This window comes from Agrobacterium sp. RAC06 (assembly GCF_001713475.1).
Classification (GTDB): Bacteria; Pseudomonadota; Alphaproteobacteria; order Rhizobiales; family Rhizobiaceae; genus Allorhizobium.
Window position 1 is genome coordinate 2377766 of sequence record NZ_CP016499.1, and the last position, 56355, is coordinate 2434120.

At 61.7% G+C, this 56355-nt stretch carries 51 protein-coding genes, 2 tRNA genes and 1 riboswitch (2 of these 54 only partly in view); of the genes, 24 read left to right on the forward strand and 29 right to left on the reverse strand.

The annotated features are described in order from the left end of the window. Window positions 1-226, reverse strand: partial view of an acetyl-CoA C-acetyltransferase gene (locus BSY240_RS11385; RefSeq protein ID WP_069042387.1) — the 5' portion only. The gene continues 983 nt to the left of window position 1, outside the view; 226 of the gene's 1209 nt are visible here — the first part of the coding sequence; the start codon lies at window positions 224-226; its stop codon lies off the left edge, out of view. Between the two features lie 187 nt (window positions 227-413). After that, window positions 414-2207, reverse strand: a complete 1794-nt coding sequence (locus tag BSY240_RS11390; protein ID WP_069042388.1) for an acyl-CoA dehydrogenase C-terminal domain-containing protein — start codon at window positions 2205-2207, stop codon at window positions 414-416. Between the two features lie 395 nt (window positions 2208-2602). On the opposite strand from BSY240_RS11390, the gene BSY240_RS11395 reads away from it, so the two are divergent. From BSY240_RS11395 to BSY240_RS11405, 3 genes are all read left to right on the forward strand, one after another. Next, entirely contained in the window at window positions 2603-6406 is a 3804-nt protein-coding gene (locus BSY240_RS11395) for a peptidoglycan-binding protein (RefSeq protein ID WP_069042389.1), read from the forward strand. Window positions 6407-6610: 204 nt separating this feature from the next. After that, window positions 6611-7528 carry a sulfite exporter TauE/SafE family protein gene (locus BSY240_RS11400; protein WP_054149056.1) on the forward strand — a complete coding sequence of 306 codons (918 nt, stop codon included), beginning with the start codon at window positions 6611-6613 and terminating at the stop codon, window positions 7526-7528. A 1-nt stretch (window position 7529) separates the two neighbouring features. Beyond that, entirely contained in the window at window positions 7530-8333 is an 804-nt protein-coding gene (locus BSY240_RS11405) for a TIGR02186 family protein (RefSeq protein WP_083229619.1), read from the forward strand. Between the two features lie 5 nt (window positions 8334-8338). On the opposite strand, the gene pdeM is transcribed toward BSY240_RS11405, so the two are convergent. The 4 genes from pdeM to BSY240_RS11425 all read right to left on the reverse strand — a co-directional run bounded on the left by pdeM (window position 8339) and on the right by BSY240_RS11425 (window position 13373). After that, entirely contained in the window at window positions 8339-9055 is a 717-nt protein-coding gene (pdeM, locus tag BSY240_RS11410; protein ID WP_069043947.1) for a ligase-associated DNA damage response endonuclease PdeM, read from the reverse strand. A gap of 56 nt (window positions 9056-9111) precedes the next feature. Continuing rightward, window positions 9112-11631, reverse strand: a complete 2520-nt coding sequence (locus BSY240_RS11415) for a ligase-associated DNA damage response DEXH box helicase (protein WP_069042390.1) — start codon at window positions 11629-11631, stop codon at window positions 9112-9114. 49 nt (window positions 11632-11680) lie between these two features. Further along, entirely contained in the window at window positions 11681-12319 is a 639-nt protein-coding gene (locus BSY240_RS11420) for a YitT family protein (protein ID WP_054149059.1), read from the reverse strand. Between the two features lie 115 nt (window positions 12320-12434). Beyond that, window positions 12435-13373 (reverse strand): methyltransferase domain-containing protein, encoded by a 939-nt coding sequence (locus BSY240_RS11425; RefSeq protein ID WP_069043948.1) that lies wholly within the window; start codon window positions 13371-13373, stop codon window positions 12435-12437. A gap of 167 nt (window positions 13374-13540) precedes the next feature. On the opposite strand from BSY240_RS11425, the gene BSY240_RS11430 reads away from it, so the two are divergent. Genes BSY240_RS11430 through BSY240_RS11440 form a run of 3 tightly spaced genes read left to right on the forward strand, consistent with a single transcriptional unit; the run spans window position 13541 to window position 15697 of the window. After that, on the forward strand, window positions 13541-13807 hold the full coding sequence (locus BSY240_RS11430; protein ID WP_006727939.1) for a DUF6460 domain-containing protein: 267 nt from the start codon (window positions 13541-13543) through the stop codon (window positions 13805-13807). 6 nt (window positions 13808-13813) lie between these two features. Next, window positions 13814-14311, forward strand: coding sequence for a CAP domain-containing protein (locus tag BSY240_RS11435; RefSeq protein WP_069042391.1), 498 nt, complete (start codon window positions 13814-13816; stop codon window positions 14309-14311). Window positions 14312-14350: 39 nt separating this feature from the next. After that, window positions 14351-15697: an MATE family efflux transporter gene (locus BSY240_RS11440; protein WP_069042392.1), complete on the forward strand. Its 1347-nt coding sequence runs from the start codon at window positions 14351-14353 to the stop codon at window positions 15695-15697. Here BSY240_RS11440 and BSY240_RS11445 read toward each other — a convergent pair. Further along, complete coding sequence (locus BSY240_RS11445; protein ID WP_069042393.1) at window positions 15673-16761, reverse strand: quinone-dependent dihydroorotate dehydrogenase; 1089 nt, start codon at window positions 16759-16761, stop codon at window positions 15673-15675. The two genes, BSY240_RS11440 and BSY240_RS11445, sit on opposite strands and share 25 nt — an antisense overlap. Then, window positions 16761-17117, reverse strand: coding sequence for a DUF952 domain-containing protein (locus BSY240_RS11450; RefSeq protein ID WP_069042394.1), 357 nt, complete (start codon window positions 17115-17117; stop codon window positions 16761-16763). Before BSY240_RS11450 ends, BSY240_RS11445 begins: the two co-directional genes overlap by 1 nt. A gap of 99 nt (window positions 17118-17216) precedes the next feature. Between BSY240_RS11450 and BSY240_RS11455 the strand changes: the two genes are divergently transcribed. The 5 genes from BSY240_RS11455 to BSY240_RS11475 all read left to right on the forward strand — a co-directional run bounded on the left by BSY240_RS11455 (window position 17217) and on the right by BSY240_RS11475 (window position 20413). Then, entirely contained in the window at window positions 17217-17648 is a 432-nt protein-coding gene (locus tag BSY240_RS11455; protein WP_069042395.1) for a hypothetical protein, read from the forward strand. 121 nt (window positions 17649-17769) lie between these two features. Further along, entirely contained in the window at window positions 17770-18417 is a 648-nt protein-coding gene (locus BSY240_RS11460; RefSeq protein ID WP_054149065.1) for a response regulator, read from the forward strand. 115 nt (window positions 18418-18532) lie between these two features. After that, the gene (locus tag BSY240_RS11465) at window positions 18533-19201 is read left to right on the forward strand and encodes a S24 family peptidase (protein WP_054149066.1); all 669 of its coding nucleotides are present in this window, start codon (window positions 18533-18535) and stop codon (window positions 19199-19201) included. Window positions 19202-19213: 12 nt separating this feature from the next. Then, a complete protein-coding gene (locus BSY240_RS11470) occupies window positions 19214-19945 on the forward strand; it encodes a thermonuclease family protein (protein ID WP_069042396.1) in 732 nt (243 codons plus the stop codon). A gap of 54 nt (window positions 19946-19999) precedes the next feature. After that, window positions 20000-20413 carry a tellurite resistance TerB family protein gene (locus BSY240_RS11475; protein ID WP_069042397.1) on the forward strand — a complete coding sequence of 138 codons (414 nt, stop codon included), beginning with the start codon at window positions 20000-20002 and terminating at the stop codon, window positions 20411-20413. 5 nt (window positions 20414-20418) lie between these two features. Here BSY240_RS11475 and BSY240_RS11480 read toward each other — a convergent pair whose 3' ends face one another. Next, entirely contained in the window at window positions 20419-21291 is an 873-nt protein-coding gene (locus BSY240_RS11480; protein WP_069042398.1) for a transporter substrate-binding domain-containing protein, read from the reverse strand. 158 nt (window positions 21292-21449) lie between these two features. On the opposite strand from BSY240_RS11480, the gene BSY240_RS11485 reads away from it, so the two are divergent. Beyond that, window positions 21450-23297, forward strand: a complete 1848-nt coding sequence (locus BSY240_RS11485) for a glycosyltransferase family 2 protein (RefSeq protein ID WP_069042399.1) — start codon at window positions 21450-21452, stop codon at window positions 23295-23297. Window positions 23298-23359: 62 nt separating this feature from the next. Continuing rightward, window positions 23360-23911 (forward strand): NADPH-dependent FMN reductase, encoded by a 552-nt coding sequence (locus BSY240_RS11490; protein WP_069042400.1) that lies wholly within the window; start codon window positions 23360-23362, stop codon window positions 23909-23911. 11 nt (window positions 23912-23922) lie between these two features. Here the strand turns inward: BSY240_RS11490 and BSY240_RS11495 are convergent. Beyond that, window positions 23923-23996, reverse strand: a tRNA-Gly gene (locus BSY240_RS11495). Window positions 23997-24078: 82 nt separating this feature from the next. Then, window positions 24079-25176 carry a 2'-deoxycytidine 5'-triphosphate deaminase gene (locus BSY240_RS11500; protein WP_069042401.1) on the reverse strand — a complete coding sequence of 366 codons (1098 nt, stop codon included), beginning with the start codon at window positions 25174-25176 and terminating at the stop codon, window positions 24079-24081. A 74-nt stretch (window positions 25177-25250) separates the two neighbouring features. Beyond that, window positions 25251-25329: riboswitch (SAM riboswitch) on the forward strand. A gap of 45 nt (window positions 25330-25374) precedes the next feature. Between BSY240_RS11500 and BSY240_RS11505 the strand changes: the two genes are divergently transcribed. The 3 genes from BSY240_RS11505 (at window position 25375) to BSY240_RS11515 (ending at window position 28152) form a co-directional block, all read left to right on the forward strand. Next, a complete protein-coding gene (locus tag BSY240_RS11505; RefSeq protein ID WP_069042402.1) occupies window positions 25375-26553 on the forward strand; it encodes an O-succinylhomoserine sulfhydrylase in 1179 nt (392 codons plus the stop codon). A 191-nt stretch (window positions 26554-26744) separates the two neighbouring features. After that, a complete protein-coding gene (apaG, locus tag BSY240_RS11510) occupies window positions 26745-27137 on the forward strand; it encodes a Co2+/Mg2+ efflux protein ApaG (protein WP_054149073.1) in 393 nt (130 codons plus the stop codon). A 79-nt stretch (window positions 27138-27216) separates the two neighbouring features. Beyond that, window positions 27217-28152, forward strand: a complete 936-nt coding sequence (locus BSY240_RS11515) for an MYG1 family protein (RefSeq protein ID WP_069042403.1) — start codon at window positions 27217-27219, stop codon at window positions 28150-28152. A gap of 89 nt (window positions 28153-28241) precedes the next feature. On the opposite strand, the gene BSY240_RS11520 is transcribed toward BSY240_RS11515, so the two are convergent. The 3 genes from BSY240_RS11520 to BSY240_RS11530 form a co-directional block, all read right to left on the reverse strand. Then, window positions 28242-29231 carry an Hsp33 family molecular chaperone gene (locus tag BSY240_RS11520; protein ID WP_069042404.1) on the reverse strand — a complete coding sequence of 330 codons (990 nt, stop codon included), beginning with the start codon at window positions 29229-29231 and terminating at the stop codon, window positions 28242-28244. 119 nt (window positions 29232-29350) lie between these two features. Continuing rightward, entirely contained in the window at window positions 29351-30268 is a 918-nt protein-coding gene (argF, locus tag BSY240_RS11525) for an ornithine carbamoyltransferase (RefSeq protein WP_069042405.1), read from the reverse strand. A 14-nt stretch (window positions 30269-30282) separates the two neighbouring features. Beyond that, entirely contained in the window at window positions 30283-31485 is a 1203-nt protein-coding gene (locus BSY240_RS11530) for an aspartate aminotransferase family protein (RefSeq protein ID WP_069042406.1), read from the reverse strand. Window positions 31486-31922: 437 nt separating this feature from the next. Here BSY240_RS11530 and BSY240_RS11535 point away from each other — a divergent pair, with 437 nt between their 5' ends. Then, window positions 31923-32468: a GcrA family cell cycle regulator gene (locus BSY240_RS11535; protein WP_069042407.1), complete on the forward strand. Its 546-nt coding sequence runs from the start codon at window positions 31923-31925 to the stop codon at window positions 32466-32468. A 127-nt stretch (window positions 32469-32595) separates the two neighbouring features. Here BSY240_RS11535 and phoB read toward each other — a convergent pair whose 3' ends face one another. From phoB to phoR, 7 genes are all read right to left on the reverse strand, one after another. After that, window positions 32596-33279: a phosphate regulon transcriptional regulator PhoB gene (gene phoB, locus BSY240_RS11540; protein ID WP_006727960.1), complete on the reverse strand. Its 684-nt coding sequence runs from the start codon at window positions 33277-33279 to the stop codon at window positions 32596-32598. 25 nt (window positions 33280-33304) lie between these two features. Beyond that, window positions 33305-34018 (reverse strand): phosphate signaling complex protein PhoU, encoded by a 714-nt coding sequence (gene phoU / locus BSY240_RS11545; RefSeq protein WP_054149079.1) that lies wholly within the window; start codon window positions 34016-34018, stop codon window positions 33305-33307. A gap of 46 nt (window positions 34019-34064) precedes the next feature. After that, entirely contained in the window at window positions 34065-34865 is an 801-nt protein-coding gene (gene pstB / locus BSY240_RS11550) for a phosphate ABC transporter ATP-binding protein PstB (protein WP_054149080.1), read from the reverse strand. 21 nt (window positions 34866-34886) lie between these two features. Continuing rightward, window positions 34887-36245, reverse strand: coding sequence for a phosphate ABC transporter permease PstA (gene pstA, locus BSY240_RS11555; protein WP_069042408.1), 1359 nt, complete (start codon window positions 36243-36245; stop codon window positions 34887-34889). Continuing rightward, window positions 36242-37702, reverse strand: coding sequence for a phosphate ABC transporter permease subunit PstC (pstC, locus tag BSY240_RS11560; RefSeq protein WP_069042409.1), 1461 nt, complete (start codon window positions 37700-37702; stop codon window positions 36242-36244). The genes pstA and pstC overlap by 4 nt, the downstream gene beginning before the upstream one ends. Before the next feature lie 65 nt (window positions 37703-37767). After that, a complete protein-coding gene (locus tag BSY240_RS11565) occupies window positions 37768-38823 on the reverse strand; it encodes a PstS family phosphate ABC transporter substrate-binding protein (protein WP_069042410.1) in 1056 nt (351 codons plus the stop codon). Window positions 38824-39009: 186 nt separating this feature from the next. Further along, window positions 39010-40266 (reverse strand): phosphate regulon sensor histidine kinase PhoR, encoded by a 1257-nt coding sequence (phoR, locus tag BSY240_RS11570; protein ID WP_236759247.1) that lies wholly within the window; start codon window positions 40264-40266, stop codon window positions 39010-39012. Window positions 40267-40470: 204 nt separating this feature from the next. Between phoR and ppk2 the strand changes: the two genes are divergently transcribed. Then, entirely contained in the window at window positions 40471-41352 is an 882-nt protein-coding gene (gene ppk2, locus BSY240_RS11575) for a polyphosphate kinase 2 (RefSeq protein ID WP_054149084.1), read from the forward strand. A 53-nt stretch (window positions 41353-41405) separates the two neighbouring features. On the opposite strand, the gene BSY240_RS11580 is transcribed toward ppk2, so the two are convergent. Then, entirely contained in the window at window positions 41406-42587 is a 1182-nt protein-coding gene (locus tag BSY240_RS11580) for a hypothetical protein (protein ID WP_069042411.1), read from the reverse strand. A gap of 260 nt (window positions 42588-42847) precedes the next feature. Between BSY240_RS11580 and BSY240_RS11585 the strand changes: the two genes are divergently transcribed. The 3 genes from BSY240_RS11585 (at window position 42848) to BSY240_RS11595 (ending at window position 45117) form a co-directional block, all read left to right on the forward strand. After that, window positions 42848-43807: an NAD(P)H-dependent flavin oxidoreductase gene (locus tag BSY240_RS11585; protein WP_054149086.1), complete on the forward strand. Its 960-nt coding sequence runs from the start codon at window positions 42848-42850 to the stop codon at window positions 43805-43807. A 48-nt stretch (window positions 43808-43855) separates the two neighbouring features. Further along, window positions 43856-44917: a DUF1176 domain-containing protein gene (locus tag BSY240_RS11590; RefSeq protein WP_069042412.1), complete on the forward strand. Its 1062-nt coding sequence runs from the start codon at window positions 43856-43858 to the stop codon at window positions 44915-44917. Window positions 44918-45041: 124 nt separating this feature from the next. After that, a tRNA-Thr gene (locus BSY240_RS11595) sits at window positions 45042-45117 on the forward strand. A 233-nt stretch (window positions 45118-45350) separates the two neighbouring features. Here BSY240_RS11595 and BSY240_RS11600 read toward each other — a convergent pair. Further along, the gene (locus tag BSY240_RS11600; RefSeq protein ID WP_069042413.1) at window positions 45351-45746 is read right to left on the reverse strand and encodes a PRC-barrel domain-containing protein; all 396 of its coding nucleotides are present in this window, start codon (window positions 45744-45746) and stop codon (window positions 45351-45353) included. A gap of 231 nt (window positions 45747-45977) precedes the next feature. On the opposite strand from BSY240_RS11600, the gene BSY240_RS11605 reads away from it, so the two are divergent. Both BSY240_RS11605 and pgi read left to right on the forward strand, forming a co-directional pair. Beyond that, entirely contained in the window at window positions 45978-47684 is a 1707-nt protein-coding gene (locus BSY240_RS11605; RefSeq protein ID WP_069042414.1) for a long-chain fatty acid--CoA ligase, read from the forward strand. A gap of 102 nt (window positions 47685-47786) precedes the next feature. Continuing rightward, the gene (gene pgi, locus BSY240_RS11610; protein WP_069042415.1) at window positions 47787-49415 is read left to right on the forward strand and encodes a glucose-6-phosphate isomerase; all 1629 of its coding nucleotides are present in this window, start codon (window positions 47787-47789) and stop codon (window positions 49413-49415) included. Window positions 49416-49518: 103 nt separating this feature from the next. Here the strand turns inward: pgi and BSY240_RS11615 are convergent, their stop codons facing one another. The 3 genes from BSY240_RS11615 to BSY240_RS11625 all read right to left on the reverse strand — a co-directional run bounded on the left by BSY240_RS11615 (window position 49519) and on the right by BSY240_RS11625 (window position 51872). After that, a complete protein-coding gene (locus BSY240_RS11615; protein WP_054149091.1) occupies window positions 49519-49938 on the reverse strand; it encodes a hypothetical protein in 420 nt (139 codons plus the stop codon). Window positions 49939-50174: 236 nt separating this feature from the next. Then, window positions 50175-51101 (reverse strand): carbohydrate kinase family protein, encoded by a 927-nt coding sequence (locus BSY240_RS11620; RefSeq protein WP_069042416.1) that lies wholly within the window; start codon window positions 51099-51101, stop codon window positions 50175-50177. A gap of 78 nt (window positions 51102-51179) precedes the next feature. Beyond that, window positions 51180-51872 (reverse strand): orotate phosphoribosyltransferase, encoded by a 693-nt coding sequence (locus BSY240_RS11625; RefSeq protein WP_069042417.1) that lies wholly within the window; start codon window positions 51870-51872, stop codon window positions 51180-51182. Window positions 51873-52001: 129 nt separating this feature from the next. Here BSY240_RS11625 and BSY240_RS11630 point away from each other — a divergent pair, with 129 nt between their 5' ends. Then, window positions 52002-52157 (forward strand): DUF3096 domain-containing protein, encoded by a 156-nt coding sequence (locus BSY240_RS11630; RefSeq protein ID WP_069042418.1) that lies wholly within the window; start codon window positions 52002-52004, stop codon window positions 52155-52157. Between the two features lie 69 nt (window positions 52158-52226). On the opposite strand, the gene pyrC is transcribed toward BSY240_RS11630, so the two are convergent. The 3 genes from pyrC to BSY240_RS11645 form a co-directional block, all read right to left on the reverse strand. Next, window positions 52227-53264, reverse strand: a complete 1038-nt coding sequence (gene pyrC / locus BSY240_RS11635; RefSeq protein ID WP_069042419.1) for a dihydroorotase — start codon at window positions 53262-53264, stop codon at window positions 52227-52229. A gap of 66 nt (window positions 53265-53330) precedes the next feature. After that, complete coding sequence (locus BSY240_RS11640; RefSeq protein ID WP_054149095.1) at window positions 53331-54416, reverse strand: response regulator; 1086 nt, start codon at window positions 54414-54416, stop codon at window positions 53331-53333. A 17-nt stretch (window positions 54417-54433) separates the two neighbouring features. Then, window positions 54434-56355: the 3' portion of an ATP-binding protein gene (locus BSY240_RS11645; RefSeq protein WP_236759248.1), read on the reverse strand. It continues 337 nt past the right edge of the window; the window shows 1922 of its 2259 coding nt (coding positions 338-2259); the start codon falls outside the window, past its right edge — the gene reads right to left on this strand; its stop codon occupies window positions 54434-54436.

A 56355-nucleotide genomic window follows, 5' to 3' on the forward strand; every position in this document is an offset into this window, starting at 1 on the left:
CCTCGAAGGCAGCGGCCTTCGGGATCACGGCGCCGGCTTCCATCACCGGATCGACGCAGCCGAAGATGATGTCGTCGACGGTCGAGGTGTCGAGGCCGTTGCGGTCGCGCAGTGCTTCCAGTGTCTTGGCGGCCAGACGGGGGGTCGGCACTTCGTGCAGCGAACCGTCCTTCTTGCCGCGCCCGCGGGGCGTGCGCACATGGTCGTAAATGAAGACTTCAGTCATCGTCTCTCTCCCTTGGGCGCACGGGGGCGCCGGAATTTTTCCCTCTTCTCCCCAGCGGGGAGAAGTGCCGAGCGAATGCGAGGCGATGAGGGGGCGGATTGCGCAAGCGCGCGCCCCTCATCCCAGGCGCAACGCGTTGCGCCTAACCTGTCGGGCCACCTTCTCCCCGCAGGGGAGAAGGGAAAGATCAAAACGCTTCCGCGGCCATTTCCATCAGGCTGTCGGCGCCGGTTTCGATCCGGGCCTTGCGCAATGCCGTCTCCGGCATGACCTTTTCCATGTAGAAGCGGCCGGTCATCAGCTTGTTCTTGTAGTAGTCCGCATCGCCAGAGCCTGCGGCCAGGTTGTCATTGGCGGCCTTGGCCATCTTGGCCCACATGTAGCCGAGCACGACGAGACCGAAGAGGTGCATGTAATCGGTCGAACCAGCACCGGCGTTGTCGGGCTTGGCCATGGCGTTCTGCATGAACCACATGGTCGAAGCCTGCAGGTCGTTCAGGCCCTTCTTCAGGCTCTTGGTGTAGGCCGACAGGTTCTCGTCGCCACGGTTCTCCTCGCAGAAATCACCGATTTCCTTGAAAAGCGCCATCACGGCGCGGCCGCCGTTGAGGCCGAGCTTGCGGCCAACGAGGTCGAGGGCCTGGATGCCGTTGGCACCTTCGTAGATCATCGCGATACGGGCATCGCGGACATACTGCGACATGCCCCATTCTTCGATGTAGCCGTGACCGCCATAGACCTGCTGGGCCATGACCGCATGGTCAAAGCCCTTGTCGGTCAGGACACCCTTGAGGATCGGTGTCATCAGGCCGAGCACGTCGTCGGCAAGCTGCTTCTCGGTCGCGTCACCGGAGCGGTGGGCGACGTCTGACTTGAGCGCCGTCCACAGCGTGAAGGCGCGGCCGGCCTCGTTAAAGGCCTTGATAGTGAGCAAGACGCGGCGGATGTCCGGGTGCACGATGATCGGGTCGGCCTTCTTTTCCGGCGCCTTGACGCCCGACAGAGAGCGGCCCTGGATGCGCTCGCGGGCATAGTTGGCGGCGTTCTGATAGGCGATTTCGGAGATCGACAGGCCCTGGAGGCCAACGCCAAGACGGGCTTCGTTCATCATGACGAACATGGCCGCGAGGCCCTTGTTCTCGGCACCGATCAGATAGCCGGTCGCTTCGTCATAGTTCATGACGCAGGTGGCATTGCCGTGAATGCCCATCTTGTGCTCGATGGCGCCGCAGGTGACCGTGTTACGGCTGCCTACCGAACCGTCGTCGCCGACCATGAACTTCGGCACGATAAAGAGCGAGATGCCCTTGGTGCCCTCGGGCGCGCCTTCGATGCGTGCGAGCACGAGGTGGATGATGTTGTCCGACATGTCGTGCTCGCCGGCAGAGATGAAGATCTTCTGGCCGGAGATCTTGTAGGAGCCGTCGCCGTTAGGAACCGCCTTGGTACGCAGCAGGCCGAGGTCGGTGCCGCAATGCGGCTCGGTGAGGTTCATCGTGCCGGTCCAGATACCCTCGACCATCTTCGGCAGATACTTCTGCTTCTGCTCGTCGGAGCCATGCTCCAGGATCGCGGCGATCGCGCCCTGGGTGAGGCCCGGATACATCATCAGCGCCATGTTGGCGGAAGACATGAATTCTCCGACGGCGGTGTGCAGCGTGTAGGGCAGGCCCTGACCGCCGTATTCGGCAGGCACAGCCAGACCAAGCCAGCCGCCCTGACAATAGGCGTCATAAGCCTGCTTGAATCCCCTCGGCGTCTTGACCGAACCGTCATCCGAACGGACACAGCCTTCCTGGTCACCGGAGAGATTGAGCGGGAAGAGCTGCTCTTCCGCAAGCTTGGCCGCCTCGCCGACGATCGCCTCGATCATGTCGGGGGTCGCGTCTTCAAAGCCCGGCAGGTTGTTGTACCGCTCGAGACCAAGGACGTCGTTGAGAATGAAAAGCGTGTCGTTTACGGGGGCCTTGTAGACAGGCATCGGTCATCTTCCTCCAAAGACTTCGGTTCCGACGGGATCGGACTGTTCTGGCTTATACAAATAATTGACGTGCGCGTAAACGTCAAAATTTTTAAGCGCGGCATTTTTGCAAGGACCACGGTCCCCTCCCCGTCCATCAAAGGCCTCTAAAGGAAGGCCCTTGTGCGGGGCGTTACGACATAAGGGAGATACCCGTATTCACCGATTTTTCGCGAAGCTTAACGGCTTGTTTACCATGTTTCATGAAAGGTTGCGTTTGAAAGCTGGTGATCCATCCGCGATTCCGACGCGCCCTCATAGCCCTCGGGGCAAGAGGCATTCGTCGACGTCACACAGGACCACCTGGACGCATTCGGACGCACGCTGCGTCCGGCACCATCGAGGCGAGCAGAACCATGAACGGATCGCGATCCCAGACCCAACGGCCCGGCAACCCGTCCTCGCTGGATGCGTTGAACCGCACCATCGAAGGGCTTGAGGCTCGCATCGAGGGACTGATTGGCCAACAGAGCGCGCGCAGCCGCAGTGCAGACGAGCCGGTGGCACGCCCCCTGCCCGGCCGCCGCGCCGACGACCTTCCGCGCAGCGAACGCGATGTCCGCGACACCCGGCCGGATCCGCTTGCCGAAATCCGCCAGCGCCAGCGCGCGCTCGAGGAAAGCCGTGCCCGCAGTTCCGACCGCAGCCTTTACAGCCGCAGCGAGGAACCCTTGCCGCGAACGACGGTGCGCCAGCCCCTGCCTCCGCTTTCCGATCCGCAGCCGGCCTATGCCGTGCGCGCTCCCGTCGCACCACCCGCGCGCGCCAGCCAGGACATCACGGAAGCGCTGAGCGGCCTGCGCCGCGAATTGAAGCAGGATATCAGCGAAAGCCTGTCGCGCGAGATTGCCGGCCTGCGCAACGAGATGCGCTCGATCCGCCAGCTTGCCGAAGAAAGCCGCCCGCAGGACGACATGCGTCAGGACATTGCCCGTCTGGCCGAAAGCATCCAGCGTCTCGAAGGCATCAAGGCTCCGGGCACCGACGGTCTGCGTGAGGACTTCGACGACCTGCGCTCGCTGATGGACGGCCTTGCCCGCGAGGATTCCATGCGTCGCATGGAGCGCCGCTGGGATGATGTCGAAGTCCGTCTCGATGGCCTCGACACCGGCGCCATGCGTGACGAGATCATTCGCATCGCCGACCGCCTCGACGACATCAAGTCGCAGCTCGGCGGCATGGGCGACACGCGCGCGATCCGGGCTCTAGAAGACAAGCTTGTGACCGTCGCGTCAGCACTCGAACATATCGGCGCCCATATCGATCCGAACGAGCGCAAGCTGACGGAACAATTCGCCTCGCTCGACATGCGACTCGACGAAATCACCCGCGCCATCGCGGCGGGCAGCCGCAACAGCGGCCCGGGCAACGATCCGGCGACGTTTCATCGGCTGGAAGAGCGGCTCTCGGGTCTCGCACGCCAGATCGAGACCCTCTCCGAAACGCGCGCACCGCAGCTGCCGGATGCCTCGCACGAGATGGCAGAGCGGCTAGAGCTGCTGACCGAGCGCATTGAACAGCTATCGACAGAACAGGGCGCGGTCCGTCTGGAAGAGCGACTGGACCAACTCTCCTACATGCTGGAAAAGGCACAGCGGCCTGCGCCGGCGCCGGAACTCACCGGCTATCTTGCCGACATCTCCCGCAAGATCGATGCGCTCGACGGCAGTGCCGTCAACGACCGCCTTGCCGATCGGCTCGAAATCCTGGCGCGTCACATTGAGGAGCTCGACGCGCCGCAGCCGGTCGCCATGATCGATGACAGTGCCCTGCGAAACCTCGAAGACCGCCTGAATGCCGTGGTCGACCGTCTTGAGGAAACCAGCTCCTCCGCCCCTACTGGCGAAAGCGCCAGCCTCAAGGGGCTCGAAGACCAGATCGCCCATCTCTCAGCCCTGATCAGCCAGCCCTCGCCGGCCGATCCGGAGGTTTCGGGCCGCATTTCGGCACTTGAGGATTATGTTGCGACGAGCGACGAATACATCATCGAGGCCGCCCGGCAGGCCGCCGAGACCGTCATGGCCAATTTCGCCCAGCGTTTTCCGGCTGGAAGCCAGGCGGCATCGGCTGACATCTCCGCTCTGTCGGCCCTGTCGGATCATCTCAAGCAGCTCGAAGACTATAGCCGTCACTCGGAAGAGCGGACCCACCGCACCTTCGAGGCCCTGCATGACACACTCGTGCAGATCGCCGGACGGCTCGACGAGTTGCACCATCTCGGACAGCAGCCCGAAGCAGCACCTCTCTTTGCCCAGGCTCCCGTTGCTCCCGCACCGGTGCCGCGTGCACATCAAGCCGCAGCACCGGCTCCAAAACCGCCGCATATGGTCGCCGAACCGGTTGCGGAACCGACACATCCGATCGATCAGGAGCTGCTCGCCGCAGCGGATGATTTCGCCCAGACCATGACCGCGCTGCCGGTGATTGATGCCGCACGAGAAAAGAAGGTTGCGAAGCCCAGCCTGCTCGCCGGCCTCGGCAAGAAGCTGATGCCGGGCAAGAAGGCGCCAAAGGCCCCTGCAGAGCCTCGCCAGATGGTCGATCCTTTGCCGTCGATCGATCCGGTCGACGTGCTGCCGCCCGACGACGCGAATGAACTTTTGGAGCCCGGTTCCGGCGCGCCCGATGTGCGCAAGATCCTTGAGCGCGTTCGTGCCAGTCAGCAGGCAACCAAGGGTGCAACGCCAGCCGGCGCCGACAATGGGGACCGGACCGACTACATCGCCGCCGCCCGGCGCGCCGCTCAGGCGGCCGCCATGGAAATGGATCGTGCCCAGAAGGCAGCGCCTACAGGCAACAAGACCATGGCCGATGTGAAGGCCAAGGCGAAGTCGGGGGAAACCTCCCTCTTCGCGCGGTATCGCCGTCCCATCATGATGGCGGTGGGTGCCGTGCTTCTCGTTGCCATGGCCATGCCGCTCGTCAATACGCTGACCCGCAGCGAAGCGCCCGTCGCCATCGAAGAGACCGGTCAGGACGAGACGAGCGAGGCCATCATTGCAGAACCCGCAGTCGAGACCGCTGATGCAGCCGATGTCCAGGGCGACACCGGCACCGCGACACTTTCTGCGGCGTCTGCGCAGGCAGAGCCTCCAGCCGAGACGGATGAAGATCTTGTCGTCGCTCAGGACACATCGGCGCCGCCTGCAACTGTTCAAGCGGGAGACACGGCCCCTGTCAGCGCTCTGATGGCACCTGCGACGAGCGCGCCGGGCCAGACGCTCGAAGCGCCAACCAGAGTTGCCGATGCGGGGGCCAATGTGGTCGTTGCCGAGGAAATCGCGCCGGCTGCGCCTGCCGCAGAGATCATGGTTCCCTCGGAAATCACGCCACCATCGCTTTCGATCGCTGCCAAGGATGGCGATCCGGTTGCCCTTTTTGAGATCGGCGCACGCTATACCGAAGGTCGTGGCGTAACGAACGACTTCGCCGAAGCGGCCAAGTGGTATCGCCTCGCAGCCGACAAGGGTTTTGCCCCAGCCCAGTATCGTCTGGCCAATTTCCTCGAAAAGGGAACGGGCGTTGCACCCAATATCGGCGATGCAAAGCGCTATTACGAAATGGCAGCGAATGCCGGCAATGCCAGCGCCATGCACAACCTCGCCGTCATCTATGCCTCCGGCAAGGATGGCGCACAGGACTATGCCAAGGCGGTGGAGTGGTTCGGAAAGGCCGCTGATTACGGGATTTCAGACAGCCAGTTCAACCTCGCGATCCTCAGTGCCCGTGGCAACGGGACCTCGCCGGATCTGGTGACGTCCTACAAGTGGTTTGCGATCGCAGCCAAGGGCGGCGATACGGATGCAGCGCAAAAGCGCGACGAGGTGGCCAATGCGCTGAAGCCCGAGGAACTCGAACGCGCCCGTGCCGAGGTGGACCTCTGGAAGGCCAAGGAGATGGACCCGGACGCCAATTCGGTCAACACGCCAGACGAATGGGCCGGCAAGGGCCTGAAGACCGCAAGCGTCGACATGAAGAAGGCGATCCGTAACATCCAGGCTATTCTAAACAAGAACGGCTATGACGCAGGAACGCCCGATGGTGTGATGGGCGCCAAGACGGTCTCGGCGATCAAGGCCTTCCAGACATCGATCGGTGAACAGCCGACGGGTCAGGTGACGGATAAGTTGGTGACCGAGCTTCTGGCCCGCAACAAATGATACGGCTGTCATAAAAGACCGCGAATAAGGGTCTATGACGGGCTCTCGAATTGACTTGGATGGCCTTGAGGCGCAGAAAAGAATTCGAAGGGGAGCAAGTCCGATCAAGGACTTGCGCCTGGCCAGCATGAGAGAGAACAAGGGGCTGATAGCTCTGACGTGACCGCGCCCCAAGGCGCGGCTACCCGCATTTGAGGTCCTGACGTGACGATCTATCTGCCGATCGCCGAGTTGTCGGTCAATGTGTTCATCATTCTCGGCATGGGCGCGGCTGTCGGCTTCCTCTCGGGCATGTTCGGGGTCGGTGGCGGCTTCCTCATCACGCCACTCCTGATCTTCTACAACATTCCTCCAGTCGTCGCCGTTGCAACCGGCGCGAACCAGGTCGTGGCTTCCTCCGTATCGGGTGCCATTTCGCATTTCCGGCGCGGTACGCTGGATATGAAGCTTGGAACAGTTCTGCTGATAGGAGGTCTGGTCGGTGCGACGATCGGTGTCTACATCTTCTCGTGGCTGAGGCGTCTCGGTCAGCTCGACCTGATCATCTCGCTGCTATACGTGGTGTTCCTCGGCACGGTCGGTGGGTTGATGTTGGCGGAGAGCTTGCGGGCGCTTCGCCGGGCCGCCCGCAATGAAGCCGTCCCCCTGAAGCGGCCCGGGCAGCACAACTGGGTGCATCGTCTGCCCTTCAAGATGCGCTTCAAGAAATCGAAGATCTATCTGAGCGTCATCCCGATCCTCGCGCTCGGTTTCGGCATCGGCATCCTGACTTCGGTCATGGGTGTCGGCGGCGGCTTCATCATGGTCCCGGCCATGATCTATCTGCTGCGCATTCCCACAAATGTCGTCGTCGGCACCTCGCTCTTCCAGATCATATTTACCACCGCCTACACCACGATCGTCCAGGCGGCGACGAACTATTCCGTCGATATCGTGCTCGCCTTCATCCTGATGGTGGCCGGCGTGATTGGCGCGCAATATGGCGTGCGTGTCGGCCAGAAGCTGCGCGGCGAACAGTTGCGCGCGCTGCTGGGGCTTCTCGTGCTCGCCGTCGGCGTGCGTCTCGCGATCGAACTGGTCGTGACGCCCGACGACATCTACTCTCTGGCGATCGGGGGCTGAGATGAAAGCAACTCTCCTCGCTCTCACCATTGCGATGTTCACCGCTTGGTCGACCCCGGCGGCGGCCCAGGATCCGCTGACGACACAGCTTGCGGAACGCGAAGGCCTTGAGATCGGCATCTCTACCAGCGAGATCGCCATTACTTCGGATTTTTCTGGCGCCGATCTGACCGTCTTCGGTGCACTCACCAACACCGACCAATTGCTTCTAGCAATCGGGCAGTATGATGTGGTGGTGACGCTGGAAGGACCACGCGACTGGACGACCGTGCGCCGCAAGGAGCGGCTATTCGGGATCTGGGTCAACCGGACGTCGCTGACTTTCGAACAAATGCCAATCTCCTATTCCTTGGCCAGCACCCGGCCTGTGGAGGAGATCGCCGAGGATGACCTCCTGACCTCGCTCGGCATCGGCATCGATCACCTCGCGCTAACGCCCACGGGTTTCATCAGCAATTCCGCAAACCTCAGCGAGTTTCGCGAGGCGTTTCGCAGACTGAAACAGAATGGCGGTCTCTACCAGCGCGACACGGGCGGTGTGCGCTTCGTATCATCGAGCCTTTTTCAGGCGACGCTTCGGCTTCCTGCCAATATCCCGAATGGCGTTCATACGGTGCATGCCTACCTGTTCAAGTCGGGCGAGTTCATCGGGCAACGGGAATTGCCGCTGCGCGTCATCAAGACGGGTCTGGAAGAAGCGATCACTGAAGCCGCTCATCAACAGCCCCTGGCCTACGGCACATTTGCCGTGCTGCTTGCCTTGATCACGGGCTGGGCGGCAAGCCTGATCTTCCGGAAGGACTGACGGGATCAGCCGAGCAGATTGCCGTAGCGCACCGAATAGATCCGGTCGCGGCCGAGCAGGTGTGCGATCAGATCGGTACGGGCGAAGAGACCGGTGAAGGCCTTGTGCCGCAGGTCAAGGCCCCCGGTGGTGACGCCGAAGGATGGCATAACCATGCGCAGGCCATCGGTCGCAAAGCATGGACGGCGGACCGATTTTTCGCGGCGGCGTACGGTGGCTGAGGGATGGAGATGACCTGCAACTTCACCCTTGCCATGGGCGAGCGAAGGTTCGTGGCGGAAGGTAAGGCCGGCGAGCGAAAACTCATCCATGGACACGCCCGGCAAAGCCGTTGTGCCATCCGGATCGTGGTTGCCATTGATCCAAACGATCTCACGTCCGGCGACCAGACCATGGATCATCTCGCGAAACACCAGCGGCATCATGGCCGAGCCGACACGGTCATGGAAGTTATCGCCGAGGCTGATGATCGTCGCGGGCTGGTAGCGGTTCACCACGCTCTCAAGCAGACGAAGCGTTGCCAGCGTGTCATAGGGCGGCAGCAGTTGGCCGCGCCGCGCAAAGGCGGCGCCCTTTTCAAGATGCAGGTCTGAGACCACAAGCGTCCGATGATCCGGCAGGTACATGGCGCCCGTGAGATCGCAGACGGCTGCCACGCCTGAGAGGGCGCTCTCGGCCGTCGTCTCCACAGTCTCGATCGGCGCGAGGCGCCTCGCCGTCATACCCGTCATGTCTTCATTCCGCAGCATCAGGCCTCGTCATAGCCGCTCCGCATGATTCACGCCATGGCTTCGGCGATGAGATCTTCCGCCGCCATGGACAGCACATGCTCCTGTGCTTCGCCCGCCACCGGCTCCTTGCCGATTTCCAGCATGACTGGCACGGCGAGCGGCGAGATCTGGGTGAGGCGCTTGTGCAGGATGTGCCCCCTGATTCGTTCCAGCATATCGGCAAGCCGGGCGATGTCCAAAAGCCCGGCGGCGGCATCCTGTCGCGTTGCCTGCATGAGGATATGATCGGGCTCGTGGCTGCGCAGCACGTCGTAGATCAGGTCCGAGGACACCGTCACCTGGCGCCCGGACTTTTCCTTGCCGGGATGGCGCTGCTCGATCAGGCCGGCGATCACCGCGCAATTGCGGAAGGTGCGCTTCAGCATGAAGCTTTCGTCGAGCCAGGTTTCCAGATCATCGCCCAGCATGTCCTGATCGAACAAGTCTGCGAGGCTGAGTGCTCCCCGCGCGATCAGCGAGCCCATGTCCTCCAAGGCCCAGATCGCGAGCGCATAGTCTGTGGCAACGAAGCCCAGCGGCTTGGCGCGCATGCGCTCCAGCCGGCGGGTGAGCAGCATGCCGAGCGTCTGATGCGCCAGCCTGCCCTCGAAGGCATAGATCACCATGTAGAAGCGCTCGCCGCGCGGGAAGGTCTCGATCAGGAGATCGCCGCGCTTGGGCAGCACCGACTTCTCCGCCTGCAGCGACAGCCAGTCGCGCACCTGGTCGGGCAGACCGGTCCGGCGGTCTGGATCGTCCAGCATGGCGCGGACCTGCTCGGCGAGATAGGTCGAGAGCGGAAACTTGCCGCCGGCATAGGCCGGGATCTTCGGGTCCATGGAGAAGGCGTTGGAAACGAGGCATTCGTTGTCTCTTATGCCCTCGAAGCGCAGGACCTTCCCCGAAAAGAGGAAGGTATCGCCCTGCGTCAACTGCTCGAAGAAATATTCCTCGACCTTGCCAAGCGTCATGCCGCCGCGACCGATCGAGCCCAGATGGTTGCGCTTGACCAGCCGGACATTCAGCATCGGCATTTCCACGATGGTGCCGAGGTTCAGGCGATACTGCTGGGCGACCTGCGGGTTCGAGACACGCCAGAGCCCGTCCTTGCGACGGCGGATGCGGGCATAGCGCTCGTAGGTACGCAGGGCGTAGCCGCCGGTTGCGACGAAATCGACGATGCGGGCAAAGGTCTCGCGCGGCAGAGCGGCATAGGGAAGCGCCGTCGTCACCTCGCGGTAAAGCTCTTCCTCGTCGAAGGCATCGGCGCAGGCCATGCCGAGCACATGCTGGGCGAGCACGTCGAGCGAGCCCTCCCCCACAGGCGGCGTATCCTGCGCGCCGATATAGTTGGCATCGAGTGCGGCCTGACACTCCACCACCTCAAACCGGTTGGCCGGCACGAGAATGGCGCGGGACGGCTCGTCCATGCGGTGATTGGCACGGCCGATGCGCTGGGCAAGGCGCGATGCGCCCTTCGGCGCGCCGACATGGATGACGAGATCGACATCGCCCCAGTCGATGCCGAGATCGAGCGTCGAGGTGGCAACGACCGCCCGCAGCCGGTTTTCGGCCATGGCGGCCTCCACCTTGCGACGTTGCGAAACGTCGAGCGAGCCGTGATGCAGCGCGATCGGCAGGTTGTCATCATTGACCGTCCAGAGCTCCTGGAAGAGCATCTCGGCCTGGGAGCGCGTGTTGACGAAAAGCAGCGTCGTCTGAAAGTCCTTGAGGACCTTGTAGACCTCGGGGATTGCATAATGCGCCTTGTGACCCGACCAGGGAATGCGCTCATCGGTCTGAAGGATAGTGATATTTGGTCGGGCACCACCCTCGACGGTGATCAGACCGGCCGCCGCCTCGCCCTCTTCCGGCTGGGCGACAAGCCAGCGGCGCAGGTCCATCGGCTGAGCAACGGTCGCAGAAAGGCCGATGGTCTTGAGACCAGGGGCAAGCTTCCTCAACCGCGTTAGGCCCAGCGAGAGCAGATGGCCCCGCTTGGAAGTCACCAGCGAATGCAGCTCGTCGAAGATGACGTAGCGCAGGTCCTTGAAGAAGCGCTCCGCGTCCGAGTGGGAGATGAGCAATGCGACCTGCTCAGGCGTCGTCAGAAGGATATCCGGCGGATTGGTCTTCTGCCGCTGGCGCTTATGAGCCGGGGTATCGCCGGTCCGGTTCTCGATGGTGATCGGGAGCCCCATCTCGGTGACGGGCTTCATCAGGTTGCGTTCGATGTCGACGGCAAGCGCTTTGAGCGGCGAGATGTAGAGCGTGTGGATGCCCGTGAAGGCCTCGCCTGGTTTTTTCCGTCCACGCTCGGTGAGCTCGGTGAGCGACGGCAGGAAGCCGGCAAGCGTCTTGCCCGCACCGGTCGGTGCGATCAGCAGCAAGCTCTCCCCGCCATTCTCGCCGGATCTCGCCCGGGCCAGCAGCTCCAGCTGATGGTCACGCGGCTGCCAGCCCTTTTCGCCGAACCAGCGGAGGAAGGGGGCAGGCAGAAGGGCAAGGGCGGAATCAGTTGTCGTCACCGCCTCAAGGTAGTGGACGGGCGGGGAAAGAGAAGGGGCGAAAAGCGCCTCACCTCAGCGCTATATATCGGTCCGAGCGGTGGTTGATCGCGAGGAAGAGGTTCAACACCACGGCGCCGATGACAGAATAGAGCACCACGGAGGGGCTGACGACGGCAAAGGCCAGCGCCATGACACAGAGGTCGAAGGCAAGCTGCACGAGGCCGGCGCGGATGCCGAAGCGGTCCTGGATGTAAACGGCGAGAATGCCGAGGCCTCCGAGGCTGGCGCGGTGGCGGTAGAGCGCCAGAAGGCCGAAGCCGAGTAGCAGGCCACCGAGGATCGCCGCCCAGATCGGCGCGATGCTCTCTATCACGAGGAAGCGGCTCTCGATTTCGACGATGAAGGAGGTGAGGCCGACGGCGATAAAGGTCTTGATGGTGAAATCGAGGCCGACGCGACGCAGCGAAAGAATGTAGAATGGCAGGTTGAGCAAGAAGAAAAGAAGACCGAAGCTCCAGCCGCTCCAGTAGTGCAGGACGAAGGCGAGGCCAGCCATGCCACCGGTCAGAAGTCCGACCTGGGCGAGGAAGTAAAGGCCAAGGGCCGCAATCAGGCTCCCTGCCACGAGTCCTTGCAGATCCTCTGCCGGAGTGTGGCGGGTGGGGTTCGAATTCCAGATTCCCAGCATGCTCGTCAGTTGCGCCATCACGCTCTCCAGAAAACAACCTCCCGAGTGCAAATCCTACCCGAGAAACTCTGGAAAACAAGGAGGATAGGTCAGCAATCCTGACCCATGATGCAATTCGCAAGAAAGCTGCTCGTCAGGCCTTCCGGCTAGCAAGAAACAGAATGCCGGAGACCGGTTTTCCGCCATCCATGCGAATGGTCGTGCGCGACAGCTTCACGAGGTCGAAGCCGTTTTCATCGAGACGATACCTTACATGCTGTTCGGTGTGGGCATAACGCAGGCTCGGCGCCAGGATAAAGCCGTCGCCCTCGCCCGCGTCTTCGACCGAAAAGGCGAGAAGCGAGCCGGGTTTCAGGAGCTGCGCGGCAAGTGCGAAGGCGTTGGCGAGGTCGCCCAGATACATCAGCACGTCGGCCGCCGAGACGAGGTCGGCTCGGCACTCCGCAAGCCTTTCATCGAAGAGACCGCACGCGATCGGGTCGAGCGATAGATCGGCCTTGGCAAGAAGGTCATAGTGACCCTTCTCCTCGGCTTTTGCGAGCATGTTGACCGAGAGATCGAAACCCTCCAGGCGGGCCACTCTCTCGCGGATCTCGGCACCGAAAAGACCCGTGCCACACCCAAGATCGACGGCCAGATCGAAGCGCCGATCTTCATGCTCGACGATGAGCCGGGCGAGCTTGGCCGGGACCGAATAATCGAGCTTCTCGACAAGTGCAGTATCGAAACGATCGGCATAATCATCGAAAAGCGCCTCTACATAGCGAGAGGGCGGCTGGTCTGGAATATCTTCGGCCCCGAGCAGAGCCAGTTTCAACTGCGCGCCGAACAGATCTTCCGGGTCGAGCTCGAGCAGTCTGCGCAGGGCGGGTATCGCTTTTTCTGCCTGTCCGGCCTTCTCGGCATAGTCCGCAAGACGCAGCAGACCAGCCGGCCAGTCCGGCACCAGTTCCAGGGCCTGCTCCATCAATTCCACTGCTGCCTCATGTTCGCCATTCTCGGCGAGCATGCGGGCATAATCGGCGCGGCGATCGGCGATGACGTCGCCGGAAGAGAACTGTGTGGGATGCATCGAAGAGATCCTTGCGCCTGCCAGCATGGGGTGATCCAGCATGGAGCGGGCGCGCGGTCTTGACCGATCACCGGAAAAAACTCAAGTGCTATCGCAAGCACTCGGCTCGCCGGCTTGCAGGGCGGGCCGACTGCGCCCATATCAGCGGACGATAACAGGAGACACGCATGGCTGATGGCCTCAATCGATTTCTCGGCGACACGCCGGGCCGCACGATCGTCAAGCTGATCGTCGTTTCGCTCATCGTCGGCTTTGTGATGTCGATCTTCGGGCTTGACCCGATGGACCTGCTCGACGGCATCAGGTTCTTCATCATCGACCTCTGGTACACGGGGTTCGACGCTCTTGGTCGGGTCGGGCAGTATCTGCTGATCGGCGCTACGATCGTCATTCCCGCCTTCATCCTGCTCCGCCTCTTTGCGTCACGGAACTGAAGGCCTATGTCTAAGCCTGTTCTACATCGCCGTCGGCTGATCCTAATCTCGGCTGGTGTCATGACGGCGGCGATCACCGGCTGCCGGTCCACCGACATTCTCAACCCCGATGACGGCCAGGCCCGGGCTGAGACGGACGCCGCGTTGCCGATGGTGAACCTGCTCCGGCAATCGCGTGGCCTCTCCTCCCTCTCCCGCAGTCGCCCCGCGGAAGTGGCGGCCATCGCCCAGGCCAAGCGCATGGCACGCGCTGGCGAGATGTCGCATCTGATCGGCTTCAACGACAGCTTCGGCGCCCGTATGAAGGGCCACGGGGTGCCGCTGCCGGCGGCCGAAAACATCGCTGCGGGTCAGGATAGCGTCGAACGCGCCGTGCAGGCCTGGATCGATTCCAAGCGGCATCTCGACAACATGACCGGCCGCTTCAACGGGCTCGGCGTCGCGGTCGCCTGGGATTCCGCTTCCGGTAACCGGCCCTATTGGGCCATGGTTCTCTCGGCCTGAGTGATTCCCTCTTCGCTCCGGTCCCCACCGGAGCGATCCATGCATAGCCCATCTTCTTCCGCCACCCGGACCATCGACGTCAATCATCGCAGCGTGCTGGCGATCGCCGTGCCGATGACGCTGGGTTTCGTCACGACGCCACTTCTGGGGCTCACCGATACCGCCGTCGTCGGACGTAGCGGCGACGCGGCCCAACTGGCGGGGCTTGCGATTGCGGCGGCGCTCTTCGATCTGCTCTTCGCCAGTCTGAATTTTCTGCGGGCGTCGACCACGGCACTCGTCGCCCAGGCGCAAGGACGCGGCGAACCATCCGAACTCTTCGCCGTCTTCTGGCGCTCGATCGTCTTGTCGCTTGGTTTCGGATTGCTGATCCTCGCAGTCTCTCCCGTAATCCTTGGCTTTGGCCCTGCGCTGATGGGCGCCGATGGTGGCGTTCAGGCAGCTGCCGCGACCTATATCGGCATCCGCATTCTGGCGGCTCCCGTGACGCTTTCGAATTTCACCCTGCTCGGCTTCGTGCTCGGTCGTGGACTGGGCTCTGTTGGGCTTGCGCTGCAGATTTTGCTGAACGGCGTCAACATCGTCATGTCGATCCTGCTTGGTCTGACTTTCGGATATGGGATTGCAGGTGTCGCCTGGGGCACCGTCATAGGCGAGTTCGTCGCCATGATCGCCGGCTTTGCCTTCGTGTTCTGGCGCTATGGTCACGCCGCAATCCCGCAGGTCTCGATGATCACCGACCGCGCAAAGCTGATGGCGTTGTTCCGGCTCAACCGGGACATCCTGATCCGCACCTTCTCGCTGATCACCGCCTTTACCGTCATGACCCGCATCGGGGCCGGTTTCGGCGCCGTGACGCTCGCGGCCAATGCCGTTCTGATGAACTTCTTCATGATCGCCAGCTTCTATCTCGATGGCATGGCAACGGCGGCAGAGCAGATCACGGGCGAAACGATCGGTGCCAAACAGCGGCGCGCCTTCGAGCGCGCGGTGAAGCTGACAGGGTTCTGGTCCTTCGGCCTGGCTCTGGCGAGCCTTGCATTCTTCCTGGTCTTCGGTTCGGCGATCATCGGCTTCATCACGACGGCCGGAGATGTGCGCAGCGTTGCCGAGACCTATCTGGTCTACGCGGCCCTGACCGCGTTGACCGGGGCACTCGCCTTCCACATGGATGGGGTCTTCATCGGCGCAACATGGTCATCCGACATGCGCAACATGATGCTCGTCGCGCTGGCCGGCTATCTCGCCAGTGTCGCAGTGCTGGTTCCGCTGTTTGACAATCACGGGCTCTGGATCGCGCTCAACGTGTTTCTTGGTCTACGCGGTCTGTTGCTGCTTGCGCGGCTGAAACCCAAGACCAATCAGACTTTCACCGAAAGCCAGTGATCGAGCCTCGTGTCGCGCAATTCGCGGATATTGGCGACCGTTTCACGATCGAGCAGGCTCGACAGGCCCCGGACGATCCGTCCTGGCAGAGCCGGTCCTTCATAGACCATGCAGGAATAAAGCTGCACCAAGTCTGCACCCGCGCGGATCTTCTCCAGCGCAGTTTCGGCTGAGGACACGCCGCCTACCCCGATGATCGGCAATGCCGGACCAACGCGCTTTCGCATACGGGCGAGAACGGCGGTCGACTTGTCAAACAGAGGTGCGCCAGAGAGGCCACCGGCTTCCCCTGCCAGAGTCGGGTCGGTCAGACCGTCACGTGACAGCGTGGTGTTGGAAACGATGAGGCCATCGAGATCATGCGCCGCCGCGACCTCGGCGATGTCGTCCATGCCTTCTTCCGTAAGGTCCGGGGCGATCTTGAGAAAGACCGGCAGGCGCTTGCCGGCGCGCAAGGCTTCTTCTGAACGCGCCGCGAGCACGGCAGACAGGAGCGCATCGAGGCTCTCCTTGGCCTGCAGATCACGCAGACCCGGGGTGTTCGGTGACGAGATGTTGGCGGTGAAATAGGTCGCGACGGGATAGAAGCGGCGGATGCCGGCGACATAGTCGGCGATCCGGTCCTTGGCATCCTTGTTGGCGCCGATATTCACGCCGACGATCCCTGCGCGGTTGCCGCGGGCGATGAGCCGAGCCAGCGCCGCCTCATGCCCCTCGTTGTTGAAACCGAGGCGGTTGATCACCGCGCGGTCGCGCTCAAGGCGGAAAATGCGCGGCTTCGGATTGCCGGTCTGAGGCTTGGGCGTCAGCGTGCCGACTTCGGCAAAACCGAAACCGAGCGACAGCAGTGCATCCGGCACCTCGGCATTCTTGTCATAGCCTGCGGCCATGCCGAGCGGGTTCGGGAAGTGAATGCCGGCAACCGTCTGGGCGAGACGCGGATCGACAGCCGCCTTGCAGGTCGGGACGAAGCCCGTTTTCAACGCGGCAATCGACAGCCCATGGGCGGTTTCCGCATCGAAGAGGAAAAGGCCACGACGGCCGAGAGAAAAGAGGTCCAGCATCAGCGTTTCTCCTCGACCAAGTCAGGAAAGACGTGCAGTCCGTCAGCACCGAGGGCTAGGGGCTTTTCCCAAAGCACGGCGTCGAGCGGCAAGTCGGCGTAAAGATGCGGGAAGAGATCTCCGTCGCGCGAAGCCTCCCATTTCAGGGCCCCACCGAAGACGGCCGCATCGACCGCGACAAGCAGCAGATCAGACTGGCCGGCAAAGTGCAGGCGCGCAGTCTCCACGGCCTGGGCTCCCGTCGAGAAATGGATGTAGCCGTCCTTGAGATCGATGGACGCGCCTTTGAAAAGGCCCGCGATGCGCGCCTCCTGCCATAATTCTCGCGGTACGATCTTGTATATGGTCTTTTCCAAGGTCCGGTCTCTCGCAGATCATCAGGGTCGAGGCGGGTTTGCCGCAAACGCGGCCAAATGTCCACGCCTGGAGATACGGACGACAGGAGGAGGAACAAGATGTTCATCGCCAAGACATTGCTCACACTGGCGGCGCTCTCGCTCTGCGTTCCCGTCGCCATGGCTCAGGATGCCGCCACCGACCGTTACACGCTGGAGAAATCGGAAAGCGGCTTCGTACGGCTCGATCGGCAAACGGGGGCGGTCACACTCTGCACGGAAGCCGATGGCACACTCACCTGCCGGATGGCGGCCGACGAACGGGCGGCTTATGACGCGGATCTCGCGCGGCTGGAAAAGCGGGTCGAAGCTCTGGAAAAACGCGTGGCCGAAGGTACGGCTGCCAAAAGCGGCGAGCTTCCGAGCGACGCCGAGATTGACCGCTCGATCGGCATCATGGAGCGCTTCATGCGAACTTTCTTCGGACTGGTTCAGGAATTTCAGGGACAGGAGCAGGATAGATCGGGAGACCCCGTTCCGGACAGAACCTGACCACAAACAAGCCTCGTTCACCCATTCGTTGCACGACCATTGTCTAGTGCGTCGCCAAGCGCTAAAAGAATGAGACGCATTCGCGCGCAAAATGACATCGCTCTTGGGAGGGGGCTGTGACATGGCTGCATCGACCTTCATCATCGCCGACGACCATCCGCTGTTCCGGGGCGCCCTGCGCCAGGCCGTGACCGGCATAGACGGCACGCAAACCATCATCGAGGCCGGCGACTTCGAAGCTGCCCGCAAGGCGGCCGCCGAGCATTCGGATGCGGACCTCATGCTGCTCGATCTCGCCATGCCCGGCGTCTCCGGTTTTTCCGGTCTGATGGCGCTGCGTGCCGAATTCGCGAGCCTGCCGCTGGTCATCGTCTCTGCCACCGACGATCCCGTCACCATCCGCCGGGCCCTCGAGCTCGGGGCCTCCGGCTTCATTTCGAAGTCAGCGGGGATCGACGAGATCCGCGCGTCGATCCAGTCGGTGCTGGAAGGTGATATCGCCACGCCTGCAAGCTATCAGGGCGGGCAGGAGACGGATCCTGACGTGGCCGATCTGATCAACCGGCTGCGCACGCTTACGCCGCAGCAAAGCCGAGTGCTCGGCATGCTCGGCGAAGGGCTGCTCAACAAGCAGATCGCCTATGAACTCGGCGTGTCGGAAGCAACGATCAAGGCGCATGTCTCGGCGATCCTCTTGAAGCTCAAGGTGGACAGCCGCACCCAGGCCGTGATCCAGCTTGGCAAGATCAACATGGCCATGGTCGCCTGAGACAGGCGAGAGGATTTTATTCCTTTTTGCTTTACTATCGGCCTTTGCTGATCTATTGTTTTCGCCATTGCCGGACCGGGGATCCGAAGTGTTCCGGCGCTGCAGAGGCGCGAACATGCTTTCGCATGACAGCATATGGGCCGCGATCGATCGGCTGGCGGAGCAGCATTCGCTGACGCCTTCAGGTCTTGCGCGCCGTGCTGGGCTCGACCCCACCTCCTTCAACAAGTCCAAGCGTGTCGGTGCTGATGGCCGGATGCGCTGGCCCTCGACCGAATCCATCGCCAAGGTGCTGGAAGCGACCGGCGCCAGTCTTGACCAGTTCATGCGCTATGTCTCGCCAGACGCCTTGCGCGGCAGCCCGCTGCCGCAGGGGACATTTCCGCCGCAGGCAAGCTCGATCCCCCTGCTCGGCATGGCCCAGGCAGGTGCCGGCGGATTTTTCGACGATGGCGGCTTCCCTGCCGGCCAGGGCTGGGATCTCGTCGAGTTCCCGGCGGCGCCCGGCCGCAACAACGGCGTCTACGCGCTGGAGGTCCAGGGCGAGAGCATGAAGCCGCTCTACCGCGACGGCGACATCCTGATCGTCGAGCCGGGTGCGCAAGTCCGCCGCGGTGACCGCGTCGTGGTGAAGACCCGCGAGGGCGAAGTCATGGCGAAGATCCTCGCACGGCAGAGCGCAAAATCGATCGAGCTGCAATCCCTCAATCCGGATCACCCTCCGCGCATGCTGGACATGGGCGATGTCGAATGGGTGGCGCGGATCATCTGGGCGAGCCAATAGGAAAACGCGCCTATGCGACGGATCAGCACCTTCATCGCCGGCGCGATCGGGCTCCTCCTGTGGGCCTATCTCGTCATGACGGCCGGAGCGACGCTCCGCGAAGATCCTGTCGATTACAATATCGAGGATTTGGACGTGCCGGATCCGTCGGAGCTCGACCTGCCCGATGTCGGCTTCCTTCAGGATGACACGACCGGACAACCGACAGTGATGGAAGCCAGACGGCAGGTGCGCAGCATCGAACCGGATGCCTTCGGATCGCCGGCCTTTGCCGACGCGCAAGACCTCGAACGGGTTGCGGCGCGCGCACCGTTGTCCAACGCCGCCGAGCGCACCAAACCGAAAGTGGTTCTGCTGCATCGGCCGTCGAGCCTCGCTGCCGGGGTCGTCGCCTTCGGACCGGATCAGCGCGTACGCCTGGCTGATCTGATCGAGACGCCTGTGGACCGCAGCTGCACCACGGCGGAGGGCGACGTCTGGCCCTGTGGCGCCATGGCACGCACGCAGCAACGCCAGTTCCTGCGAAACCGGTCGCTCACCTGTGAAACAACCGCAACAGCATGGCAGGGCGAGATCCGCACACGATGCTGGGTGGGCGTCCAGGATGTTTCGTCCTGGCTTGCAAAATACGGATGGGCAGAGGCGGAGGCGGGCTCCGCACTTGCCGACCTGACCGAGGAAGCCCGTGCCGCAAGACGCGGGCTTTTTGGTGAGCCCGCACAACGGGCCGGCGCGCTCCCTTGAAACGCCTGGCCGCCCCTCCTACTCTTTGCCCACATCAACTGGAAAGCCTCATACATGAACAAGCCCGTATCCCCGGAAGAAGCCCTGATCTTCGTCATGGTCATGGCGTCTGCCGTCGACAATGCCATGGCCGAAAAGGAACTTGTGCGCATTGGCCAGCTGATCGATATTCTTCCAGTCTTCGAGAATTTCGATAAGGAGCGCCTGATCGAGGTATCACAGCGCTGCGCGAGCCTGCTTTCCGGGCCTGAGGGTCTGGACATCGCGCTCGAAACCATTCGCGACGCTCTGCCGGAATGGCTGCATGAGACCGCCTATGCGCTGGCTGTGGAAATCGTTGCCGTCGACCTGACCCTTCGCGCCGAGGAAATGCGCCTGCTGCAGCTGCTGCGGGATCGTCTTGCGCTGGACAAGCTCACCTGCGCCGCTCTGGAGCGCAGCGCATCGGCCCGCTATCGCCAGGTCTGATCGCCTCAGAAAAGCCCGACCGGGAAATAGCGCAGATAGATTTCTTCCAGCCGCCCGTCCTTCGACAGCGCAGCAAGGGCGCTGTCAAGCGCGGCGGAAAGGGCTGTGTCCTGTCCGCCGACCATGAGGGTCATGCCTTCGCCGAGATGGCGCTCCGACAAAAAGGGGCCATCGAGAAAGCCGCAGCAGCCAGCGGCTTCAGGGCTCATCATCCAGAAGGAGAGTTGCAGGGCATCAGCGAAGACAGCCTCGACCTGGCTTCCCTTCAGCCCGGCCATGAGCGTTCCCTGGTCCTCGAAGGTCGTCGGTGTGATGCCGGGAAAGAAAGCCTTCAACATGGCTTCGTGCGCTGTATCCTTGACGACGCCAACCTTGCGGCCGGAGAGAGCCTGGGCATCCTGACGAGCAAGGACAACGTCGTTTCGCCTGAGGAAACGCGCAGGCAACAGAAGATAGGGTCGCGTGAAATTGAACCTTTCGCGCATTTCCTCCGTCACCGCGATGCCCGCCATCACCGCTTCCCCCTGCCCGCTTTCCAGCGCCGAGGTCAACTGTTCATAAGGCAGAGCCTGGATCTGGCAGCGGGTCTGAAGACCGAGCTCGTCACAGAGCGCGCGCGCAAGATCGACATGGAAGCCCGTCAGCCGGCCGCTCTGGTCGATGAAATTGAAAGGCGGAAAATCCGTGGTGGTCAGGAAACGCAGCCGAAGCACGCTGCTGACATCCGGCCGCACCAGCCGTTCGCGTGCGTCGAAGAGGACGGGAAGATCGGTTTCCTGAGCCCGCACAGGCGGCGCGGACAGTAGCGCGACAAGAAGAATCGCGGTGACCCAGGGCCGCAACCCCACAAAATCTAGGGATGTAACTTTTGCGCGCATCTCTATCATCTTCAACCGTGGTCAGGGTGGGGCGTCGTTCAGACCGGATGACGTGTAGCAGCTTGGTGTGGACGAGGGAATATGGCCCGCGGATGGTCGCCGCGCGCCCAGGATCAACGCGGGGGCAAGAGCAGCGGAGCGCGGTAAGCGCAGCCGATATGGAGAGTCTGAGCCGGCTGAAATGCGAAGCCCGATTGCTGCACGTGCTCGGCATTTCCAAACCGATGATTGCCCGGATGGCGAAGCGCGCCGCTGTCAACGGGACCTCTGTCGAGGCCGAACTGCTCGCCAGCGGCACCATCGAGGAAGAGGCCTATTTTGCGGGTCTGGCGCGGATGTATGGCCTGCCCTTCCTGCCGGAAATCGATCCTTCGCTGCTTGTGGACCATGCTTACAGCGACACCCAGCTCGCCGAGCCGCGCATGCTGCGGCTGCACTATAGCGACCGGCCGCCGATCGTGGCGATTGCCCCGCACATTCTCAACATGGAGGGCCTCGCAAAACGCTTCGGTCGGAACGGACCGGGCGCCGGCACCCTGGTCGTGACGACGCCGACCGCCATCCGGCGTGCCAGCTGGAAGGTGGGGGAAAACAGACGCGTAGGCCAGGCCGTCCGCGGACTGTTCGACACGCTCCAGCCGCTTTCGGCGCGGCTCGTGGTGACCGGTGACCAAGGCTTCGTGGCCGGGGCCGGGCTCTGTCTAATCTGTCTTTTTTCAATTATGGCGCCGATGCTCGCCGCCGTCATCAGTCACCTCACACTTTCGCTCTTTCATACGGCTGCTCTCCTGCTGCGCATGGCCGTCGTCTCGCATGGGCGACGCCCCCGGGTCTGCGAAGCAAAGCTCGAGCATGGCAGCGATGTTCTGCCTGTCTACACCGTCATGGTGGCGCTTTATCGGGAGGCCGATGTCGTGCCGCAACTGCTCGCAGCCCTCGACGAGCTCGAATGGCCGCGCAGTCTCCTGGACGTCAAGCTGGTCTGCGAGGCCGATGATCACGAGACGATCGAGGCGATCCGTCGATCCAATCCCGGCCCTCATGTCGAGGTGGTGGCCGTGCCGGCCATGGCGCCGCGCACCAAGCCCAAGGCACTCACTTATGCTCTGGCCGGCCCACGCGGGGAGTTCCTCACCATCTACGATGCCGAGGATCGGCCACATCCGCAGCAGTTGAGGGAAGCCTATCACGCCTTCCGGCTCGGTCCGCCGGATCTCGCCTGCCTGCAGGCGCCGCTCGTGATCGGCAATGCCGGCGAAAGCTGGATCAGCGCCATTTTCGCGCTCGAATATTCGGCGCTGTTCCGCAGACTACTGCCAGCCCTCGGCTACTACCGCATGCCACTGCCACTCGGCGGCACCTCCAACCATTTCAAGACCGCCCTCCTCAGAGCCAGCGGCGGCTGGGATCCCTACAATGTCACCGAAGATGCGGATCTCGGCATGCGTCTCTACAGAATGGGGTATCGATCATCGACCCTGACGCTGCCAACCTACGAGGATGCGCCGACCGATTTCCGGATCTGGCTTGCGCAGCGGACCCGCTGGTACAAGGGATGGCTGCAGACCTGGCTGGTGCTGATGCGCCAGCCCCTGCGAACCGCGCGCGACATGGGATTTCTGTCCTTTCTCGTCTTTCAGCTCCTGGTCGGCGGCATGCTGATTGCAGCGCTCAGCCATCCCGGCCTGATCGTCTTCCTCACGCTGCTTGCGGTCTCCCTGATGCAGGTCCCGGTTGCCCAGCCGAGCCTCTTCACGACGATCTTGCTCGCCATGGACATATTCAACATCCTCGGAAGCTACGCGATCTTCTTCGTGCTCGGCGCGACCCCGATGAGCAAGGGCGAGAAGGAGGGCGTCGGCTGGAAATGGGCAATGATCCCGGTTTACTGGATGGCCGTGTCGCTGGCGGCCTGGAAGGCCGTGATCGAACTCAGGCTGAGGCCTTTTCACTGGAACAAGACACCGCATCGCCCCAGTCGAGCCATTTTGCCGGCGTCCGAGTGATTGCTCGGACGCCATCGGCACCATAGTGTTGAAGCAACAAATCCGATCGGGAGACGACGAACATGGTGACACTGCTCGGCATTTCGGGAAGCCTGCGCAAGGGCTCGCTCAACACGGCTATGATGCAAGCTGCCGCAGCCTTGCCGGCAGACGGTTACCGGATGGATACAGCCGGCATTCACGGCATACCGCTTTATGACGGCGACCTCGAGGAAGCCGAGGGCATCCCGGCTGCTGTCACCGCGCTCAAGCAAAAGATCATCGCCGCCGACGGCGTGATCCTGTTTACGCCCGAATACAACAACGGCATCCCCGGCGCCTTCAAGAATGCCATCGACTGGCTGTCACGCCCCTCTTCCGACATGGGCAAGGTTTTCGGCAACAAGCCCTTCGCGCTCGTCGGCGCTTCACCCGGCAATTTCGGTACGTTGCTCAGCCAGAACGCCTGGCTCCCGGTGCTGCACACGCTCGGCTGCCGGACGTTTTCGGAAAAGCGGCTGATGGTGTCGCGGGCCCATACGCTGTTCGACGCCGAGGGCAAGCTGACGGACGAAGCGACCGCCAAGCGGCTCGGCGACCTGCTGGCAGCGTTTGCGAAGTTTGCGGGGAAATAGAGAGAAGAAGCTGGAGCGGGTGAAGGGAATCGAACCCTCGTATTCAGCTTGGGAAGCTGCTGCTCTACCATTGAGCTACACCCGCGCGCGGTCTGACGAATCCAACAGTTCGGCCGCAGTGTCAAGCCGGATGGAATACAAAGGGGGGCGGTGATGCCCCTCTTTCGTCAGGGCAAACGGAAGTGTTTCGACAGCTTCAAGCCCTGCGCCTGATAGTTGGAGCCGAGCCCAGTGCCGTAGAGCCCTTCCGGGCGCTCCTGCATATGCTCGTAGACCAGGCGGCCGATGACCTGGCCGTGCTCGAGGATGAAGGGCACTTCGTGGCTGCGGACTTCCAGAACCGCGCGACTGCCTGAGCCGCCGGCCGGCGCATGGCCGAAGCCCGGATCAAAGAAGCCGGCGTAATGCACGCGGAACTCGCCGACCAAGGGGTCGTAGGGTGTCATTTCGGCGGCATAGAGCGGCGGCACATGCACGGCCTCGTTCGAGACCAGGATGTAAAACTCGTCCGGATCGAGGATCAGTTCGTCGCGGCCGCGGCTGTAGAGTGGCTCCCAGAAATCCAGCACCTCGTGGGCGCCTTTGAGATCAACATCGATGACCGAGGTGTGGTGCTTGCCGCGATAGCCGATCAGGCCTTGCGGCCCCGATCCCTTCAGATCGATCGACAGCGCAATGCCACCGCCCGAGACATTCGGCATGTCGCTCGCCACCAGCGTCTCGGCCTTGTGCAGGTCGAAGAGTTCGGCCTCGCCGAGCAGCGCATGGCCGGTGCGGAAACGTATCTGCGACAGGCGCGAACCACGGCGTACGATGATCGGGAAGGTGCGCGGCGAGATTTCGAGATAGAGCTGACCCTTGTAGCCGGCCGGCACCTTGTCGAATTCCTGGGCGTAATCGACCATCACCCGGGTGAAGATGTCGAGGCGGCCGGTCGAGCTCTTCGGATTGGCGGAAGCCGAGATCTCCGCCGGCAGGTCAAGGCTTTCCATCAGGGGCACGATGTAGACGCAGCCGGTTTCAAGCACCGCCCCGTTTTCGAGATCGATCTCGTGCAAGGTCAGGCGTTCCAGCTTCTCGGCAACCGTATGGCCCCTGCCCGGCATGAAGCTGGCGCGCACCCGGATCGCCTTGCCGCCGAGCCTCAAGTCCAGGCTTGCCGGCTGGATCTGGTCGTGGTCGAGCATGGCTTCGCTGATCAGCTGTCCCTGGCCGAACAAAGCGCCGATGGCGCGGTCAGCCAGAATGCCGGGTTTACTGGTCATTTTCTCTATCCTGTTTGGGCTCGACAAAACCAAAGCCCACCAATTGACGCAAGGCCCGCGAAGGCGTAATTGCTGCCTTATCCCGTGGTGATTTGGCCGGTCGGCTTGCAGCCACGTTAAACAAGTGGCTAAATAGACCGGGTTTACGAAACCGGTCCGTTCACGCGACCGGTTTTTTTGTGTTCGAAAGGCACGTGCATGAGCAAGAACTGGCGCCCGGCCACCACCCTCGTCCATGGCGGCACGCTGCGCTCTCCTTATGGCGAGACGTCTGAAGCGATCTTCCTCACCCAGGGCTTTGTCTATGAAAGCTCGGAAGCGGCAGAAGCCCGCTTCAAGGGCGAGAACGACGGCTATATCTACGCCCGCTATGGCAGCCCGACCAATGACATGTTCGAAAAGCGCATGTGCATGATGGAAGGCGCCGAGGATGCGCGTGCGATGGCGTCGGGTATGGCGGCCGTTGCTGCTGCCGTGCTCTGCCAGGTCAAGGCCGGCGACCATATCGTGGCCGCACGCGCCCTGTTCGGCTCCTGCCGCTATGTCGTCGAGACGCTGGCGCCGCGCTACGGCGTCGAGTGCACCCTGGTCGATGGTCGCGACCTTGCAAATTGGGAAGCGGCGATCCGTCCAAACACCAAGGTAATGTTCCTCGAAAGCCCGACCAATCCGACGCTCGAAGTGATCGACGTCGCAGGCGTTGCCAAGCTCGCCGATCAGATCGGCGCGAAGCTGATCGTCGACAACGTCTTTGCGACGCCGCTCTTCCAGAAGCCGCTGGAACTCGGCGCGCATGTCGTCGTCTATTCGGCGACCAAGCATATCGACGGTCAGGGCCGGTGCCTTGGTGGCGTCGTCTTGTCGTCGAAGGAATGGATCAACGAGAACCTACACGACTATTTCCGCCACACGGGCCCCGCCATGTCACCGTTCAACGCCTGGACGCTGCTTAAGGGCATGGAAACGCTGCCGCTGCGGGTGAAGCAGCAGACGACAAGTGCGGCTGCGATTGCCGATTTCCTGGCGGAACAGAGTGCCGTTGCCAAGGTCATCTATCCCGGTCGCAAGGACCACCCCCAGGCCGACATCATCGCAAAGCAGATGACAGGCGGCTCAACGCTGGTCTGCTTCGAGCTGAAGGGCGGGAAGGAAGCCGCTTTCAAGCTTCAGAACGCCATGGAGATCGTCAAGATCTCCAACAATCTCGGAGATGCGAAGAGCCTGATCACCCATCCGGCGACGACGACGCACAAGAACCTTTCCGACGAGGCCCGGGCAGAGCTCGGAATTTCGGGGGGTACGGTTCGCTTCTCCTGCGGGATCGAGGATACGCAGGACCTGCTGGATGACTTCGCACGGGCACTCAAGGCAGTCTGAACGCAACGCCCGCGATCATGTACGCAAATATTTCAGCCGCGACAGGCGTTGCGGCTGGAGCATTGGCCTTGACGTAAGCAGTTGCGTCGTTATCCCTTCAAAAGGCATGGTGTTTGTGTGTCGCCCTTGCTGCCGCCACAATGAGCGCCATCTCTATCACTGTTGATGACAAGCTTTCTCAGGGTCCAGGCATGTATCGCGCGCTGACACGGGACATAGAGGTTCTGGTCGAACCTTACTATCTCGAGGAACAGTCGGACCCCGATGACAGCCGCTATGTCTGGGCCTACCGGATCGTGATCTCCAATCGCTCGGGAAAACCCGTGCGGCTGACCCATCGTTACTGGCACATTACCGACCAGAACGGTCAGGTTGACGAAGTCAGCGGCCCGGGCGTTGTTGGCGAACAGCCGCGCCTTAATCCTGGCGATACCTACGAATACTCGTCCGGCTGCCCACTCGATACGCCCTCCGGCATGATGTACGGCACCTACCGCATGGAAACCGACGACGGAGAGGCCTTCGACGTCGAGATCCCGGCATTTTCCCTCGACAGCCCAGGCATGGTCCGCACCCTCAATTGACGATTGCCAGTTGAGTTGACTGGCACCAACCGCTATCTGAAGGCATCGATCCCGACGCCATCCAGAGGGCCAAACCGGTATGAGCATTACCCATCTCGTCACCCATAGTGGCGGCTTCCATGCCGACGAACTGCTGTCGTCCGTCATCCTCTCGCGGCTTTACCCAGACGCACAGATCGTGCGCAGCCGCGCGCCAGACTGGATTACTCCGGCATCCGATCGGATCATCTACGATGTTGGCGGCGCCTATGACGCCGAAGCGCAGATCTTCGACCATCATCAGCGCGGCGCACCGCTTCGCGACGACGGTCAGCCCTACAGCTCCTTCGGGCTCATCTGGAAGCATTATGGGCGCGCCTATCTTGCGGCCATGGGTCTGCCGGCCGATCATATCGAGGCGATCCACCAGGGCTTCGATGCGAAGTTCGTGCTGCCGGTCGACCTGATGGACAATGGCGCGCTCAGCCCGGCAACGGCCGGACCACTGGCCGATCTCACCCTGCCGAGCCTCCTCGAAACGCTGAAGCCCGTTTTCGACAACAAGGAGCCCGGCGCCGACGATCGCGGCTTCCAGTCTGCCCTTTCGATTGCACGGATGATCGTCGAAGCCGCCATCGGCCAGCGTGCGGCCAAGCTGCGTGCAGAGACCATGGTGCTGGAAGCGATCGCAGCGACAGGCGAAGGTCGCGTCCTGGAATTGCCGATGGGCATGCCATTCCGCCCGGCCATCGTCAAGGCAGGCGCCGACCATCTGCTCTTCGTCATTCACCCGCGCGACAAGGACTGGTGCATTACCGGGATCCGCAAGGCGGAAGGCAGTTTCGAGCAGCGCGCGGACCTGCCCGCTGCCTGGGCAGGTTTGAGCAATGGCGATCTGGAGGCCGTCTGCGGTGTGAAGGGTGCCACCTTCTGTCACAACGGCCGCTTCATCGCGGCGGCAAATTCGCGTAACGCGATCCTCGACATGGCGGAAATCGCGGTCGAGCAGGTAATCGGCGATCGCCCGGCATCATAAGAAGCGTGGGCCTTATCGGCGCCCGCTACGCTCTACACAAAGAAACGGCCGGATCACTCCGGCCTTCTCATCTTCAGCGTTTCACTGGATCAAGCCGGCGTCAGCTCTCCCGGCTCGAAATCATAGTTGGTCGAGCAGAATTCGCAGGTCACAGTGATCGTGCCGTCTTCGGTGCTCGCCTCGATCTCTTCAGCGGAGAAGCCTTGGAGAACCCCCTTCAGGCGCTCGCGCGAGCAACTGCAGCGGTCGTAAACCGCCTGTGGCTCGTAAGCCCGCACACCCCGCTCGTGGAAGAGGCGGAACAGCAGCCGTTCGATGCCCACCTGCGGATCGGTCAGTTCGTCGGCATGGATCGTCTCGACCAGCATGCGGGCCTCATCCCAGGCATCGTCGCCGTGCAAATCGGCATCCCGGTCGTCGCCGTCTCCACCGTGCAGATCCGGCTGGCGCATCCGCTCCGGCGCATCCGGCAGGAACTGGGCGATGAGACCACCGGCCCGCCATGTGCGACGTGGCTTGCCGTCTGGATCCCGATCGAAGAGTTCGGCGGCTCCCAGGCGTACGCGTGTCGGGATCTGTTCCGACTGGCGGAAGTAGACGCCGGCAATGTCTTCCAGCGACGTTCCGTCGAGCGGCACAATACCCTGATAAGGCTGCATGAAGGAGCCCTGATCAATGGTAAAGGCAAGCACGCCTTCGCCGAGGAGCTCCTCGGGCGAAGCACGACCGGCCGCGACTGCATCGGCCACTGCCTGCTCGTCGAAGCGGGCATAGGCGCGCACGTTTTCAGGCGAGCTGAAATCGGCAACCAGCAGGTCGACCGGGCCATCGCCCTTGGTCTGGACCGTGAACTTGCCCTCGAACTTCAGCGATGTGCCGATCAACACCGTCAAGACTATGGCTTCGGCGAGAAGCCGCGCGACCGGCGCCGGATAGGCGTGACGGTCGAGAATGGAATTGATCAGCGGTCCGAGCTGGACCGCGCGGCCGCGCACGTCGAGGCCCTCCACCTGGAAGGGAACCACACGATCGTCACCGGCGAAACCGAATTCGCCGAGTTCTGCTTGTCTCATCGACATGAATGTACTCCCGGCACTTGAAGCGCCAAACGCTGGGCCCGAGCGGCCCGATCAGAAACGGCACAGATGGGATCACCGGTGCCAAAGGTCAAGTCGGGCGCCGAAACCCCTGCCCGGCCTCAGATCGCGCCGAGGCACCAGGCAAGGATCGACTTCTGCGCATGCAGGCGGTTCTCGGCCTCGTCGAAGACCACCGACTGCGCGCCATCGATCACCTCGTCGGTGACTTCTTCGCCGCGATGGGCCGGCAGGCAGTGCAGGAAGAGGGCCTCGTCCTTCGCCTTCTTCATCAGTTCCGCATTGACCTGGAAAGGCTGGAAGACGTTATGGCCACGTGCCTTGTGCTCCTGGTTCATCGACACCCAGGTATCAGTGATCACGGCGTCAACGCCGGCGACCGCACGATCGGCATCATGGCACAGCATGATCTCGCCGCCGTTATTGCGGGCCCAGTTGAGGATCTTGTCATCGGGCTCGGAGCCCAGCGGCACGGCCATGTTCATCCGGTAGCCGAAACGGGCAGCGCCTTCGACCAGCGAATGCAGGACATTGTTGCCGTCGCCGGTCCAGGCGAGCGTCTTGCCCGTCACGGGGCCACGATGCTCCTCGATGGTCATGATGTCCGCCATGATCTGGCAGGGGTGGGTGAGATCCGTCAGGGCGTTGATGACCGGGACCGTCGCATGCTCGGCCATCTCCAGGAGACGGGTATGGTCAGTGGTACGGATCATGATCGCATCGACATAGCGCGACAGCACCTTGGCGGTGTCGCCAATGGTCTCAGCGCGACCGAGCTGCATTTCCGTGCCCGACAGGAACAAGGTCTCGCCACCGAGCTGACGCATGCCGACATCGAAGGAAACACGCGTGCGGGTGGACGGCTTCTCAAAAATCATGGCCAGCATCTTGCCGGCGAGCGGCTTGTCAGCGGTGCCGGCCTTGGTCGCCTGCTTGCGGGTCTTCGCGTCCTCAAGAATGCCGCGCAGGTCCCCGGCCGTCATGGCGGAGAGATCGAGAAAATGCTTGGGAGATGCCATGAATGGGTCCTGTCTTAGGCAGATGCTTGGACTGCGGCCTTGGCGCGGATGTGCTCCGCAGCGTGTTCGATACGGGCGAGACCGTCGCGAGCTTCTTCGGCGGTCACCGTCAGCGGCGGCAGGAGACGGATAACATTGTCGCCGGCGGGAACGCCGAGCAGATGCTCGTCGCGCATTGCCAACAAGAGTTCGGTGTTCGGGATCTTGGCCTTGATGCCGAGCATCAGGCCTTCGCCGCGCACTTCCTCGATCACATCTGGGTAACGATCCTTCAGCGAGGCGAGACCCTGGCGGAAGACGAGCGCTGTGTCGCGAACATTGTCGAGGAAACCGTCGCCGAGCACGACGTCGAGAACAGCATTGCCGACCGCCATACCAAGCGGGTTGCCGCCATAGGTCGAGCCATGCGTTCCGGGTTTCATGCCGTAAGCGGCCTCTTCGGTTGCCAGGCAAGCGCCGAGCGGGAAGCCACCGCCGATGCCCTTGGCGACCGCCATGAGGTCGGGCGTGATGCCGGCCCATTCATGGGCAAAAAGCTTGCCCGTGCGGCCAACACCGCACTGCACTTCGTCGAGGATCAACAGCAGGCCGTGCTCGTCGCAGAGGTCGCGCAAGGCGCGCAGCATCTCCACCGGGATCGGACGAATGCCGCCCTCGCCCTGCACCGGCTCAACCAGGATTGCAGCGGTCGCGTCTGTGATTGCCGCCTTGACGGCTTCGATGTCACCAAAAGGCACCTGGTCGAAGCCGGGCGCCTTGGGGCCGAAGCCCTCCAGATACTTCTCCTGGCCACCCGCTGCGATCGTCGCGATGGTACGGCCATGGAAGGCGCCTTCCATCGTGATGATGTGGAACTTCTCCGGGTGCCCCTTGGCGAAGTGATAGCGGCGCGCCGTCTTGATTGCGCATTCCAGCGCTTCGGCGCCGGAATTGGTAAAGAACACGCGGTCGGCAAAGGTCACATCGGTCAGGCGCTTGGCCAGCACTTCCTGCCCCGGCACCTCGTAGAGATTGGAGAGGTGCCAGACCTTGTCGGCCTGATCTTTGAGGGCGCCGACGACATGGGGATGCCCATGGCCGACCGAGGTGACGGCAACGCCGGCGGCGAAATCGAGATAACGCTCGCCACTTTCCGTCACAAGCCAGACGCCCTCGCCTCGCTCGAAACGCAGCGGCGCCCGATTATAGGTCTGATAGAGCGGCGTAGCTTCGGCCATGGCTTTCACGTTCCTTCTCGACGATCCGCCCAAGGGACGGCGCGGCCCTTTGCAGGCCTCGAAACAATTAAAAATGCCGCCTTGCGGCGGCGCGGGCACTATCGGCATTTCACCCTGCAATGTCAACGAATTCCATAGGAATCGCAGGAGTAGGCGCCGATTTGGCCGGCTCGCGCCAGAAGCGTGCGCGACAAGATTCCACCTGTTGCATACTTGACTCACTCGGGAAGCAAGTTGGGGAAAACCGGAAAATCGATTCCAGATGATTCCCCCGACTCTTGTCACGGAGTCAGCGTGCCACTAGGTTAAATTTCATTAATAGATTGCATGCGGCGGAAGTGCTCACCGACAGTAACGAGGCGGTTATGTTTCGAATTCGTTCGAAGCAGGGGTGACGGATTCTGCCATGACAGACGCGAGCGGCGGAGAGAAGTGGCATGACAACTGCGCAATGGAGTGACGACAGGGTCGAAAGACTGAAACGGCTGTGGGCCGAAGGCCTCAGCGCAAGCCAGATTGCGGCACAACTCGGTGGCGTGAGCCGAAATGCCGTTATCGGCAAGGTACACCGACTGAACCTTCCGGGTCGGGCCAAGGCAGGCGGAAGCTCGACTGCGGCACGTCCGGCAAAACGTCCGGCGCAGACCCAGCGTCCGGCGACCTTCCAGAACCGCCCCGCGGCAGCCACGACCACGCGTACCGTGACCCGTGCAGCTGGTGCGACAATGCTGAAGGAAGAGATCGAGGTCGAGGCTTACGAGGAAGTCGAAGTTCGGCGCCCGCTGAACGTTGTCGTGCCGATTTCGCGGCGCCTCGCCCTGACGGAACTGACCGAGCGCACTTGCAAGTGGCCGATCGGCGATCCGATGAAGGACGATTTCCACTTCTGCGGCTGCGAAATCGCTGACAGCGCGCCCTACTGCACCTATCACGCGAAGCTCGCCTATCAGCCGGTGAGCGAACGCCGCAAGGCAGCCCGCTGATATCAAGCGAAGCTTAGAGCATTAAACGGGTCCCTCGGGGCCCGTTTTTCGTTGCCGCCTGTCGCCCGCGAAAAAGGGCCGCAGCGGACAATCCGCGCGGCCCTTGCCCCGTGGTGGGTTCGACTTGTCAGGCTTCCATCGAATAGCCGGCACCGCGAACGGTGCGGATGACATCCTGCATGTTGGAGAAGTTGAGCGCCTTGCGCAGGCGACCGACATGCACGTCGACCGTACGTTCATCGACATAGATGTCGTGGCCCCAGACTCCGTCGAGAAGCTGCGAGCGAGAGAAGACCCGGCCAGGCGACGCCATCAGGAACTCCAGAAGGCGGAACTCGGTCGGCCCGAGACGGACCTCGCGGCTCTTGCGATGCACCCGATGCGTCTCGCGATCGAGCTCGATGTCGCCGCAGCGCAAGACGCTGGACAGAACTTCGGGCTTTGCACGCCGCAGCATGGCCTTGACGCGTGCCATCAGTTCCGGGGTCGAGAATGGCTTGACTACATAGTCGTCGGCACCTGTCGCCAGACCACGCACGCGCTCGCTTTCCTCGCCGCGCGCCGTCAGCATGATGATCGGCAGACGCTCGGTCTCGGGTCGGACACGCAACCGGCGGCACAGCTCGATGCCGGAGACGCCCGGAAGCATCCAGTCCAGGATCAGCAGATCCGGCACGCGCTCCTGAAGCCGGATCTCGGCTTCGTCACCTCGCAGAATCGTCTCGACCTCATACCCCTCGGCTTCGAGGTTATAGCGTAGGAGGACGGACAAGGCCTCCTCGTCTTCTACCACGGCAATCTTCGGCTGCATCAAAAACAAACCTCGCTGGCCAACGTCACTCGGTGATCGCGCCGACGGAAGACGTCAGATCTTCCTTCGGTCGCTCACCTTCCGGCTGGGCGCCGGTGGTCATGTAGTAGATGGTTTCCGCGATGTTGGTCGCATGGTCGCCGATGCGCTCGATGTTCTTGGCGCAGAACAGAAGATGCGTGCAACTGGTGATGTTGCGCGGGTCTTCCATCATGTAGGTCAGGAGTTCCCGGAACAGCGAGGTGTAGATCGCGTCAATCTCTTCGTCGCGGTCACGGATCGATTTCGCCTTCTCAGCCGAGCGGGTCGTGTAGACATCGAGCACTTCCTTGAGCTGGGCGAGTGCCAGGTCGGAGAGATGTTCGAGGCCACGCGCGAGTTTGCGCGGCACGCCGGTCGCCTGGATGGCCACAACGCGCTTGGAATTGCTCTTGCCGAGGTCGCCGACACGCTCGAGATCGGCAGCGATGCGAAGGGCACCGATGATCTCACGCAGGTCGGATGCGACCGGCTGACGCTTAGCGATCGTAACGATGGCCTTGTCGCCGATCTCACGTTCCATGGCATCCATGAGCACGTCGTCGGAGATCACCTTCTGGGCGAGGGCGGCGTCGGAGTTGACCAGAGCACGCACGCTTTCGGCGACCATCTGTTCCGCCAGACCGCCCATTTCGGAAATGCGGCGCATCAGGAACTTCAGTTCATCGTCGAAGGCAGAGTAGATGTGAGAGGAGCCCATGAGAAACGTCCTTGAATTTGAGGTGAGCCGAGGGTGACCTGGAGGCTCAGCCGAAGCGGCCCATGATGTAGTCCTGGGTGCGCTGGTCATCCGGATTCGTGAACATCTTGTCGGTGTCGTTTTCCTCGACCAGTTCGCCAAGGTGGAACATGGCGGTACGCTGCGAGACGCGGGCTGCCTGCTGCATGGAGTGCGTCACGATGACGATCGTGAAATTTTCACGCAGTTCGTGAATCAGCTCCTCGACCTTGGCGGTCGCGATCGGATCGAGCGCCGAGCAGGGCTCGTCCATCAGGATGACTTCCGGGCTGACCGCGATCGCACGGGCGATGCACAGACGCTGCTGCTGGCCGCCGGACAGACCGGTGCCGGTTTCCTGCAGTCGATCCTTTACCTCGTTCCAGAGGCCGGCTTTCTGCAAAGACGTCGCGACGATTTCGTCCATGTCGGCCTTCTTGGCGGCGAGACCATGGATGCGCGGCCCATAGGCCACGTTTTCATAGATCGACTTCGGGAAGGGGTTGGGCTTCTGGAAGACCATGCCCACCTTGGCACGCAATTGCACGGGATCGACCCGGCTGTCGTAAATGTCTTCGCCATCGATCTGGATATCACCCGAGACGCGGGCGATCGACACCGTGTCGTTCATCCGGTTCAAGCAGCGCAGGAAGGTCGACTTGCCGCAACCCGATGGGCCGATGAAGGCCGTTACAGCGCGATCCCGTATGTCGACGTTGACATCCTTCAAGGCATGTTTTTCGCCGTAGTACACCTGCACGCCACGGGCGGTGATCTTGATTTTGGGCTGGTTCACGGAAGTCTCCGTCAATATGGATGCGTGATACATTCGAGGGTGTCCTTCTGGGATTTACCAACGGCGCTCGAAGCGGCGGCGCAGGACAATGGCAAGGATGTTCATGACCAGCAGGAAGAGCAGCAGAACAATGATGGCACCCGAGGACCGTTCGATAAAGGCCGGATCGGCACGCGACGCCCAGGAATAGACCTGTACCGGGAGTGCGCTGGCCGGGTCGAGAAAGCCACCTTCAAACGGCCCCGCCGGATAGTTCGCCACGTAGGCAACCATGCCGATCAGTAGCAGCGGGCCGGTTTCACCCGCTGCGGATGCGAGGCTGAGGATCGCTCCGGTCATGATGCCGGGCGCGGCCAGCGGCAGGACATGATGGAACACCGTCTGCATCTTCGACGCTCCGACGCCCAGAGCGGCATCGCGAATGGACGGCGGTACCGCGCGGATCGCGGCGCGCGTCGCAATGATGATGGTCGGCAGCGACATCAACGTGATGACCAGCGCCCCGACAATCGGGGAGGATGCCGGGAGCCCTACGAAGTTGATGAAGACCGCAAGTCCAAGGATACCGAAAACGATCGACGGCACGGCAGCAAGGTTCGAGATGTTCACTTCGATCAAATCGGTGAACCAGTTTCGCGGCGCGAATTCCTCGAGATAGATCGCGGCAGCCACGCCGAGAGGCAAGGACATGATCACCACGAGGAACATCATGTAGGCCGTACCCATGATGGCGATGCCAAGGCCCGCGGCTTCCGGGCGCAAGTCGGACGCATCAGGCGCCGTGATGAAGCTCCAGTTGAACTTCGATGCGAGGATGCCAGCTTCGACCAGCTTGTCGGCCAGGTCCAGCTGCGCGGGAGTCACATTGGAATCCCGTTCAGCTATTTCGCGCGTCACGCGACCCTTGAGATAGCCATCCACGCGGCCTGTGGCGAAAACGTTCACAGTGATCGTCTGGCCTACCAGTGACGGATCGGCCAGGACAGTGTCGCGCAGCCGAGCCGGAGCATCCTTGGAAATCATGTCGGTGACTTCCTTTCGGGACATGCCCTCGACTGCAATACCCTCTTCGGCCAGATGCTTGACCAGAGATTCACCCAGGATGCGCGCGTAGCCGATCGTCGTCACCGAAGCCATCTGCGCCGGATCGCGCGAACCGGTCTTGTCCACGACCGCAGCGTCGATCACGACGGGATAGCTGATCGTCGCCTGAACGAATGCCGAAGAGCCGTCACGGATAATGGTGAACAGCATGATCGCCAGGGTGAGCAGCGCGATCACGATCGCGGCGACACCATACATGCGGAACCGAATTTCTGCTGCATTGCGACGCTTCATCAGCGGGGTCTCGCTCATGAGCGAACTGCCGGCCTGCGGCATTGCGAAAGGAGTGCGATCGATGATGTCGGTCATTCGTATTGTTCCCGGTATTTGCGCACGATCCAAAGCGCGAAGATGTTGAGCCCAAGCGTAATCACGAACAGCGTTAGGCCAAGCGCGAAGGCCACGAGCGTCTCCGGCGAGTCAAAGGCAAGGTCGCCCGTCAACTGACTGACGATCTTCACGGTGATCGTCGTCATGGCCTGGAAGGGGTTCAAGTCCAGCTTGGCGGCTGCCCCTGCCCCCATGACCACGATCATGGTTTCGCCGATTGCACGGCTGGCGGCGAGCAGGACAGCCCCGACAATGCCGGGAAGGGCCGCAGGCAGCACGACCCTGCGGATGGTCTCGGATTTCGTCGAACCCAGGCCCAGAGCCCCGTCGCGCATCGACTGCGGCACGGAATTGATGATGTCATCGGCCAGCGACGAGATGAAGGGGATGTTGAGGATGCCGATCACGAGCCCGGCGGTGAGAACCGAGGACCCCGAATTACCGAGACCAAATGGCATGGCGAAATAGTCGCGCAGGAACGGGCCGACGGTCACCAGTGCAAACAGGCCGAACACGACGGTCGGGATGCCGGCGATCACTTCAATCACCGGTTTGACCACTGAGCGGACCCGCGGCGAGGCATATTCTGCCGTGTAAATCGCCGCGAACAGGCCAATTGGAACGGCTACACACATCGAAACGAAACTAATGTAGAGCGTACCCCATAGAAGCGGGATCAGACCAAGTTCGGAACCGCCGCGGAACTGCGGGTTCCAGGTCAAGCCAAAATAGAAGTCCCAGATGGGATAAAGTCCAAAGAAGCGGATACTCTCTGAGAGGAGAGACATCACGATGCCGAAAGTAGTCAGGATCGCCACGCCGGCCGAGGCGATCAACAGCCAGCGCACAAAGGTTTCCGACACATTCCGGGCACGGAAGTCACGGTGAACGCGCATGAAGGCGAAGATGAAGCCCGACACCGCGAGGACCAAGACGGCAACCGTCATCATCATTGCGCCAGAGCGCTGCATGACGCGGTATTCCTTGGCGGCCTCGAAGATTTCAGGCCGGACTTCTGCACCCAAAGCAACCCCGACCTCGGCCAGGCGCCCCCGAACGTCCGAAAAATCAGCCCGCATGTTCTGCAATTCATCGTCAGACAAGCCGGATCGCTGCTGCAGGGCGTCAAGGCCATCGGCGATGCGGCGCACGTCTTCGACCGCAAGCGTCGTGGATGTGGCGTCGAATGCCACCTGCGAACCCAGCAGACCGACAATGCGCGAGTCGATCCACAAAGGCTGCGCGACAAGCCAGATGGCCATCAGCAGGAAGGCAGGCACTGCCGTAAACAAGGCAACAGTCTGACCATAATAGCCCGGCAGCGAATGAAGGTTCCGGGCATCGCCGTTCGCGCTCTGCATCGCGCGTCGCCTGCCAAAGAAAAAGCCAATCACGGCCAATGTCAGTAGGATTAAGGACAGAATGCCGACGCTCATGGGAAATCCGGTTTTCGCAAGAGGAAGGAGGGCGCCTCGTGGCGCCCTCCTGTGTCAGATAAGGATCACTCTACCGGCGCCATCGGCGTACCAGCGGCAACCATTTCCTGGGTCTTCTTCAGTTCTGGGTCCGACACGAGGCCATAGGCAGCCAGCGGGCCGTCAGGACCAGCCATCTCGTCCGATACGAAGAAGTCGATGTATTCCTGCAGACCCGGGATCACGCCGAGATGCGCCTTCTTGACGTAGAAGAAAAGTGGACGCGAAACCGGATACTCGCCCTTTGCAATGGCTTCAGTCGTCGGAACGATACCGTCCATCGTGGCAACGCGCAGCTTGTCGGTGTTGTTCTGGTAGAACGACAGACCGAATACGCCGATGCCGTTCTTGTTCGCGTCAACGCGGGCCAGCGTCTCGGTGTAGTCGCCGTCGATATCAACGGAAACGCCATCGGTGCGCAGCGCCAGGCAAGCCTTGGCGGCTTCTGCGGCCTTTGCCTTGTCGTCAGCGGCGGTCGAAGCTGCCAGATGCAGGTCGTAAGCGCCCGACTTCTTGCAGCCGGCTTCGATAACCTTCACGTCGAACACTTCGCGAGTGCCGTGCTTGGTGCCCGGAACGAAAGCGAGGATATCCTGCGCAGGGAAGGAAGCGTTTACATCAGCCCAGGTCTTGCGGGTGTTGTCGACGAGCGCGCCGTCCTTAACAACCTTGGCAGCCAGCGCGCCATGGATGTCAGCCGGGGTAAATGCAAATTCCGGACCGTTGAGGTCGGAAGCGAAGACGATGCCGTCATAGCCGAAGCGAACTTCCATGACTTCGGTCACGCCGTTCGATACGCAGAGCTCGTAGTCACCCTTGGACATGCGCGAGGACGAGTTGGCGATGTCAACTGTGTTGGCGCCAACGCCTTCGCAAAGCTTCTTGCGGCCAGCACCCGAACCGCCGCCTTCAACGACCGGCGTCGGGAAAGAGAAGTTTTCGCCGAAAGCTTCGGCAACGATGGTGGAATACGGCAGCACGGTCGAGGAACCGGTAACCTGGACCTGATCACGAGCTGCAGCCGCGCCAGTGAAGGCAACGGAGGCGACCAGCGCCGCAACAGAAATTTTCAGAATGTTCATCATACTCTCCCGTGGATGAGTTTTTGTGTCTGTGGCCGCAATCGCGTCCGTCGCGGCCCGGCAGAGACGTCTTAGCGGCTCTTCGGCTTTGCTTTTATGTCAGTTCAATGAAACATTTGTGACAATTCAAGCCTCTGAAATTTAACGGGAAATTTTCAGAAGGCCCGACTTCTTCGGCTGAATGTGTCAGAAGCGCACGGTGAAGACGCTGCCACTGCCCAATTCCGACTTCACCACGAGCCGCGCCCGATGGCGCGTGAGGATATGCTTGACAATCGCAAGGCCGAGCCCGGTCCCCTTTTTCGAACGGCTGTCCTCGACATTGACGCGGTAAAATCGTTCGGTCAGGCGCGGTACATGTTCCGCGGGAATGCCAGGACCGTGGTCGCGGACGCTGACCTCCGTCGCACCGCCAGCATCGCGGCGGAGCGCAACCTCGACCACTTCGCCGTCTTGACCGTATTTGCAGGCGTTTTCGATCAGGTTTTCGAAGACCTCAACGAGCTCGTCGCGCTCACCCAAGACTTCGATCTTCTCCTCGGGGAGATCGAGGCGGATCTCGACGCCGAGCTCGGCTGCCAGCGGAGCGAGGCTGTCCCTGACATGGCCAAGGATCGGCGCGAGCTCCACCCTCTGGTCCGGTGCGACATGGGCCTTGAGCTCCAGCCGCGACAGGGACAGGAGATCGTCCACCAGGCGGCTCATGCGGTTTGCCTGATCGAGCATGATGGCGAGAAACCGGTCCTTGGCCTTCGCATCGTCGCGGGCCGGCCCCTGCATGGTTTCGATAAACCCGCGCAGCGATGCGAGCGGCGTGCGCAATTCGTGACTGGCATTGGCAACGAAGTCGCTGCGCATGCGATCAAGACGGCGCAGCTCCGAGATATCCTTGAACGACAGAAGGAAATAGGATGCGCCAGCCGCCTTGTCGGCATCGATCGGCGCGACCCGCACCACATAGACTCGTTCGGAAGGGTGACGCTCGGAGTGCTCGATCTGGTTGGGCTGAGCGGTTTCGATCGTCTCCCGGATCATGTCGAGGATCCCGGGGGAGCGCCAACGGGTCGAGACATGCAGGCCGACGACGAGCTCGCCGAACACCTTCTGAGCGGCCTGGTTCTGGGCAATCAACTCGGCCTCAGGACTGAGGACGAAGATCGGCATGTCGAGGCCGTCGAGCGATGCAAGGATAAGGGGAAGCGGATCAGCCGGCGGATCGGGCTCCGCAACGGTTAGCGTCGGCGCAGCCGGCGTGTCGCCCTCGGGCAGCTGCCGAAAAACCACGAGCAGGAAGAGCAGGACGAACAGCAGTATCGCATAGCCGGTGGCAGCACCGGTCGCCCAGGCACTGACCGAAAGGACAGCGGCAGCGAGAATATAGACCCAGGCCGAAAGCAGCCGCCGGAGATCCTTGCGCCAACCGTCACCCCTATCATCCTGCATGCGCGCGCATTCTCCGCCCTGTCATTGTCCAAGTCTGATAGCCCTGATTCATGACAGAAGTTACACTGCTGTGCCATCACTTGCCGGGCCCTTTCCCCGGCGGATCGATCGATGTGCCGCAAGATGGAACCGAGATGCTTGAACTTCATTTCGGCTTGGGCTCAATTAAGACCATCGAAACGAGCAAGACAAAGGGAGCCGAGGATGGACGCGCAAACGGAAAAGAGGGCAGTTACCCTCTCGGTCGGTGAAACCCAGCAGGTCTTCGACATCGAACTGCCGGACCTGCCGGACTGGATCGAAGACAAGGCGCTTAAGTCCGGTGGCTTTCCCTATGACAAGAAGCTCTCCGAAAAGAACTACGCAAAGGAACTCACCCAGCTGCAGATCGAGCTGGTGAAGGTGCAGTTCTGGATGCAGAAGACCGGCGAACGCGTCATGGCCTTGTTCGAGGGCCGGGATGCCGCCGGCAAGGGCGGCGCCATCCATGCGACACTTTCTTATATGAACCCCCGCTCCGCTCGCGTGGTCGCCTTGACCAAGCCGACCGAAACAGAGCGCGGTCAATGGTATTTCCAGCGCTATGTCTCGCACTTTCCAACGGCCGGCGAGTTCGTGCTCTTTGACCGCTCCTGGTATAACCGCGCCGGTGTCGAACCGGTCATGGGCTTCTGCACGCCCGACCAGTACGAGAGCTTTCTCGAGCAGGTGCCGCGCTTCGAGAAGCTGATCGAACGGGAGGGCATCCGGTTCTTCAAGTTCTGGCTGGATACCGGCCAGGAAATGCAGCTCAAGCGCTTCCATGACCGTCGTCACGATCCCCTGAAGTGCTGGAAACTCTCACCAATGGATATTGCAGCCCTGCACAAATGGGACGATTACACGAAGAAGCGCGACCGGATGCTGAAGGAAACCCACACCGAGCGCGCGCCGTGGACGGTTTTGCACGCCAATGACAAGCGCCGCGCGCGGCTAAACCTCATCCGCCACATGCTGCTGTCGCTCGATTACGAAGGCAAGGATGTCGAGAAGATCGGCAAGCTCGACAAGAAAATCATCGGCAGCGGCCCCGACTTCCTGAAGTGACCTTTATCTTTTGGGGGGAGCCAGCCGCACCCCGCCTCAAGCCCGCGTGACTGTCACTGGCCGGGCAGCACGCGAATTGCGTAGAGGTTCACGCCGCGTCCGCTGCCTGAGAGATCCGCATTGATCAAGAGGCGGCCCGGAGTGGACGGTGCCATGCCGTTGTCGAAGGAGACGCGGAACAGCGCGTCGAGCTTTTGCGGGTTGACCGTGAAGCGGTGGCGCGGACAGTCGCCCATGCGCGGGAAATCGCATTCGACCGAGATCTGCACAGGCTCGTCATCAATCGACTGCACAGTGAGCGCAATCGTGGAGGTGCGGCCCGCCATTTCACGCAGAACCTCCGTCGGCACGGTCACTTCGATCACGCCAGCCTCGTCACCGCTGCGCGAGACGATCTGGGCGGCACTGCCGTCGCTGGCCGTGACAATATCGACGAGCGCATTGGCGCGGGGACGAAGCGCCGAGACCTGCTGCGGCGCAAAGACCTCGATCCAGTCATCCGAGAAGCCACCGCGTGCATCGAGCGCCTGCGGCCCGGCAGGCTCCGACGGGGAAGTCGTCTCGGGTGCTCCGGTAAAGTCTTCGGCTTCGGCGCGCGGCGGCGGATTGGGCACCGAGGTGTCGCGCTCGGCCTCCGTGAGCAGCAGCCCGGAGGAGTAGATCCACCATGCGCCGATCCCGAGCGTCGCCAAGAAAATCGACATGATGGTCAGTCGAGCCACAATCCCGCGGCGCCGGCGCGGTGCCTGCAGGGGACGCTCGGACCGCATGTCCGGCATTGGCCCTTCATCATCGGCATGAGCGTCAACGGACGCCCTCGCCGCGATTTCGGGCTCTTCGTCGAAAGAAGGCTCGCGGTAGCCTGTCTGGGCGCCGACTGGCGGATCACCCGCGGCGAAGCCGGGCTCGACACGGCCGGTTCGCCGATCGGGCGGCGTTGGTGCCGTCGGCTCGGCAGCCCGCTGTGACGGCGCCGCCACCGGTGCGGCCGGGTGAGGCACCGAAGGTTCGGGACGCACTTCCAGACGCGTACGCTCTTCGAGCTCGATGGAATGGATGAGCGCCTCCAGTCGGCGGCGCTGATAGTCTATGGATTCGGGGTCGTCGATGTTCTGCTTGCGCAGACCCGTTTCGAGCGCCTGACGGGCAGACTGATAGACCCGGGCACGGGCCTCCGCATTCGAACGGTCGGCGCGCGCCAGGGCGTTCCTGATGGCCGTTTCCAATCCACTCATTGGCCGCCATACTCCTTCGGGGATCGCCCCAGCCACATCGCAATCATAGTTTCGATTCGGTAAACTCTGGATATTTCAAGCACAAGCCCGGAAAACCCGTATGGCGCCGAATAAACACAGGAATGAGGCTGCGTGGGCAATGTCAGCATTTCCGGGATCCGACGCTTGCATGACCGTCGAGCATAGGACCGGCTTTCCTCGCCGTCCATGTTCTGCTATTTGACGTTTGCGTAAACGTAAACTTCATGGGAGGTGAAGTGATGGCCCTGCCGCCGATCCTGAAAGACAATCTGAGGCTCCCCGTCGTCGCCTCGCCGCTCTTCATCATATCGCATCCGAAACTGACGCTCGCCCAGTGCAAGGCGGGAATCGTCGGCTCGTTCCCAGCGCTGAATGCCCGGCCTGAGGCGCAACTCGACGAATGGCTGGCCGAAATCACCGAGGAACTCGCCGCTCACAATGCGAAGAACCCGGATCGCCCGGCCGCCCCCTTCGCAGTGAACCAGATCGTGCACATGTCGAACAAGCGGCTCGAGCATGACCTGATGATGTGCGTCAAATACAAGGTGCCCATCGTCATCTCCTCGCTCGGCGCCGTGCCGGAGGTGAATGCCGCGGTGCATTCCTATGGCGGTATCGTACTGCATGACGTGATCAACAACCGCCATGCCAATTCGGCGATCCGCAAGGGCGCAGACGGGCTGATTGCGGTGGCGACGGGAGCGGGCGGCCACGCCGGAACGCTCTCGCCTTTTGCCCTCGTCCAGGAAATCCGTGAATGGTTCGATGGACCGCTTTTGCTCGCCGGCGCGATTGCCAATGGCGGTGCGGTGCTCGCTGCCCAGGCAATGGGCGCCGACATGGCCTATATCGGCTCGCCCTTCATTGCGACGGAAGAGGCCCGCGCCTCTGACGAGTACAAGCAGGCAATCGTCGATGCGCATGCCAATGATATTGTCTACTCCAACTACTTTACCGGCATTCACGGCAACTACCTGAAGCCATCGATCGTTGCCGCCGGCATGGATCCTGACAACCTGCCGGTCGCCGATCCGTCGAAGATGGATTTCGACAAGGCGACCACCGGGGCCAAGGCCTGGAAGGATATCTGGGGCTGCGGCCAGGGCATCGGGGCGGTGAAGGCCGTCGAGCCGGTCGCTGCCGTGGTCGATCGGTTGGAGCGCGAATATATAGGCGCAAAAAAGGCGATTTGCGGCTGAGACTGCCGCTGCTAGCGTCCCCGCAACACTGATTTGCGGGGACCCCACATGCGTCTATCCACCCTGAGCCTCACGCTTGCCGCTCTGGCCGGCAGCTCCTTTGCCGTCAACGCTGCCGACGGCGCCTACAAGGAGTTCAAATCCTGGCAGGTGAGTTGCTCGCAGACGCTGTCCTGCAGCATGCGCCAATTCATCTCCGACAACCCCATCTCGGGCTTGGAGCTGCAGCGCAGTGGCTTGCCGGAAGCGCCCGTCGCGCTTTTGATTTCCCCTTCCGAGAGTGCTCTTCTTGAGGATGAGGGTGAGCTGACTGTTGCGATTTCGATCGACGGCGGTGCGCCAGCAACCTTCAAGGACAGCGAAATCGCGATCGACGCAAATGCGCAGGCTCTCTCGCTGTCCGGCGACTTCATCGGCAGCGGCCTCATCGACAGCCTGAAAAACGGCACAACGGCCAAGATCACCATTTCCCGCAGTCAAATGACTGCCGAAGGCGACGTCCCGCTTGCGGGTGCTGCCGCGAGCCTGCTGTTCATCGACGAGTTCCAGAAACGTGTCGGTCACGTCGATGCCATGAGCGCCAAGGGCGACAAGGCCCCGAATCCGCCGCCGCCGGTATCGGACATCCGCCGCTTCGCTGACTTCCCCGAAACAGTCCGCGCCCGCTTCGCCGATGGGGGCGAATGTGCGGAAACGGAAGAAGCCATGCTTGACGGCAACGCGCTTGCCCACAAAATCGCCGAGGAGCAGACACTTTATATTACGCCCTGCGGCATGGGCGGCGCCTACAACTTTCCCTATGCCGTCTTCGTGGAAGTCTATGGCACGGTATCTACACTGCCTTTCCCGACGATGCAGGAGGGCGCACCGAGTGCCGTCACCAGCGCCTTCAATCTGAGTTATGATTACGAGGCGAAGGCCTTCTCCGCCTTCTTCAAGGGACGCGGCGTGGGCGATTGCGGAACCTACAACGAATGGAAATTCGCAAAAGGCGCAATGGGCCCGCAACTCGTGCTCGTCGAGGAGGCGTTCAGGGACTGCCCGGCCGAGATCGACGAAAACGAGGCCGTTGATCCTGCAAACTGGCCGAAGTCCTGGCCTCTCCGATAATCGGAAAGCAAACAGGGCGGCTGCGGAATTTTTCTACGGCCGCCGAAATGCGTCTTGAAATCAGCGGACAATCCCTGTATCAGCCCCTCACCAAACGCGACGGGATTTTCCCGCTCCAGCGCTGGCCGCTTTAGCTCAGGTGGTAGAGCACATCATTCGTAATGATGGGGTCGCAGGTTCGAGTCCTGCAAGCGGCACCATTTCCTGAAATATTCTAAGGCCCTTCCCTTCCCCGCCGAGACATTCTGTGCCATGAGCGCCGTCGGGCGCGAGTGCCGTAAACTTTAGTACGGGCTCGGGCGGGTTGATTGACGTCTCTCCTGCTGCAGCGCGATTACGCTGCCGTCCACCTTGCCCAATTCCATCGACACGAACGGCAAAAAGGGCCCCGACTTGCGAGGCCCTTCCGTCTGTTCGATTGGTGATCGGCCGATCAGATCCAGTATGGCGGAACACCATAGTAGTCGTAGACCGAGCGACCATTGTTGCGATACCACTCATCGCTATCGTCGCTGGCGCGCGGTGCCCCCTCGACCTGTTCCTTGGTCAGATCGATGCGATAGCCGTCGAGGCTCTCGTCATAAGTGAGCTTTTCCCAGGGGAGCGGATAATAGTCGTCGCCAATTCCCCAGAAGCCGCCGAAGCCAAGGACGGCGTAGGCAACGCGTCCACCCTTCTTCTCGAGGATAACGCGCTGGATGGAGCCGATGCGGTCACCATCGCGGCCATAGACGGCAGTGCCTTCGACCTTGTCGCTGGCGATCAGGCTCGGGGTGTCCTTGACGTAAGGATCCTGGCCGGCGGCGGTGTTTCGTTTTTCCTGCAACATGAGAAGTCCTCCTTCTTGGTTGTCGATGAAAGAGGTAACGGGTAGCCCTCGAGCATGGTTCCCCCACAAACCACTTGAACAGCCAAGCGACAGAATGTTGACGTTTACGTCAAGGTTATATAGCGTTCTCACACTTGCACTGCCGGTGCGAAAGCATAAGCTTTCGGGACCTGAGGAGGAACCAGTCCCGAAAGGGCGTGCCGGCAGACCAATGATTTTCGGGAGGATTACATGACGGAAACTCTGAGCCGCCTCAGCGGCCGCGCCGCGGAAAAAATCTGGGTCAACTCCTATCCGGCATCGGTTCCGGCCGAGATCGCGCCGCATGCGCATCCCTCGCTCGGGGCGCTTTTCGAAGCGAGCTGCGCGAAATTTGCCGACCGCCTCGCCTTCTCCAGCATGGGCCGCGGCATGACCTTCCGCGAACTGGAACAGCAGTCCCGCAAGGTCGGGGCCTGGCTGCAGTCGAAGGGCCTCGTCAAGGGCGACCGCGTTGCCGTGATGACGCCGAACATCCTGCAGAATCCTGTCACCGTCTACGGCATCCTGCGCGCCGGCATGACGGTCGTAAACGTCAACCCGCTCTACACCCCGCGCGAACTCGAGCACCAGCTCAAAGATTCCGGCGCCAAGGCGATCGTCGTGCTTGAGAACTTCGCCCATACGGTCGAGCAGGTCGTGGCGCGTACCGACGTCAAGCATGTCGTGGTCTGCACCATGGGTGACATGCTCGGCCTCAAAGGCCACATCGTCAACCTCGTTGTGCGCAAGGTCAAAAAGCTGGTGCCTGCCTGGTCGATCCCGGGCAATACCGGCTTCAAGGCCATGCTGGCCGAAGGTGAAAAACGCACCCTGAAGCCTGTCGAGGTGGTGTCCAGCGATGTCGCCTTCCTTCAGTATACCGGCGGCACCACGGGGGTTTCCAAGGGCGCGACGCTCACCCATGCCAACCTGCTCGCCAACAAACAGCAGATCGCGCTCTGGCTGGAAGCCGCCTTTGCCGGGCAGAACCGCCCTGACGTGCTGAACTTCGTCTGCGCGCTGCCGCTCTATCATATTTTCGCGCTGACCGTGAATTCGCTGATGGGCGTGGCGCTCGGTGCGCACAACCTGCTGATCGCCAATCCGCGCGACATCCCGGCCTTCATCAAGGAGCTGCAGAGCTTCAAGGCGCATGTCTTCCCGGGCCTGAATACGCTGTTCAACGCGATGATGAACAATCCGGAATTCAAGAAGATCGACTTCTCGTCGCTGATGCTTGTGCTCGGCGGCGGCATGGCGATCCAGCGACCGGTTGCCGAGCGCTGGCTGGAGATGACGGGGCGTCCGATCACCGAAGGCTATGGCCTCTCCGAAACATCGCCGGTTGCGACCGTCAACCGCCTCGATGCGCGTGAGTTCACCGGCATGATCGGCCTGCCGCTGCCTTCTACCGACATCGAGATCCGTGACGAGGATGGTGTCACGATGGCGATCGGCGAAGTCGGCGAGATCTGCATCCGCGGCCCCCAGGTCATGGCCGGCTACTGGCAGCGCCCGGAAGAGACCGCCAAGGTGATGAGCGATGACGGCTTCTTCCGCTCCGGCGACATGGGCCTGATGGACGAACGCGGCTATGTGAAGATCGTCGACCGCAAGAAGGACATGATCCTCGTCTCCGGCTTCAACGTCTATCCGAACGAGATCGAGGAAGTGGCTGTCATGCATGCCGGCGTGCTCGAATGTGCTGCCGTCGGCGTGCCGGACGAGCATTCGGGCGAAGCGGTGAAGCTCTTCGTGGTCAAGAAGGACGAGAACCTGACCATCGACGAGCTGAAGGCGCATTGCGCCGCCAATCTCACCAACTACAAGCGGCCGCGCTATATCGAATTCCGCACCGAACTGCCGAAAACCAATGTCGGCAAGATCCTGCGGCGCGAGTTGCGCGACGGAAAATAAATCGATTTAAATTTGGGGAGGCTCTAGCCTCCCCTTCGTCTTGATCCCGTCTCAACTCGCTAATAAGGTCCCCGGCATCATCGTCGAACCAGGGACATTCCGATGCAATCCATCATCGACACGCTGACGAGCACGGTCGCCGCCACCCATGCCGAAGACCTGCGCGCCGCCTTTGCCGCCGATCCTGAGCGCTTCAGCCGGTTTTCCGCTTCGCTCGACGACCTCATGATGGATTACTCCAAATGCGCCGTAAACGACGAGGTGCTCGATCAGCTCGAGCAGCTGCTGGTGACGGCCGGGGTCGCCGAAAAGCGCGACGAGATGTTCTCGGGCGCATCGATCAATTTCACCGAGGGGCGCGCCGTTCTCCACACGGCGCTGCGCAACCGCTCCAACCGTCCCGTCATGGTCGATGGGCGCGATGTCATGCCTGATGTGAACGGCGTGCTCGACGCCATGGGCAAGTTCGCCGATGGCATCCGCTCCGGCGAGATGAAGGGTGCCACCGGCAAGGCGATCACGGACGTCGTCAATATCGGTATCGGCGGCTCGGATCTCGGGCCTGTCATGGCGACGCTTGCGCTCTCGCCCTTCCATGACGGCCCGCGCCTGCATTTCGTCTCCAATATCGACGGCGCGCATATTGCCGACACGCTGAAGACGCTTGCACCCGAGACCACGCTCTTCATCGTGGCGTCGAAGACCTTCACCACCATCGAGACGATGACGAATGCCCAGACGGCGCGCGCCTTCATCGCCGATGCACTCGGGGAAGCGGCTGTCGGTCATCATTTCTGCGCCGTTTCGACTGCGCTCGACAAGGTCGCGGCCTTCGGCATCGATGCATCCCGTGTCTTCGGTTTCTGGGACTGGGTCGGCGGGCGTTATTCCATCTGGTCGGCCATCGGCCTGCCGCTAATGATCGCGATCGGGCCCGACAATTTCGGCGATTTCCTTGCCGGCGGCCATGCCATGGACGAGCATTTCCGCAACGCCCCCTTCCGTGCGAACCTGCCGATGCTGCTCGGCGCGCTCGGCGTCTATCATCGCAACGTGCTGAACTATGCGACGCGGGCGATCCTGCCCTATGACCAGCGGCTGTCACGCTTCCCGGCCTATCTGCAGCAGTTGGACATGGAATCGAACGGCAAGAGCGTCACCATCGACGGAAAGCCGGTCCAGGGCGCGTCGGGGCCTGTCGTCTGGGGCGAACCCGGCACCAATGGCCAGCATGCCTTCTACCAGCTCATCCACCAGGGCACGAGCGTCATCCCGGCCGAATTCCTGATCGCCGCCAACGGCTTCGAGCCGGAATTGCGCCACCAGCACGAACTCTTGATCGCCAATTGCCTGGCACAGTCGGAAGCCCTGATGAAGGGCCGCACGCTCACTGAGGCCAAGAGCCAGTTGACCGCCAAGGGTGTTGCCAGCGAAGAAGCCGACTTCCTCGCCCCGCACCGCGTCTTCTCCGGCAATCGCCCGTCGATCACCTTCGTCTACGAGCAACTGACCCCCTTCACGCTGGGCCGCCTTATCGCGCTCTACGAACACCGCGTCTTCGTCGAAGGCGTCGTCTTCCGCATCAACTCATTTGACCAATGGGGCGTGGAGCTCGGCAAGGAGCTGGCAACGGGTCTGCTGCCGGTAGTGCAGGGCAAGGTCGCCGCGACCGGGCATGACAGCTCGACGGTTGGGCTGGTCTCGGCGCTGGCGGAGCGGAAGATGGGGTGAGGAGACGGGGGATCGAGGTATTGCCTGTAACAGGCTGCTCTTTGATCCTCAGTTTCGCGGAGAGATTTCGGCCATCGTGCCTCGAACCACGATTACCGTGGCCTTAACCTCCGCTTCCTGAAGCTTGAACGCGCTTTCGGAAAGTTGCGGCTATCGTCTGAGCGCTAGCGCCTCCTCCGACAATTAGCAGCACCTGAAGCTCGTCCTGATCTCGGATCAGCGCAATTTTCATTGACTTTTTCTGACCTCCGTTCTTCCAAACGCCAGTGCCCAGTGCAGAAGGCAACTCGGCTGCCGTACGTTTAGGAACAGGTACGGCCGCTGCATACCAGTCGTTGTTGGCAATGACTTTCAGCCCATCTCCAACCCGGGTGATGGTGAGCGAGCACTTGCGACATTCACCGGCGCTGGACTTCATTTGGCGCCAGGTCCCTTCGAATTCTCCGGCTTTTGCAGAAGCGACACCTGCAGCTGCGATTAAAACCGCAAAGCACAATGACTTAAACTTCGAATAAAGGTTCATTTCCCGCCTCCAACAGTCAAACACAATCTATGGTGGAGACGTTGCCCGGGACTTAATTTTTCAGACTGTATTTTACTGTTCGGAACGGAGTGACCTGCGCGTCTGCTAGTTCTCGCGGACGGCGCCAACTTTACGTTGGTTCATGTAGAGATGCCCCCGGCATCGGCAGGCAGGATATACCCGCCCTTGCAAGACGCTACGCAAATCGTATGGCGATCCTTGCGGTCGCGTCCGTCTCAGAACCCAATCTCAGCCGCCGTCGGCGGATTGGCTCCTGCTCGCGACACAGTCACGGCCGCAGCCTTGGCGCCTACCGTCAGTGCCTCGCGCACAGCCTCTTCCGAGAGCTTTGCTACCGTCTCCTTGGTCAGCAATCCCTGACGCTTCAGGGAAGCCAAAATGCCGGCGTCAAACGTGTCGCCGGCGCCGACGGTGTCGACGACTTCGACCTTGTTCGAGGGCACCGAGACCTTGAAATTGGCGGTGTAGGCTGTCGCCCCTTCTGCACCCTTGGTCAGCACCACGAGCTTGGCGCCGCGCGTCAGCCAGTGGGCGGCACGTTCGTCCTGGCTGCCTGACAGATCGAACCAATCGAGGTCTTCGTCGGAGAATTTCAGGATGTCGGACATATCGGCCATGCGGGCGATGCGGGCCTGGTGAGCCGGTTTGTCCTTGATGAAGCCGGGGCGGATGTTCGGATCGAGCGAGATGACGCGGGTCTTGTGCTCGCGGGTCATCAGCGCCTCGTAGGTCGAGCCGCAGGGTTCCGGGATCAGGCTGATCGCGCCGAAATGCAGGGCCTCGCAGCTGTCATCGAGCGTGGGCAGATCAGCTTCGGTGATCATCCGGCCTGCCGTGTTTTCGTCATAGAAGGCGTAGGATGCCTGGCCGTTGGTCAGCTTGACGAGCGCGATCGTGCAGGGGCGCGAGAGCGTGGCGCAATAGCTGAAATCGACGCCCGAAGATTTCAGCGTGTCGCGCAGAATGTCGCCCAGCATGTCGTCGGAGAGGCCGGTAAAGAAGCCTGTCTTGATGCCCAGACGGCCAAGCGCAATTGCCGTGTTGAAGATAGCGCCGCCGGCATAGGGCGCAAAGGCGCGCTCGCCGAGCGTGGTTTCGCGTGGCAACATGTCGATCAGCGCTTCGCCGCAACACAGGATCATCTCGACCTCCCAAGGATTCCGTTTCAATCGATTTAAACGAAGCCGCTCTTATTTTCCAGTGCGACTTTGGGCATTCGCTCAGGCGAGTGACGAAATCCCACCATTGCGACCCGACCATTCGAGCGGGGCATCGAGGAAGGCCTCGACCTCCGACAGCGTCTTCTCGTCGAACAGCTTCTGGTCGCGGGCAACGGCCAGGACATTGCGCCAGGTGGCGATGTAGTGGAGCTTCACCTTGCCATCATCGAAGCGCTCCAGAGCCTCGGGGAAGATGCCGTAGAAGAAGAGCGCGATGCCGTGATCGACCACGCCGCCGGCAGCCCTGATGGCATCGATGAATTTGAACATGCTGCCGCCGGCCGTCGTCAGGTCCTCGATCACGAGAACGCGCGACCCTTCCGGCATGTGGCCCTCGATCTGTGCGTTGCGGCCGTGGCCCTTGGGAGCCTTGCGGACATAGATCATCGGCAGGCCGAGACGGTCTGCGAGAAGTGCGGCGAAGGGAATGCCCGCCGTCTCGCCACCGGCGATGCAGTCGAACTGCTCGAAGCCGGCATTACGCATGAGCGTCGCTGCGGCAAAATCCATGACACTGGAGCGCACGCGCGGATAGGAGAGGAGCTTGCGGCAATCGATATAGACAGGGCTCTTCATGCCCGAGGAAAGCTTGTAGGGCTCGGCCGCATTGAAATGTACCGCCTTGATCTCCCAGAGCATCTTCGCCACGAGTTCAGCCATCACGGCGGGATCGGTGAAGGGGGTCTGGATCATCGGGCGCTCCTGTCTTTCTGGTTTCTTCGGCAATAGCAGCTAGCCGGGCGACCCGCCAGATGGGCGCGGCAGGGAACAATCAGCCTCGACAGATCTTTACGGCTCACCATCCACGAAGGACAAATCTCCATGGACAACATGCTCGTCATTCAGCCGCTCATCGCTCTCATCGCCGGCATTCTCATTCTCATCATGCCGCGCCTTTTGAACTATGTGGTCGCGATCTATCTTATCGTGATCGGCGTGCTTGGCCTCTGGCCGCAGCTCGGCTCGCTCGGAACCTGACGCAGGCTGTTTCAGCCCCTCCACGCCTTCAAAAAAATGCCTCGCGTTATCAGCGAGGCATTTTTCGGTTCAGGCGACATCCCAGTGCAGCGGGAATTTCGGATTGAAGACCGTCACCGGCCCGGCGCCCGTGAAGATCTTGCCCGGAAACTCGACCGGCTCTGTGCGCTTCACCAGGGTAATGGTCTCTTCGTTTGCGGGCAGGCCATACCAGGCCGGTCCGTTCAGCGAGGTGAATGCCTCGAGCTTATCGAGCGCATTCTCCTGTTCGAAGACATGGGCAAGGCAACTCATGGTGTTGATCGAGGTGTAGATGCCGGCGCAGCCGCAGGCGCATTCTTTCGACGGATCGACATGCGGCGCGCTGTCAGTACCGAGGAAGAACCTGGCATCGCCGGAGACGGCCGCCTTGCGCAGCGCCTGCCGATGGTTCTCGCGCTTGGCGACTGGGAGGCAGTAGTAATGCGGCTGGATACCGCCGACGAGAATGTCGTTGCGGTTGATGATCAGGTGATGGGTGGTGATGGAGCCGGCGAGGTTGCGGTCGGCGCTGCGGATATACTGGATGCCGTCTTCGGTGGTCACATGCTCCATCGTGACCTTCAGTTCCGGCAGGCGCTTGCGCAGCGGATCGAGAACCGTGTCGATAAAGACCTTTTCGCGGTCGAAGATGTCGACTTCGGGCGTCGTCACCTCGCCATGGACGCAGAGCGGCAGCCCGACCTTTGCCATGCGCTCCAGCACGGGCATGGCCTTTTCCATGTCGCGTACGCCGCCATGGGAGTTGGTCGTGGCACCGGCCGGGTAGAGCTTCACCGCCGTGATCAGGCCGGAGCGTTTGCCCTCTTCCACGTCATCGGGATTGGTGTGTTCCGTGAGATAGAGCGTCATCAACGGCTCGAAGCGGTCGCCCTGTGGCACCGCCTTCAGGATCCGCTCTCTATACGCACGCGCATCATCGGTCGTTACCACTGGCGGCACGAGGTTCGGCATGATGATGGCGCGGGCGAAGTGCCGGCTCGTGTCGCCGATCACGCCTTCCAGCATCGCACCGTCGCGCAGATGCAAATGCCAGTCGTCGGGGCGGCGGATGGTGAGGGATGACATGGGGCGAGCCTCCGGCTTGACGAGAACTCGCCGCCCTTAGCATGTCCATCCCGCCGGATCAAAGGATCAGGCGACCCGTTCGTTCGCTGATACAATCGTCTTTTCCGCTTCCTCCATCTGCTCACGGCGATCCTGCTCCATGATCGCCTGGATCCGCGGAAGCGCCCGCTCGAAGGCGGCCACACAATCCGGATCGAACTGGGTGCCAGCGCGGCCGAGGATATGCTCGACGGTGCGCTCAAAGCTCCAGGCCGGCTTGTAAGGGCGTTCCGTCGTAAGCGCGTCGAAGTTGTCGGCAACGCAGACGATGCGGCCGGAGATCGGGATCGCGGTCCCCACGAGACGGTTCGGGTAGCCCTGTCCATCCCAGCGCTCATGGTGGCTGGCGGCAATCTCCGAGGCAAGTTGCAGAAGCGAAGAACGGGAGCGCCCGAGAATGTCGCTGCCGATTTCTGCATGAGACTGCATCTGGCGATATTCGGCTTCCGTCAGACGCCCCTGCTTCAGAAGAACCGTATCGGGCATTGCGACCTTGCCGATATCGTGCATGGGCGCCGCCAGCCGGATGTCGTGGCAGACATGGCTCGGCAGACCCAGCTCGATCGCGATCGCCTCCGAATAAGCCGCGACACGCAATGTGTGGCGGGCCGTCTCCGGATCCTTGTACTCGGCAGCGAGGGTCAGGCGATGGATGATCTCCTGCTCGCGCTCGCGCAGTTCGCCCACGGCACGTTCGACCTCGCGGCGAAGCCACTCGGCCTGGTCGGCAAGCTGGCGACGCGCACGGGAAAGGCTGACGATATTCTGCACACGCGCCTGAAACTCGACCGGGTTCACCGGCTTGGTCAGGAAATCGATCGCACCGGCATTGAGAGCCGCCATGCGGGTCGTCATGTCCTTATCGGCGGTGACGAAGATCACCGGGACGTTGGCATATTTCTCGAAACGGACGATCTCCGTATAGAGCTCCACCCCGTTATACACCGGCATCTGGTAATCGATGATGGCAATGTCGAAATCGAGCTCCGGCAGGGCTGACAGCACGGAATCGGGGCTCGCAAAAGGCAAGGCTTCGCAGTGATCGAGCTTACCGACGAGCTTCGTCAGGAGCTTCAGATTGGTGCTGTTGTCGTCCACCAACAAAATACGCATGAACGCCTCCGTGCTTCTCAGGCAACCAGTTTGAATTTCAGAGCGAGAATTTCCTCGCCCAGCATTTCGATATCCGCGGCAACCGGTCTCTGGCTGCGCAGCGCGTGGGCCTTTACGGCCAGATCATTGAGCCCGACATTCGAGGCTGCGCCCTTGATGGTGTGCAGGACACGGTCGATTTTCTCAGGGTCGTTGCGGCGAAGGGCCTCGTTCAGCTCATCGAGCAGACTGGTCGCATCGTCGAAGAAGGATTCCACCAGCTCCTGGAACACCTCTTCGCCCAAGGCATCCACCAGTTCGGCGTGACGCGCTTCGTCCAGCCCCTCGATGCCGAGGGCGGGCATGTGAAGCGGGATCTCGGCAAAATCCAGTTCAGGCAATTCAAGCTTCTGCGGGGCCGTCGTCGTGGCCGCTGCCGGCGCACTTTCGCGTGCGGAAGACGTCGTGTGGGCAATCATTTTCTTCAATCTCTCAAGTGTCACTGGCTTGGATTCAAATCCCTGCATGCCCGCATCAAGGCAACGGCGTCGATCGTCGTCAGAAGCGTTTGCGGTCATGGCGATGATCGGCACATCGGCAGAGGGGCCGCGCTCGGCAATGATGCGCTTCGTTGCCTCGATGCCGTCCATGACAGGCATCTGCATGTCCATGAGGATCAAATCGAAGCGCTGCTCTCGAGAAATGGACACGGCTTCAGCACCGTCATTGGCAATCTCGACATCCTGGCCCAGGCGCGCCAGGAAACGGGTGGCGACAATCTGGTTCACCTTGTTGTCTTCGACCAACAGGATGCGGCATCGCGGCAACGTCTCTTCGGCGACGACCTGAGCGGCGAGACCGTTCGCTTCTTCGCGGGTTACCGGGACAACGCCCAGTTCGAACCAGAAGATCGAGCCGACACCGACCGTGCTGCTCATGCCGAGCTCGCCGCCCAGCTTCTCGACGATCTGCTTGCAGATGGTGAGGCCGAGACCGGTGCCGCCATAGCGACGGCTGATCGAGGCATCGACCTGGGAAAAGGGCTTGAACAGCTTGTCGAGGCCAGCCTCATCGATGCCGATGCCCGTATCTTCCACCTCGAAGCGGATCATCAGCTTGCCTTCGCGGTAGAAGTCGCGCAGGCGCAGCGTCACCGTGCCGTGATGGGTGAACTTGACGGCATTCGACAGGAGGTTGAGGAGAACCTGGCGCAGACGCGTCGGGTCGGTCTTGACGTAGAGCGCCTGCAGGGAATCCGGCAGGTCGAGGATCACCGTGTTCTCGTGATCGTCGGCGCGGCCGCGGATGATGCTGACCGTGCTTTCAGCGAGCGCGCAGACGTCGAAGGCACGCTCCTCCAGCTCGAGCTTGCCGTGCTCGATCTTGGAGAAGTCGAGGATCTCGTTGATGATCTCGAGTAGGGCCTCGCCAGACGAGCGGATGGTTTTGACGCTCTGGATCGTGTCGTCAGGCAGTTCCGAAAGCTCGAGCAGTTCCGACATGCCGAGGATCGCATTCAGCGGCGTACGGATCTCGTGGCCCATGGTGGCCATGAATTGCGACTTCGCGCGGTTGCCGGCGTCAGCCGCTTCATAAGCCTCACTCAATTGAGTTGCCATGACCTGCAATTCATGGCTCGACTGCCGGACCGAGCGAAGCTGTCGATTGAGCGTAATGACGAGGAAGACCACCGACACCATCAGCAGGCTCAGCATGACGGTGGAGGTTCGCTCCAGGCTGAGGATCGTTGATCGGCTATCGGCGCGCTCGTGGCTGACACGGGTATTGGTGTAAAGCAGGAAATCCTCTGCCACGCGGCCCATGGAAACCAGTGCAGTGTCGAGTTCCTGCAGCTGCCCGGAGGTCGGAGTTATCCCGTCCGCATAGTCATCAAAGATCGGCTGGACCTTGCGGACACCTTCCGTCACGGCGGCGATGTAGCCGCGAATAAGCTCGTCGC

What these genes read in the sequence shown, in the direction of transcription:
- BSY240_RS11430 (WP_006727939.1), top strand. Translation starts at nt 13,541, where the DNA reads ATGGCTGATGGCCTCAATCGATTTCTCGGCGACACGCCGGGCCGCACG.
- argF (WP_069042405.1), bottom strand. Translation starts at nt 30,268, where the DNA reads ATGGCATCTCCCAAGCATTTTCTCGATCTCTCCGCCATGACGGCCGGG.
- BSY240_RS11505 (WP_069042402.1), top strand. Translation starts at nt 25,375, where the DNA reads ATGAGCAAGAACTGGCGCCCGGCCACCACCCTCGTCCATGGCGGCACG.
- BSY240_RS11590 (WP_069042412.1), top strand. Translation starts at nt 43,856, where the DNA reads ATGCGTCTATCCACCCTGAGCCTCACGCTTGCCGCTCTGGCCGGCAGC.
- BSY240_RS11515 (WP_069042403.1), top strand. Translation starts at nt 27,217, where the DNA reads ATGAGCATTACCCATCTCGTCACCCATAGTGGCGGCTTCCATGCCGAC.
- pstA (WP_069042408.1), bottom strand. Translation starts at nt 36,245, where the DNA reads ATGACCGACATCATCGATCGCACTCCTTTCGCAATGCCGCAGGCCGGC.
- BSY240_RS11470 (WP_069042396.1), top strand. Translation starts at nt 19,214, where the DNA reads ATGCGACGGATCAGCACCTTCATCGCCGGCGCGATCGGGCTCCTCCTG.
- phoR (WP_236759247.1), bottom strand. Translation starts at nt 40,266, where the DNA reads ATGCAGGATGATAGGGGTGACGGTTGGCGCAAGGATCTCCGGCGGCTG.
- pdeM (WP_069043947.1), bottom strand. Translation starts at nt 9,055, where the DNA reads ATGACGGCGAGGCGCCTCGCGCCGATCGAGACTGTGGAGACGACGGCC.
- BSY240_RS11425 (WP_069043948.1), bottom strand. Translation starts at nt 13,373, where the DNA reads ATGCATCCCACACAGTTCTCTTCCGGCGACGTCATCGCCGATCGCCGC.
- phoU (WP_054149079.1), bottom strand. Translation starts at nt 34,018, where the DNA reads ATGGGCTCCTCTCACATCTACTCTGCCTTCGACGATGAACTGAAGTTC.
- BSY240_RS11395 (WP_069042389.1), top strand. Translation starts at nt 2,603, where the DNA reads ATGAACGGATCGCGATCCCAGACCCAACGGCCCGGCAACCCGTCCTCG.
- BSY240_RS11580 (WP_069042411.1), bottom strand. Translation starts at nt 42,587, where the DNA reads ATGAGTGGATTGGAAACGGCCATCAGGAACGCCCTGGCGCGCGCCGAC.
- BSY240_RS11640 (WP_054149095.1), bottom strand. Translation starts at nt 54,416, where the DNA reads ATGCGTATTTTGTTGGTGGACGACAACAGCACCAATCTGAAGCTCCTG.
- BSY240_RS11460 (WP_054149065.1), top strand. Translation starts at nt 17,770, where the DNA reads ATGGCTGCATCGACCTTCATCATCGCCGACGACCATCCGCTGTTCCGG.
- BSY240_RS11535 (WP_069042407.1), top strand. Translation starts at nt 31,923, where the DNA reads ATGACAACTGCGCAATGGAGTGACGACAGGGTCGAAAGACTGAAACGG.
- BSY240_RS11520 (WP_069042404.1), bottom strand. Translation starts at nt 29,231, where the DNA reads ATGTCGATGAGACAAGCAGAACTCGGCGAATTCGGTTTCGCCGGTGAC.
- pstB (WP_054149080.1), bottom strand. Translation starts at nt 34,865, where the DNA reads ATGTATCACGCATCCATATTGACGGAGACTTCCGTGAACCAGCCCAAA.
- BSY240_RS11620 (WP_069042416.1), bottom strand. Translation starts at nt 51,101, where the DNA reads ATGATCCTGTGTTGCGGCGAAGCGCTGATCGACATGTTGCCACGCGAA.
- BSY240_RS11625 (WP_069042417.1), bottom strand. Translation starts at nt 51,872, where the DNA reads ATGATCCAGACCCCCTTCACCGATCCCGCCGTGATGGCTGAACTCGTG.
- BSY240_RS11390 (WP_069042388.1), bottom strand. Translation starts at nt 2,207, where the DNA reads ATGCCTGTCTACAAGGCCCCCGTAAACGACACGCTTTTCATTCTCAAC.
- apaG (WP_054149073.1), top strand. Translation starts at nt 26,745, where the DNA reads ATGTATCGCGCGCTGACACGGGACATAGAGGTTCTGGTCGAACCTTAC.
- phoB (WP_006727960.1), bottom strand. Translation starts at nt 33,279, where the DNA reads ATGCAGCCGAAGATTGCCGTGGTAGAAGACGAGGAGGCCTTGTCCGTC.
- BSY240_RS11490 (WP_069042400.1), top strand. Translation starts at nt 23,360, where the DNA reads ATGGTGACACTGCTCGGCATTTCGGGAAGCCTGCGCAAGGGCTCGCTC.
- BSY240_RS11440 (WP_069042392.1), top strand. Translation starts at nt 14,351, where the DNA reads ATGCATAGCCCATCTTCTTCCGCCACCCGGACCATCGACGTCAATCAT.
- pstC (WP_069042409.1), bottom strand. Translation starts at nt 37,702, where the DNA reads ATGAGCGTCGGCATTCTGTCCTTAATCCTACTGACATTGGCCGTGATT.
- BSY240_RS11405 (WP_083229619.1), top strand. Translation starts at nt 7,530, where the DNA reads ATGAAAGCAACTCTCCTCGCTCTCACCATTGCGATGTTCACCGCTTGG.
- BSY240_RS11455 (WP_069042395.1), top strand. Translation starts at nt 17,217, where the DNA reads ATGTTCATCGCCAAGACATTGCTCACACTGGCGGCGCTCTCGCTCTGC.
- BSY240_RS11465 (WP_054149066.1), top strand. Translation starts at nt 18,533, where the DNA reads ATGCTTTCGCATGACAGCATATGGGCCGCGATCGATCGGCTGGCGGAG.
- BSY240_RS11600 (WP_069042413.1), bottom strand. Translation starts at nt 45,746, where the DNA reads ATGTTGCAGGAAAAACGAAACACCGCCGCCGGCCAGGATCCTTACGTC.
- BSY240_RS11475 (WP_069042397.1), top strand. Translation starts at nt 20,000, where the DNA reads ATGAACAAGCCCGTATCCCCGGAAGAAGCCCTGATCTTCGTCATGGTC.
- BSY240_RS11615 (WP_054149091.1), bottom strand. Translation starts at nt 49,938, where the DNA reads ATGAACCTTTATTCGAAGTTTAAGTCATTGTGCTTTGCGGTTTTAATC.
- BSY240_RS11585 (WP_054149086.1), top strand. Translation starts at nt 42,848, where the DNA reads ATGGCCCTGCCGCCGATCCTGAAAGACAATCTGAGGCTCCCCGTCGTC.
- pgi (WP_069042415.1), top strand. Translation starts at nt 47,787, where the DNA reads ATGCAATCCATCATCGACACGCTGACGAGCACGGTCGCCGCCACCCAT.
- ppk2 (WP_054149084.1), top strand. Translation starts at nt 40,471, where the DNA reads ATGGACGCGCAAACGGAAAAGAGGGCAGTTACCCTCTCGGTCGGTGAA.
- BSY240_RS11445 (WP_069042393.1), bottom strand. Translation starts at nt 16,761, where the DNA reads ATGCTGGACCTCTTTTCTCTCGGCCGTCGTGGCCTTTTCCTCTTCGAT.
- BSY240_RS11485 (WP_069042399.1), top strand. Translation starts at nt 21,450, where the DNA reads ATGGAGAGTCTGAGCCGGCTGAAATGCGAAGCCCGATTGCTGCACGTG.
- BSY240_RS11435 (WP_069042391.1), top strand. Translation starts at nt 13,814, where the DNA reads ATGTCTAAGCCTGTTCTACATCGCCGTCGGCTGATCCTAATCTCGGCT.
- pyrC (WP_069042419.1), bottom strand. Translation starts at nt 53,264, where the DNA reads ATGTCATCCCTCACCATCCGCCGCCCCGACGACTGGCATTTGCATCTG.
- BSY240_RS11630 (WP_069042418.1), top strand. Translation starts at nt 52,002, where the DNA reads ATGGACAACATGCTCGTCATTCAGCCGCTCATCGCTCTCATCGCCGGC.
- BSY240_RS11530 (WP_069042406.1), bottom strand. Translation starts at nt 31,485, where the DNA reads ATGGCCGAAGCTACGCCGCTCTATCAGACCTATAATCGGGCGCCGCTG.
- BSY240_RS11565 (WP_069042410.1), bottom strand. Translation starts at nt 38,823, where the DNA reads ATGAACATTCTGAAAATTTCTGTTGCGGCGCTGGTCGCCTCCGTTGCC.
- BSY240_RS11480 (WP_069042398.1), bottom strand. Translation starts at nt 21,291, where the DNA reads ATGCGCGCAAAAGTTACATCCCTAGATTTTGTGGGGTTGCGGCCCTGG.
- BSY240_RS11605 (WP_069042414.1), top strand. Translation starts at nt 45,978, where the DNA reads ATGACGGAAACTCTGAGCCGCCTCAGCGGCCGCGCCGCGGAAAAAATC.
- BSY240_RS11420 (WP_054149059.1), bottom strand. Translation starts at nt 12,319, where the DNA reads ATGGCGCAACTGACGAGCATGCTGGGAATCTGGAATTCGAACCCCACC.
- BSY240_RS11500 (WP_069042401.1), bottom strand. Translation starts at nt 25,176, where the DNA reads ATGACCAGTAAACCCGGCATTCTGGCTGACCGCGCCATCGGCGCTTTG.